The 54,509-nt window shown below is 72.4% G+C and carries 57 protein-coding genes and 1 pseudogene (2 of these 58 only partly in view); 25 read left to right on the plus strand and 33 right to left on the minus strand.

All coding sequences use genetic code 11. From position 1 onward, the window contains the following. The 3 genes from Q8W71_RS06400 to Q8W71_RS06410 all read right to left on the minus strand — a co-directional run. On the minus strand, nt 1-439 hold the 5' portion of the coding sequence (locus Q8W71_RS06400) for a DUF6629 family protein (protein WP_305524503.1). Its footprint begins 239 nt before the window's first position; the window shows 439 of its 678 coding nt (coding positions 1-439); the start codon lies at nt 437-439; its stop codon lies beyond the left edge, outside the window. Nucleotides 440-502: 63 nt separating this feature from the next. Further along, a complete protein-coding gene (locus Q8W71_RS06405) occupies nt 503-1,741 on the minus strand; it encodes an MFS transporter (RefSeq protein WP_305524504.1) in 1,239 nt (412 codons plus the stop codon). Nucleotides 1,742-1,766: 25 nt separating this feature from the next. Further along, nucleotides 1,767-4,100: an NADP-dependent malic enzyme gene (locus Q8W71_RS06410; RefSeq protein ID WP_305524505.1), complete on the minus strand. Its 2,334-nt coding sequence runs from the start codon at nt 4,098-4,100 to the stop codon at nt 1,767-1,769. Between the two features lie 69 nt (nt 4,101-4,169). On the opposite strand from Q8W71_RS06410, the gene Q8W71_RS06415 reads away from it, so the two are divergent. From Q8W71_RS06415 to Q8W71_RS06430, 4 genes are all read left to right on the plus strand, one after another. Next, nucleotides 4,170-4,793: a CatB-related O-acetyltransferase gene (locus Q8W71_RS06415; RefSeq protein WP_305524646.1), complete on the plus strand. Its 624-nt coding sequence runs from the start codon at nt 4,170-4,172 to the stop codon at nt 4,791-4,793. A gap of 11 nt (nt 4,794-4,804) precedes the next feature. Continuing rightward, entirely contained in the window at nt 4,805-5,056 is a 252-nt protein-coding gene (locus Q8W71_RS06420; RefSeq protein WP_305524647.1) for a DUF3297 family protein, read from the plus strand. Nucleotides 5,057-5,158: 102 nt separating this feature from the next. Beyond that, on the plus strand, nt 5,159-5,602 hold the full coding sequence (locus Q8W71_RS06425) for an antitoxin Xre/MbcA/ParS toxin-binding domain-containing protein (protein ID WP_305524506.1): 444 nt from the start codon (nt 5,159-5,161) through the stop codon (nt 5,600-5,602). Continuing rightward, nucleotides 5,599-6,138, plus strand: coding sequence for an RES family NAD+ phosphorylase (locus tag Q8W71_RS06430; RefSeq protein ID WP_305524507.1), 540 nt, complete (start codon nt 5,599-5,601; stop codon nt 6,136-6,138). The genes Q8W71_RS06425 and Q8W71_RS06430 overlap by 4 nt, the downstream gene beginning before the upstream one ends. Here Q8W71_RS06430 and Q8W71_RS06435 read toward each other — a convergent pair. The 5 genes from Q8W71_RS06435 to aspS are packed head-to-tail and all read right to left on the minus strand — an operon-like array spanning nt 6,125 to nt 10,547. After that, the gene (locus Q8W71_RS06435) at nt 6,125-6,445 is read right to left on the minus strand and encodes a hypothetical protein (protein WP_305524508.1); all 321 of its coding nucleotides are present in this window, start codon (nt 6,443-6,445) and stop codon (nt 6,125-6,127) included. The two genes, Q8W71_RS06430 and Q8W71_RS06435, sit on opposite strands and share 14 nt — an antisense overlap. Further along, nucleotides 6,442-7,521 (minus strand): acyltransferase family protein, encoded by a 1,080-nt coding sequence (locus tag Q8W71_RS06440; protein WP_305524509.1) that lies wholly within the window; start codon nt 7,519-7,521, stop codon nt 6,442-6,444. Before Q8W71_RS06440 ends, Q8W71_RS06435 begins: the two co-directional genes overlap by 4 nt. Further along, a complete protein-coding gene (locus Q8W71_RS06445; protein ID WP_305524510.1) occupies nt 7,518-8,384 on the minus strand; it encodes a glycosyltransferase family 2 protein in 867 nt (288 codons plus the stop codon). The genes Q8W71_RS06440 and Q8W71_RS06445 overlap by 4 nt, the downstream gene beginning before the upstream one ends. 4 nt (nt 8,385-8,388) lie before the next feature. Then, a complete protein-coding gene (locus Q8W71_RS06450; protein ID WP_305524511.1) occupies nt 8,389-8,706 on the minus strand; it encodes a hypothetical protein in 318 nt (105 codons plus the stop codon). After that, a complete protein-coding gene (aspS, locus tag Q8W71_RS06455; protein ID WP_305524512.1) occupies nt 8,703-10,547 on the minus strand; it encodes an aspartate--tRNA ligase in 1,845 nt (614 codons plus the stop codon). Before aspS ends, Q8W71_RS06450 begins: the two co-directional genes overlap by 4 nt. Before the next feature lie 154 nt (nt 10,548-10,701). On the opposite strand from aspS, the gene Q8W71_RS06460 reads away from it, so the two are divergent. The 6 genes from Q8W71_RS06460 (at nt 10,702) to xoxJ (ending at nt 16,889) form a co-directional block, all read left to right on the plus strand. Beyond that, nucleotides 10,702-11,100 (plus strand): hypothetical protein, encoded by a 399-nt coding sequence (locus Q8W71_RS06460; RefSeq protein ID WP_370875351.1) that lies wholly within the window; start codon nt 10,702-10,704, stop codon nt 11,098-11,100. A gap of 81 nt (nt 11,101-11,181) precedes the next feature. Next, the gene (gene rnd / locus Q8W71_RS06465; protein ID WP_305524514.1) at nt 11,182-12,345 is read left to right on the plus strand and encodes a ribonuclease D; all 1,164 of its coding nucleotides are present in this window, start codon (nt 11,182-11,184) and stop codon (nt 12,343-12,345) included. Between the two features lie 121 nt (nt 12,346-12,466). Beyond that, nucleotides 12,467-12,754: a hypothetical protein gene (locus Q8W71_RS06470; protein ID WP_305524515.1), complete on the plus strand. Its 288-nt coding sequence runs from the start codon at nt 12,467-12,469 to the stop codon at nt 12,752-12,754. A gap of 738 nt (nt 12,755-13,492) precedes the next feature. Continuing rightward, nucleotides 13,493-15,298, plus strand: a complete 1,806-nt coding sequence (xoxF1, locus tag Q8W71_RS06475) for a lanthanide-dependent methanol dehydrogenase XoxF1 (RefSeq protein ID WP_305524516.1) — start codon at nt 13,493-13,495, stop codon at nt 15,296-15,298. A 134-nt stretch (nt 15,299-15,432) separates the two neighbouring features. Next, complete coding sequence (locus Q8W71_RS06480) at nt 15,433-16,041, plus strand: c-type cytochrome, methanol metabolism-related (RefSeq protein ID WP_305524517.1); 609 nt, start codon at nt 15,433-15,435, stop codon at nt 16,039-16,041. Further along, a complete protein-coding gene (xoxJ, locus tag Q8W71_RS06485; RefSeq protein WP_305524518.1) occupies nt 16,041-16,889 on the plus strand; it encodes a rare earth element methanol dehydrogenase accessory protein XoxJ in 849 nt (282 codons plus the stop codon). The genes Q8W71_RS06480 and xoxJ overlap by 1 nt, the downstream gene beginning before the upstream one ends. 114 nt (nt 16,890-17,003) lie before the next feature. Here the strand turns inward: xoxJ and folK are convergent, their stop codons facing one another. From folK to Q8W71_RS06565, 16 genes are all read right to left on the minus strand, one after another. Beyond that, the gene (gene folK, locus Q8W71_RS06490; RefSeq protein WP_305524519.1) at nt 17,004-17,474 is read right to left on the minus strand and encodes a 2-amino-4-hydroxy-6-hydroxymethyldihydropteridine diphosphokinase; all 471 of its coding nucleotides are present in this window, start codon (nt 17,472-17,474) and stop codon (nt 17,004-17,006) included. Next, complete coding sequence (gene folB, locus Q8W71_RS06495; RefSeq protein ID WP_305524520.1) at nt 17,471-17,839, minus strand: dihydroneopterin aldolase; 369 nt, start codon at nt 17,837-17,839, stop codon at nt 17,471-17,473. The genes folK and folB overlap by 4 nt, the downstream gene beginning before the upstream one ends. Continuing rightward, the gene (gene folP / locus Q8W71_RS06500; RefSeq protein WP_305524521.1) at nt 17,836-18,675 is read right to left on the minus strand and encodes a dihydropteroate synthase; all 840 of its coding nucleotides are present in this window, start codon (nt 18,673-18,675) and stop codon (nt 17,836-17,838) included. The genes folB and folP overlap by 4 nt, the downstream gene beginning before the upstream one ends. A 100-nt stretch (nt 18,676-18,775) precedes the next feature. Then, a complete protein-coding gene (locus tag Q8W71_RS06505; RefSeq protein ID WP_305524522.1) occupies nt 18,776-19,144 on the minus strand; it encodes a hypothetical protein in 369 nt (122 codons plus the stop codon). Beyond that, the gene (locus tag Q8W71_RS06510; RefSeq protein ID WP_370875352.1) at nt 19,125-19,823 is read right to left on the minus strand and encodes a hypothetical protein; all 699 of its coding nucleotides are present in this window, start codon (nt 19,821-19,823) and stop codon (nt 19,125-19,127) included. Before Q8W71_RS06510 ends, Q8W71_RS06505 begins: the two co-directional genes overlap by 20 nt. Before the next feature lie 44 nt (nt 19,824-19,867). Beyond that, nucleotides 19,868-21,022, minus strand: coding sequence for a pyrroloquinoline quinone biosynthesis protein PqqE (gene pqqE, locus Q8W71_RS06515; protein WP_305524524.1), 1,155 nt, complete (start codon nt 21,020-21,022; stop codon nt 19,868-19,870). Then, entirely contained in the window at nt 21,019-22,101 is a 1,083-nt protein-coding gene (gene pqqC, locus Q8W71_RS06520) for a pyrroloquinoline-quinone synthase PqqC (RefSeq protein WP_305524525.1), read from the minus strand. Before pqqC ends, pqqE begins: the two co-directional genes overlap by 4 nt. A gap of 181 nt (nt 22,102-22,282) precedes the next feature. Then, on the minus strand, nt 22,283-23,182 hold the full coding sequence (gene pqqB, locus Q8W71_RS06525) for a pyrroloquinoline quinone biosynthesis protein PqqB (protein WP_305524526.1): 900 nt from the start codon (nt 23,180-23,182) through the stop codon (nt 22,283-22,285). A 34-nt stretch (nt 23,183-23,216) separates the two neighbouring features. Continuing rightward, nucleotides 23,217-23,306 (minus strand): pyrroloquinoline quinone precursor peptide PqqA, encoded by a 90-nt coding sequence (gene pqqA, locus Q8W71_RS06530; RefSeq protein WP_238204934.1) that lies wholly within the window; start codon nt 23,304-23,306, stop codon nt 23,217-23,219. 251 nt (nt 23,307-23,557) lie between these two features. Further along, on the minus strand, nt 23,558-24,262 hold the full coding sequence (locus Q8W71_RS06535; protein WP_305524527.1) for a response regulator transcription factor: 705 nt from the start codon (nt 24,260-24,262) through the stop codon (nt 23,558-23,560). After that, nucleotides 24,259-25,905: a sensor histidine kinase gene (locus tag Q8W71_RS06540; protein ID WP_305524528.1), complete on the minus strand. Its 1,647-nt coding sequence runs from the start codon at nt 25,903-25,905 to the stop codon at nt 24,259-24,261. Before Q8W71_RS06540 ends, Q8W71_RS06535 begins: the two co-directional genes overlap by 4 nt. Before the next feature lie 42 nt (nt 25,906-25,947). Next, nucleotides 25,948-26,154: a hypothetical protein gene (locus Q8W71_RS06545; protein WP_370875353.1), complete on the minus strand. Its 207-nt coding sequence runs from the start codon at nt 26,152-26,154 to the stop codon at nt 25,948-25,950. A 160-nt stretch (nt 26,155-26,314) separates the two neighbouring features. After that, nucleotides 26,315-27,109, minus strand: a complete 795-nt coding sequence (locus tag Q8W71_RS06550; protein ID WP_305524530.1) for a formylmethanofuran dehydrogenase subunit C — start codon at nt 27,107-27,109, stop codon at nt 26,315-26,317. A gap of 4 nt (nt 27,110-27,113) precedes the next feature. Next, nucleotides 27,114-28,058 carry a formylmethanofuran--tetrahydromethanopterin N-formyltransferase gene (gene fhcD, locus Q8W71_RS06555; RefSeq protein ID WP_305524531.1) on the minus strand — a complete coding sequence of 315 codons (945 nt, stop codon included), beginning with the start codon at nt 28,056-28,058 and terminating at the stop codon, nt 27,114-27,116. Between the two features lie 15 nt (nt 28,059-28,073). Continuing rightward, on the minus strand, nt 28,074-29,699 hold the full coding sequence (locus Q8W71_RS06560) for a formylmethanofuran dehydrogenase subunit A (RefSeq protein ID WP_305524532.1): 1,626 nt from the start codon (nt 29,697-29,699) through the stop codon (nt 28,074-28,076). Beyond that, nucleotides 29,693-30,754 carry a molybdopterin-binding domain-containing protein gene (locus tag Q8W71_RS06565; protein WP_305524533.1) on the minus strand — a complete coding sequence of 354 codons (1,062 nt, stop codon included), beginning with the start codon at nt 30,752-30,754 and terminating at the stop codon, nt 29,693-29,695. Before Q8W71_RS06565 ends, Q8W71_RS06560 begins: the two co-directional genes overlap by 7 nt. A 353-nt stretch (nt 30,755-31,107) precedes the next feature. Here Q8W71_RS06565 and Q8W71_RS06570 point away from each other — a divergent pair, with 353 nt between their 5' ends. The 7 genes from Q8W71_RS06570 to fae all read left to right on the plus strand — a co-directional run bounded on the left by Q8W71_RS06570 (nt 31,108) and on the right by fae (nt 37,912). After that, on the plus strand, nt 31,108-32,082 hold the full coding sequence (locus tag Q8W71_RS06570; protein ID WP_305524534.1) for a beta-ribofuranosylaminobenzene 5'-phosphate synthase family protein: 975 nt from the start codon (nt 31,108-31,110) through the stop codon (nt 32,080-32,082). A gap of 107 nt (nt 32,083-32,189) precedes the next feature. Beyond that, nucleotides 32,190-33,083, plus strand: coding sequence for an NAD(P)-dependent methylenetetrahydromethanopterin dehydrogenase (locus Q8W71_RS06575; RefSeq protein ID WP_305524535.1), 894 nt, complete (start codon nt 32,190-32,192; stop codon nt 33,081-33,083). A gap of 29 nt (nt 33,084-33,112) precedes the next feature. Further along, a complete protein-coding gene (locus Q8W71_RS06580) occupies nt 33,113-34,246 on the plus strand; it encodes an ATP-grasp domain-containing protein (protein WP_305524536.1) in 1,134 nt (377 codons plus the stop codon). 18 nt (nt 34,247-34,264) lie between these two features. Continuing rightward, complete coding sequence (gene mch / locus Q8W71_RS06585) at nt 34,265-35,254, plus strand: methenyltetrahydromethanopterin cyclohydrolase (RefSeq protein ID WP_305524537.1); 990 nt, start codon at nt 34,265-34,267, stop codon at nt 35,252-35,254. A 157-nt stretch (nt 35,255-35,411) separates the two neighbouring features. Next, the gene (locus Q8W71_RS06590) at nt 35,412-36,320 is read left to right on the plus strand and encodes an ATP-grasp domain-containing protein (protein WP_305524538.1); all 909 of its coding nucleotides are present in this window, start codon (nt 35,412-35,414) and stop codon (nt 36,318-36,320) included. Nucleotides 36,321-36,327: 7 nt separating this feature from the next. Then, nucleotides 36,328-37,161 (plus strand): triphosphoribosyl-dephospho-CoA synthase, encoded by an 834-nt coding sequence (locus Q8W71_RS06595; protein WP_305524539.1) that lies wholly within the window; start codon nt 36,328-36,330, stop codon nt 37,159-37,161. A 238-nt stretch (nt 37,162-37,399) separates the two neighbouring features. Beyond that, nucleotides 37,400-37,912, plus strand: coding sequence for a 5,6,7,8-tetrahydromethanopterin hydro-lyase (gene fae, locus Q8W71_RS06600; RefSeq protein WP_305524540.1), 513 nt, complete (start codon nt 37,400-37,402; stop codon nt 37,910-37,912). Nucleotides 37,913-38,079: 167 nt separating this feature from the next. Here the strand turns inward: fae and Q8W71_RS06605 are convergent, their stop codons facing one another. Next, nucleotides 38,080-38,781, minus strand: a complete 702-nt coding sequence (locus tag Q8W71_RS06605; RefSeq protein ID WP_305524541.1) for a GntR family transcriptional regulator — start codon at nt 38,779-38,781, stop codon at nt 38,080-38,082. 121 nt (nt 38,782-38,902) lie between these two features. Between Q8W71_RS06605 and Q8W71_RS06610 the strand changes: the two genes are divergently transcribed. The 7 genes from Q8W71_RS06610 (at nt 38,903) to Q8W71_RS06640 (ending at nt 46,519) form a co-directional block, all read left to right on the plus strand. Then, complete coding sequence (locus Q8W71_RS06610) at nt 38,903-40,171, plus strand: ABC transporter substrate-binding protein (RefSeq protein ID WP_305524542.1); 1,269 nt, start codon at nt 38,903-38,905, stop codon at nt 40,169-40,171. 10 nt (nt 40,172-40,181) lie between these two features. Then, nucleotides 40,182-41,057 (plus strand): branched-chain amino acid ABC transporter permease, encoded by an 876-nt coding sequence (locus tag Q8W71_RS06615; protein WP_305524543.1) that lies wholly within the window; start codon nt 40,182-40,184, stop codon nt 41,055-41,057. A 13-nt stretch (nt 41,058-41,070) separates the two neighbouring features. Continuing rightward, the gene (locus tag Q8W71_RS06620) at nt 41,071-43,629 is read left to right on the plus strand and encodes a branched-chain amino acid ABC transporter ATP-binding protein/permease (protein WP_305524544.1); all 2,559 of its coding nucleotides are present in this window, start codon (nt 41,071-41,073) and stop codon (nt 43,627-43,629) included. A gap of 295 nt (nt 43,630-43,924) precedes the next feature. Then, a complete protein-coding gene (locus Q8W71_RS06625) occupies nt 43,925-44,848 on the plus strand; it encodes a 3-hydroxyacyl-CoA dehydrogenase (protein WP_305524545.1) in 924 nt (307 codons plus the stop codon). A gap of 2 nt (nt 44,849-44,850) precedes the next feature. After that, nucleotides 44,851-45,780 (plus strand): beta-keto acid cleavage family enzyme, encoded by a 930-nt coding sequence (locus Q8W71_RS06630; protein WP_305524546.1) that lies wholly within the window; start codon nt 44,851-44,853, stop codon nt 45,778-45,780. A gap of 101 nt (nt 45,781-45,881) precedes the next feature. Further along, nucleotides 45,882-46,088: an antitoxin gene (locus Q8W71_RS06635; protein WP_305524648.1), complete on the plus strand. Its 207-nt coding sequence runs from the start codon at nt 45,882-45,884 to the stop codon at nt 46,086-46,088. Beyond that, nucleotides 46,085-46,519: a type II toxin-antitoxin system VapC family toxin gene (locus Q8W71_RS06640; protein ID WP_305524547.1), complete on the plus strand. Its 435-nt coding sequence runs from the start codon at nt 46,085-46,087 to the stop codon at nt 46,517-46,519. Before Q8W71_RS06635 ends, Q8W71_RS06640 begins: the two co-directional genes overlap by 4 nt. A 32-nt stretch (nt 46,520-46,551) precedes the next feature. On the opposite strand, the gene Q8W71_RS06645 is transcribed toward Q8W71_RS06640, so the two are convergent. Next, complete coding sequence (locus Q8W71_RS06645; protein ID WP_305524548.1) at nt 46,552-46,836, minus strand: DUF167 family protein; 285 nt, start codon at nt 46,834-46,836, stop codon at nt 46,552-46,554. A gap of 107 nt (nt 46,837-46,943) precedes the next feature. On the opposite strand from Q8W71_RS06645, the pseudogene Q8W71_RS32890 reads away from it, so the two are divergent. After that, nucleotides 46,944-47,909, plus strand: a pseudogene (locus Q8W71_RS32890) (glycosyltransferase family 87 protein); the annotation flags it as partial. 165 nt (nt 47,910-48,074) lie between these two features. Here the strand turns inward: Q8W71_RS32890 and Q8W71_RS06650 are convergent. The 7 genes from Q8W71_RS06650 to Q8W71_RS06680 all read right to left on the minus strand — a co-directional run. After that, nucleotides 48,075-49,451 carry an FAD-binding oxidoreductase gene (locus Q8W71_RS06650; RefSeq protein WP_305524549.1) on the minus strand — a complete coding sequence of 459 codons (1,377 nt, stop codon included), beginning with the start codon at nt 49,449-49,451 and terminating at the stop codon, nt 48,075-48,077. Nucleotides 49,452-49,483: 32 nt separating this feature from the next. Beyond that, nucleotides 49,484-50,677 carry a fumarylacetoacetate hydrolase family protein gene (locus Q8W71_RS06655; protein WP_305524550.1) on the minus strand — a complete coding sequence of 398 codons (1,194 nt, stop codon included), beginning with the start codon at nt 50,675-50,677 and terminating at the stop codon, nt 49,484-49,486. Nucleotides 50,678-50,688: 11 nt separating this feature from the next. Then, a complete protein-coding gene (locus tag Q8W71_RS06660) occupies nt 50,689-51,615 on the minus strand; it encodes a dihydrodipicolinate synthase family protein (protein ID WP_305524551.1) in 927 nt (308 codons plus the stop codon). Nucleotides 51,616-51,816: 201 nt separating this feature from the next. Further along, nucleotides 51,817-52,620 carry a transporter substrate-binding domain-containing protein gene (locus Q8W71_RS06665; protein WP_305524552.1) on the minus strand — a complete coding sequence of 268 codons (804 nt, stop codon included), beginning with the start codon at nt 52,618-52,620 and terminating at the stop codon, nt 51,817-51,819. A 64-nt stretch (nt 52,621-52,684) separates the two neighbouring features. After that, nucleotides 52,685-53,458 carry an amino acid ABC transporter ATP-binding protein gene (locus tag Q8W71_RS06670; RefSeq protein WP_370875349.1) on the minus strand — a complete coding sequence of 258 codons (774 nt, stop codon included), beginning with the start codon at nt 53,456-53,458 and terminating at the stop codon, nt 52,685-52,687. Between the two features lie 13 nt (nt 53,459-53,471). Then, nucleotides 53,472-54,146, minus strand: coding sequence for an amino acid ABC transporter permease (locus Q8W71_RS06675; protein ID WP_305524553.1), 675 nt, complete (start codon nt 54,144-54,146; stop codon nt 53,472-53,474). A 10-nt stretch (nt 54,147-54,156) separates the two neighbouring features. Next, nucleotides 54,157-54,509, minus strand: partial view of an amino acid ABC transporter permease gene (locus tag Q8W71_RS06680; RefSeq protein WP_305524554.1) — the 3' portion only. The gene runs 331 nt beyond the window's last position; only the last 353 of its 684 coding nucleotides appear in the window; its start codon lies off the right edge, out of view; it ends in the stop codon at nt 54,157-54,159.

Consider the following 54,509-nt stretch of genomic DNA (forward strand, 5'->3'; position numbering starts at 1 on the left):
CCGCCGCCACCCAGGCCAGCGCCGTGCCGGGATTGTCGTAGCGGATCGAGTGATGCTCGATGCTGGCGGTGCTCGGATCGACGATCAGCTCGCGGAACACGATCGCGGACAGGACCGCGCCCAGGGCGGTCAGGGCGGCGATGCCTCGGCGGCGCCAGCCCGGCGGCTCCATGAGCAGCACGGCGAGCGGCATCAGGAAGGGCAGCACCCCCTGTGCGTACAGGATGAAGATGAAGACGAGGTGGCCGAGCGCCTCCGGACGGATCCGCCCGTCGAGACCGAGCCAGACGAAGCCCTCCGTGAACTGGTGCAGGGCGAAGAACATCGGCATTGCCGCGAACAGCACCGCGCGCGGATGGCGAACGTGGGAGAGCGTGGCGACGCCGACCGCCCCAATGACGCCGCTCGCGACGAAATTCGCCTCCGCCGAGAAACACATCGCCCGATCAGCCCCGCATGCCCTTCGGGGCGTGGTGCGGGCGCCGCGGGTCACGGTCAAGCCTCATCCGCGGCCCGGGCGGCGGCGTCCTCCGGAATCTCCGCCGAAGCGCAAGCGCAAGGCGATGCCGGCGGCGAGCGCTACCAGAGCGAGCATTGTGCACAGGCTCAGGGCCGCGGTCTCGCCGAAGCGCTCGATCACCAGCACGAGGGCGAGCGGCGCGGCCGCCGAGAGCAGCAGGCTCGGCGCCACGAGGAGGCCGACGAGGCTGCCGTAGACGGCCGGGTCGAACAGGGCGAGCGGCAGGCTGCCGCGGGTGATGGTCAGGACGCCGTTGCCCGCCCCGTAGAGCAGGGCGAAGGCCACGGCCGCCGCGAGGCTGACGCCGCTCCACGATCCCGCCACGAAGGCGACGGGCAGGAGCGCGCAGGCGGCGAGGTTGAGATCGAGGGCGGGCAGACGCCGCCCGAACAGCACCTCGCCGAGCCGCGCGGCCGACTGGCCGATGCCGCGCAGGGTCGCGATCCAGACGGCGGCGGAGGCGGCGAGCCCGAGCCCGGTGAGGATGTTGATCATCCCCGCCGACATCGCCGCGTTGAGCACGTTTGCCACCGTGGCGATCAGCGCGTAGAGCGCACCCGCGAGCCGCCGGTCGAACGGCGTCAGCGCCAGCGGGCGCGCCGCCGGCCGCGCGGGCCCGGCGGGACGGTCGGAGAAGCGCCCCCGCGGGATCGCGAGGTGCAGCGGCAGGGTGAGCAGGGCGAGCCCCGCGTAGCCGACGAGCGCCCCGCGCCAGCCCAGCGCCTCGGCGAGCGCGTGGCCGATCGGCCAGAGCACCGTGGAGGCGAGGCCGCCGAACAGGGTGATCTGCGCCATCGCCGGCTTGGCCTCGGCGCCGCCGATGCGGGCGAGCGCGGCGAAGGCGGCGTCGTAGAGGGCGCAGCGCATCGCCAGCCCGAGGCAGATCCAGGCCGCGTAGTAGCCGGGCAGGCTCGTGGCCGCGGCGACCCCGAGGCAGCCGGCGGCGGCGAGGCACGAGCCCGCGGACATCACCGGCCGGCCCCCGAAGCGGTCGATCGCGCGGCCGACCAGCGGCGAGGCGACCCCCATGACCACGAGGCCGATGGAGAAGCCGCCGTGCACCTGCGCGTCGGTCCAGCCGTTGCCGGCCGCGATCAGCGCGCCGAAGCCGCCGACGAGGTAGTAGGTGACGCCCCAGCCGACGAGCTGCGACGCGCCGAGGCAGAGGACGACCCGGCGCGGAACCGAGGGTTGCAGGGCCTCGGTGGGCGGGACCTGCACCGGCGCGATCAGGACCGGACCGGCCTCACTCCGAGATCATGCCGGCCCCGGCCTCGCCGCCCACCGCGCTCGCCTCGGCGTCGCCCGCCTGCGCCTCGGCCACCGCGGCGGCGGTGACGTTGACGATGCCGCGGGCGGTGACCGAGGGCGTGAGGATGTGGGCGGGCTTGGCCGGGCCGATCAGCAGCGGCCCCACCGGCAGCGCATCGGCCAGCACCTTGGCGAACTGGAAGGCGATGTTGGCCGCGTCGAGGTTGGGGAAGATCAGCACGTTGGCCGCCCCCTTCAGCCGCGAGCCCGGCAGCACCCGGTCGCGCACGACCTCGGACAGGGCCGAATCCGCCTGCATCTCGCCGTCGACCTGAAGACCGGGGTCGCGCGCCTGAATCAGCGCCAGGGCCTCGCGCATCTTCACCGCCGAGGGCGAGTCCGACTGCCCGAAATCGGAGTGGCTGAGCAGCGCGATCTTCGGTTGCAGGCCGAAGCGCCCGACGTGGTTGGCGCAGGCCGAGGCGAGCTCGGCGATCTCCTCGGCGGTCGGGTTCTGGCGCACGTGCGTGTCGGCGAGGAAGTAGGCGCCCTCGGTGGTGACGATCAGGCTCATCGCCGCGCACTGGGTGATGCCGGGCTTGAGGCCGATCACGTCGCGGATGATGCGCAGGCGGGTCTCGAAGCGGCCCTCCAGCCCGCAGATCAGCGCGTCGGCCTCGCCGCGGCGCACGGCGATGGCGCCGATCACCGTGCTGTTGGTGCGCACCAGCGTGCGCGCCGCATCGGGGGTGATGCCGCGCCGGCCCGCCACGTCGAGGTAGGTCTGGACGTAGGCGCGGTAGCGGGGATCGTCCTCGGGATCGATCAGCTCGAAGTCGCGGCCGTGCTCGATCGACAGGCCGAAGCGCTTCAGCCGGGTCTCGACCACCCGCGGGCGGCCGACGAGGATCGGCTTGGCGACCCGGTCCTCGACGATCGCCTGCACAGCCCGCAGCACCCGCTCGTCCTCGCCCTCGGCGTAGATGACCCGCTTAGGGGCCTCCTTCGCCTTGGTGAACAGCGGCTTCATGAGCAGGCCGGAGCGGTGGACGAACCGGTCCAGGCTCTCGGCGTAGGCGTCGATGTCGGCGAGCGGCCGGCCGGCGACGCCCGAATCCATCGCGGCCTTGGCCACCGCGGGGGCGATGCGCAGGATCAGCCGCGGGTCGAACGGGCTCGGGATCAGCGATTTCGGCCCGAACGGCCGCGCCTCGCCGCCGTAGGCGCGGGCCACCACGTCGGAGGTGGTCTCGTGGGCGAGCCCGGCGATCGCCTTGACCGCGGCCTTCTTCATCTCCTCGTTGATCTTGTGGGCGCCGACATCCAGCGCCCCGCGGAAGATGTAGGGGAAGCACAGGACGTTGTTGACCTGGTTCGGGAAGTCCGAGCGCCCGGTGCAGATCATCGCGTCCGGCCGCTCCTTCTCGGCCAGGTCCGGCATGATCTCGGGGTAGGGGTTGGCCAGCGCCATGATCAGCGGCTTCTCGGCCATCTCCTTCAGGTACTCGGGCTTGAGCACGCCGCCGGCCGAGAGGCCGATGAACACGTCGGCGCCGGGGATCACCTCGGCGAGCGTGCGCTTCTCGGTCTCCTGGGCGTAGATGTCCTTCCAGCGGTCCATCAGCTCGGGCCGGCCCTTGTAGACCACGCCCTTGATGTCGGTGACGGTGATGTTCTCGACCCGGGCGCCGAGCGACACGAGCAGGTTGAGGCAGGCGAGCGCCGCCGCGCCCGCGCCCGAGGTCACGATCCGCACGTCCGACAACGTCTTGCCGGCGAGTTCGAGGCCGTTGAGGACGGCCGCCGCGACGATGATCGCCGTGCCGTGCTGGTCGTCGTGGAAGACCGGGATGTTCATCCGCGCCCGGCACTGCTCCTCGACCTCGAAGCACTCGGGGGCCTTGATGTCCTCCAGGTTGATGCCGCCGAAGGTCGGCTCCAGGGCGCAGACGCAGTCGACGAGCTTGCCGACGTCCTTCTGGTCGACCTCGATGTCGAACACGTCGATCCCGGCGAACTTCTTGAACAGGACCGCCTTGCCCTCCATCACCGGCTTCGAGGCCAGCGGACCGATGTCGCCGAGCCCCAGCACCGCCGTGCCGTTCGAGAGCACCGCCACGAGGTTCTGACGGACGGTGAGGGTGGCCGCCTCCTGCGGGTCGTCGTGGATCGCCATGCAGGCCGCGGCCACGCCCGGCGAGTAGGCCAGCGCGAGGTCGCGCTGGTTGCCGAGCGGCTTGGTCGCCTGGATCTCCAGCTTCCCGGGGCGCGGTTCGCGGTGGTAGACGAGCGCCCCGGACTTGAGGTCCTCGGACATGTTGTCGCCCATCGCGCTCGCTCCCCTTCACATGCCTCGGGCGGCCCCCTCCACCGGCGGGGCCGCGTCTTGAGCGGTTTGTTGCAACGGCTGCGCAGGGGGCGCAACCCGCACAACGAGACCCGGATCCACCTCGCCAAGCTGGCGCGGACCTACGGATTCTCCATAGGAGCCTACTCGTACGGGCGTCCCAAGGTGCGCTTCCCCGAGAGCGGGCGGCGCCTGACGATCGGCCGCTATTGTTCCATCGCCGACAAGGTCGAGATCCTGCTCGGCGGCGACCACCGGCTCGACTGGGTATCGACCTACCCGTTCGCGGCCATGGGCGGGCTTTTCCCGGACGCCGACGCGCCCGCGGACTACCACGCCTCGCGCGGCGACGTGGCGATCGGGCACGACGTCTGGCTCGGCTCCGGCTGCACCATCCTGTCCGGGGTGAGCGTCGGCCACGGGGCGGTGGTGGCGGCCCGCGCGGTCGTCACCCGGGATGTGCCGCCCTACGCGGTGGCGGCCGGCAACCCGGCCCGGATCGTGCGCCACCGCTTCGACGCCGAGACCGCGGCGGCGCTGGTGGCGGCGGCGTGGTGGGACCGGCCGCACGCCGAGGTGACGCGGCTGGTGCCGCTGCTCCAGAGCGGGCAGGTCGCGGCGCTGCTCGCGGCGTTGCGCGCGCCCGCGGATTCCCGTACCGAGCCGGCGCCATGACCGAAACCGCCATGACCGACACGCCCCCCGACCGCCTCGCGGCGAACCCGAACAGCCCGTACTACGACGAGAAGCTCCTGGAGCGCGGCGTCGGCGTGCGCTTCAAGGGCGTCGAGAAGACCAACGTCGAGGAGTACTGCGTCAGCGAGGGCTGGGTCCGGCTCTCGGCCGGCAAGACTCTCGACCGGGCCGGCAACCCGATGACGGTGAAGCTCAAGGGCACGGTCGAGCCCTATTTCCGGGACGCGGACTCGGAGGTTTAAGGTCGAAAAGAGGGGTGCGATCAGTCGAGCCGGATCCTGATCGACGTGCTTGCGGCGACCTCACGTGAGCCATATCTTGGCCTCACGTGAGGGAGGCGAGACATGTCGAACGAGGCCGTGATCGCGCAACTCCTCGATGTCAGCCGGCCCCCGGCCGGGACGGTGTCGACGAGCGAGATCGTCAGGCGCATCAAGGAAGGGTTGCCCGTTCAGGCGCTGGACCGGGTTGCAGCGGCGGTCGCGCCGGACGATCGCGAATTCAGGTTCGGCGTGGTGAAGAAGGCGACGCTGAGCCGACGAAAGGCCCCGCGGTCGGGCGATGCGCGCCTGTCGGAGTTGGAGGGCGCGAAGGTTGTCCGGTTGGCGCGTGTCTGGACGCTCGCTTGCGCGGTCTGGAAGAGCGAGGATGCAGCCCGGGACTTCCTGTACCGGCCCCACGCCCTGCTCGAGGGACAACGTCCGATCGACGCGGTCATGGGATCGGAGTTCGGCGGTCCTCAGGTCGAAGCGATCCTGGGCAGGCTTCAGTACGGTTCCGCGGCTTGACCGCGCAAAGACTTCCGCACGTTCAGAAAGCCTACCGGATCGGCGACCCGGCTGGCGAGCATTCCATCTTCGACGCGGCCGGTGCAGCCCTGTATCCGGGCCGATGGAACACACCCTCCAGCCCCATCATCTACACCTCGGCGGATTACGGGACGGCGATGCTGGAAAAGCTCGTCCACGGCAGCGGCTTCCTACCGCCGAACCAGCACTACATCGAAATCATCCTTTCCGTGGGTCTGTCCTACGAGGCCGTCAATCTTGCGGCGCTGCCGGGCTGGGATCTGGCGGACGGCTCGGTCTCGAAGGCGTATGGGGAGACGTGGTTCCACGCCAAGCGATCGCTGCTCCTGTTCGTACCGAGCGTCGTCGCCCGCGTCGCCGAGAACATCCTGATCAACCCGACACATCCGGAGTTCGGGCGCGTCTCGCACAGCCGACACATTCCCGTCGCCTGGGACAATCGGTTGTTCAAGCCCGCTGATCCCGGCGCCGAGCCGGATCCCGCGCTTCGTCAGGACGCCGTCACGGGTCGCTAGCGAGGTCAGCGCCGTCCCGCCGACGCAGCGCAGCGAAGAAGTTGGCCTGTGCCCCCCGCACCAGCGTCTCCACTTGCTCCGTTGAGCGCGGCGCGTCGATTACGAGGCTCGTCAGCACGTCGGTCCGCCGCCGACGCTGCTTCATCGTGCGGGGGTGGTTCGACAGGCGCAGGTGCCAGGGGCTGCCCGGCGGCCGCAGGTAGAGGCTGTCGCCGCGGGTGTTGCGCGCCGCCTCGGCGAAACCCCGGGCCTCCAGCAGGCGCGCGGCGTAGGCGATGGCGGCCGCGGGCGAGAGCGCCGCGCTCACGGCCCGGCCGGCTCGATCGTGCCGAGCTTGGCCCGGCCCAGCGCCCGGGCCTTCAACGCCAGCGCCGGCCGCTCGACCGCGTACCAGGACAGGGCGGCCACCGGCATCGTCAGGGCCAGCGCCGGGGCGAGCAGGGCGAAGCCCGAGGGCCCGGGCCACAGGGCGTGCAGGCTCTGCTGCACCGGCCAGCCGTAGAGATAGATCCCGTAGGACAGGTCGGCCGGTGGGTCGAAGATCCTCCGTGCCAGCGGCCCGAGGGCGAGCCATACGGCGCCGTAGCTCTCCGCCAGGAACAGTAGCGGCGGGTAGGCCGGGGTCCGGGCGAGGACGAACAGCCCGACGCCGAGGCAGAGCAGGGCGGGCCCGGAGATCCGCAGCCGCACCCGCCAGAGGTAGAGGCAGGCGCCGGCGGTGAAGATCAGCGGCAGGCGCAGGGCGGTCTCGACGCCCTTCGGCAGATCGGCCCCGCGCAGGGCGGTCATCGCGAGCAGGCCGGCGGCGAGGCCCGCGAGCAGAAGCGTCGCCGGCCAGCGCCGCCGCAGGGCCCCGCAGAGGGCGGCGGCGAGCACGCCGAGGTAGCACAGCACCTCGTACTTGAGCGTCCAGACGGTGCCGAGCGGCGCCCGGTAGGGGTTGGCCTCGAACAGGCCGGGCAGCGCCGCGTTGCTCTTGAAGGTCGTCAGCGTGCCCTGGACGAAGCGCCACAGGCCGGGCTCGCGCAGGTACTCGGCGAGCGGCAACCGGGTCAGCGCCCCGCCGAGGACGAGGGCGACGACGAGCGTCGCCGCCGCCAGCCCGGGGAGGATGCGCAGGGTGCGGGCGAGCGCGTAGTCCCACGCCCCCCGCCGGTCGCAGCTCATGGTGACGAGGAAGCCCGAGACGGCGAAGAAGCCGTTCACCGCGTGCTCGCCGAGCGTGTAGCCCGTGGCCCGCGCCAGCGGCTCGTCGGCCGCCGCGCCGGTGGCGACGCTGAAGGCGTGGGAGACCACCACCGCGAGCGCCAGCAGGAACCGCAGGCCGGTGAAGCCGTTCGGGCCCTCCGCCAGGGCCTCGGCGATGGTCGGGATGCGGCTCACGCCAGCCCCTCCCGGTCGAGCGCCCGCCGCCCGCGCAAGGCGGCCAGCGCCCCGGCCGCGGAGCCGCCGTAGCGCTCGACCCCGGCGCGGCGGAGGGCGAGGGCGGCGAGCGCCGCCTTCGGCAGGTTGACGAGCATCGTGGACGGGCTCGGATCGGGCAGGCCGTACTTGCGGCTCACATAGGCCCGCGACCACGCCTGATGCCAGCGCGTCCGGAACACGCGGCCGGGCTCCGGTGCCGAGGATCGCCCGCGCCCGTGCAGCGCCACCGCGGCGTGGACGTGGACCAGCGCGCGCCCGGCATCGGCCACCCGGCGGCAGAGGTCGTCATCCTCGTAAAATAAAAAAATCTCCTCGTCGAAGCCGCCGAGCGCGAGGAACAGGGCGCGCTCGACCATCAGGCAGGCCCCCGACAGGAACGGGGCGCAGGCGTCGCCCTTCGGCAGGTCGCGCCGGCCGCCGGGGTTGGTCAGGTAGGGCGCGAGCAGGGAGCGCGGCTGGTAGAAGAACCGCCCGTCCGGCTCGACGATGCGGGGGGCGAAGAGCCCCGCATCCGGCCAGGCCCGCGCCGCCGCCGCCAGCGCCGCCGCGGCACCCGGTTGCAGGATCACGTCCGGGTTGACGATCAGCACGTGGCCCGCCGCGCTCGCCCGCACGCCGCGATTGTTGGCGCGGCCGTAGCCCTCGTTGCGCGCGTTGCGGAGCACCCGCGCCCCGGCTGCCTCGGCGATCGCGACGGAGGCGTCGCGGCTGGCGTTGTCGACGACGAGGGCCGGCACGCCCTCGACCTTCAGCGCCGCGAGGCAGGCGGGCAGGGCCTCGGCGCTGTCGTGGGCGACGACGACCGCCGCGAGGCCCGTCACCGGACTACCGCAGCCCGAGCTGCGACTTGTCGGCCAGCCGCCCGTCGGCGAACGTCACGTCGAGGTTGGCCCCGTAGGTCCCCCGCCCGTACCACGTGTAGACCGCCCGGCGCTGGGTCCCGATCCGGAGGCGGGAGACGCGCCGTCCGGCGCAGCCGAGATGCCGATCGACGGCGGCGCGGCTCATGCCCCGCTTCAGGGCGCGGTACTGCGCGGCGGTCGGGCGGCAGCCCTCGGGCTGGGCCGTTGCGGGCGCGGCGGTCACCAGCCAGAGCAGGGCTGTCGCCGCGCCGGCCGCGCGGAACCCGAGCGCGGGCCTCACCCCTTCTTCTCGGGCAGATTGAGGCGGATGTGCAGCTCGCGAAGCTGCTTCGGCGTCGCCTCGGCGGGGGCACCCATCATCAGGTCCTCGGCGCGCTGGTTCATCGGGAACAGCACCACCTCGCGGATGTTCGGCTCGTTGCACAGGAGCATGACGATGCGGTCCACCCCCGGCGCGATGCCGCCGTGGGGCGGGGCGCCCATGCGCAGGGCGTTCAGCATGCCGCCGAACTTTTCCTCCAGCACCTCGCGGCCGTAGCCGGCGATGGCGAAGGCCTTCTCCATCACGTCGGGGCGGTGGTTGCGGATCGCGCCCGACGAGAGTTCGACGCCGTTGCAGACGATGTCGTACTGGAACGCCTTGATCCCGAGGATTTTCTTCGTGAGTTCGCCGTTCTCGCCCTCGGAGGCGAGCGCATCCACGTCGAACCCCAAGAAAACCTCGCGGTCGATGTTCGGCATCGAGAACGGGTTGTGGGAGAAGTCGACCTTCTTATCTTCCTCGTTCCACTCGTACATCGGGAAGTCGGTGATCCAGCAGAAGGCGTACTGATCCTTGTCGGACAGCCCGAGTTCGTCGCCGACCCGCACGCGGGCCTTGCCGGCGAGCCCGGCCGCCTTCGCCTCGGGTCCGGCGGCGAAGAACACCGCGTCGCCGGCCTTGACGCCCGCCTTCTCGGCGATCCGCGCCTGGATCGCGGCGGGGATGAACTTGGCGATCGGCCCCTTGCCGACGAGCCCGCCGCCCTCGTCCTCGAACACGACGTAGCCGAGCCCCGGCGCACCCTCCGAGCGGGCCCAGTCGTTCAGCTTGTCGAAGAAGGATCGCGGCTGCGCCGCCGCGCCGGGGGCGGGCACCGCGCGGACGACGCCGCCGGCCTTGATCACGCCCTTGAACGCCTTGAACGCGACCGCGTCGTCGGCGAACTCGTCGGTCACGTCGGCGATGATCAGGGGGTTGCGCAGGTCCGGCTTGTCGACGCCGTAGCGCAGCATCGCGTCGGCGTAGGTGATGCGCGGAAATTCCTCCGTGACGCGCTTGCCCGCCGCGAACTCCTCGAACACGCCGCGCAGCACCGGCTCCACCGCCTGGAACACGTCCTCCTGCGTGACGAAGCTCATCTCGATGTCGAGCTGGTAGAACTCGCCCGGGGAGCGGTCGGCCCGCGCGTCCTCGTCGCGGAAGCAGGGCGCGATCTGGAAGTAGCGGTCGAAGCCCGCGATCATCGTGAGCTGCTTGAACTGCTGCGGCGCCTGCGGCAGCGCGTAGAACTTGCCCGGGTGCACGCGCGAGGGCACGAGGTAGTCGCGCGCGCCCTCAGGCGACGAGGCCGTCAGGATGGGGGTCTGGAACTCGAAGAAACCGCCGTCGCGCATCCGGCGGCGGAGCGCGTCGATGATCGCGCCGCGCTTCATGATGTTGGCGTGCAGCTTCTCCCGGCGCAGGTCGAGGAAGCGGTAGCGCAGCCGCGTCTCCTCCGGATATTCCTGGTCGCCGAAGACCGGCAGGGGCAGCTCGCCGGCCGGCCCCAGCACCTCCAAGTCGTCGATGTAGACTTCGACCGCGCCGGTCGGCAGTTCCGGGTTCTCGGTGCCGGCGGGCCGGGTGCGGACGCGTCCGTCGATCCGGATCACCCATTCCGAGCGCACCGCCTCGGCCGCCTTGAACGCCGGGGAGTCGGAATCCACCACGCACTGCGTCACGCCGTAATGGTCGCGCAGGTCCACGAACAGCACGCCGCCGTGGTCGCGGACGCGGTGACACCAGCCGGAGAGCCGGACGGACTGCCCGACTTCGGACGGGCGGAGCGCCCCGCAGGTGTGGGTACGGTAACGGTGCATGACGGCTTCTTCTTGGGATGAGGGCGGCACCATTCACGCGGGGCCCCCCGAGTCAAGCCGCGCCGCCGACGGCCTGCCCGGCACGGCCCCGGAATCGCCCCGCACGGGCGCGCGCGGCCTACCGCGCGCGCCCCCGCGACCCCATATGATGTTCATGAATGGACAGGATTTTTTCGGGCCGGGAGCGGGGCGCGGCCGCGGCGCAGGCGCGCTCGCCGGGGCGTGGCGGACGCTGCCGCTCGAGGGCCGCTTCGACCTCGTCTACGAGGACGGCACGGGGGCCTGGAGCAGCCGGCGGCTCGCCGCGCGGGAACTGAGGCTCGGCCCCGGCCGGACGCTGCTCGGCGGCATCGACGCCGCGCGCGGCGGCTACCGCGGATTCCGGGTCGATCGCATCCGCCGGCTCACCGACCGCGATACCGGCGAGCGCGTCGAGACCGGCATCCTCGACCTGCTGCTCGCCCGCGCCGAGGCGCAGCGCCGGGCCGAGGCGGCGCTGATCCGCCGCCGAACCCGGGCGCGACGGGGGGCAACGCTGGCCGGCGCGGCGTGAGGCCGCGCGGCCGGGCTCAAAATGTGGGGACCAGAACTTGTGCGGCTCCCCATCACCGCGGCCGTTGCGTATAGCCGGGGGATGGACCTGATCTCCGACACGCCTGCGCTCCGCGACGTCTGCGCCCGGCTCGCCGCCCAGCCCTTCGTGACCGTCGACACGGAGTTCATGCGCGAGACGACCTATTATCCCAAGCTCTGCCTGATCCAGATGGCGGCGCCGGACGGGACGGCCGTGCTCGTGGACCCGCTGGCCAAGGGGCTGGACCTCAAACCCTTCATCGACCTGATGGCGGACGAGAGCGTGGTGAAGGTGTTCCACTCCGCGCGCCAGGACCTCGAGATCGTCTGGCTGCTCGGCGAGATCCTGCCGCACCCGTTCTTCGACACCCAGGTCGCGGCGATGGTCTGCGGCTACGGCGATTCCGTCTCCTACGAGCAGCTCGTCAACGACGTCGCCAAGGCCAAGATCGACAAGTCCTCGCGCTTCACCGACTGGTCGCGCCGGCCGCTCTCCGAGGCGCAGCTCGCCTACGCCCTGTCGGACGTGACCCATCTCGTGAAGGTCTACGAGGCGCTGGTGGCGGACCTGCTGCGCACCGACCGCGGCGCGTGGCTCGACGAGGAGATGGCGGTGCTGACCTCGCCGGAGACCTACCGGGCGGACCCGGCGGAGGCGTGGCGGCGCCTGTCGGGCCGCATGCGCAAGCCCCGCGAGATCGCCGTGCTGATGGAGGTCGCCGCGTGGCGCGAGGCCGAGGCGCAGGCGCGCAACGTCCCCCGCGGCCGCGTGCTGAAGGACGAGGCGGTGATCGACGTGGCCTCCGCCGCCCCCCGCAGCGTCGAGGCGCTCGGGCGCCTGCGGACGATCCCCGCGGGCTTCGAGCGCTCGCGCACCGGGGCCGACATCCTCGCCGCGGTCGACCGCGGGCTCGCCCGCGACACGGCCGAGATCCGGCTGCCCGAGCGGGTGCGCCGGAGCGGCGGCAACGGCGCGCTGGTGGAACTGCTGAAGGTGCTGCTGAAGGCCGTCTCGGAGGCGGAGGGCGTCGCGCCCAAGATCATCGCGACGGTGGACGACCTGGAAGCGGTGGCCGACGACGACGAGGCCGACGTGCCCGTGCTCCAGGGCTGGCGCCGCGGCCTGTTCGGCGAGAAGGCGCTCGCGCTGAAGCACGGCCGCCTCGCCCTGTCGGCGCAGGCCGGACGGGTGACGGTGCGCGACCTTCCGCCCCCCGACGCCTGACAGAACGGGCGCCGGTGACGGCGCCCCGGCTTCACGGCGACGTGACAGCGGGCCGGCACGGGACTAAACGGCAATCGGATTGCCGCTTGATCCCAACCTGCTCGCTGAACGCGTCCCGCGTATGCTCGATCCGCCCGGAATCCTGAAGACCCTGACCGGGCGCGGCCTCGTGTCGGCGGACGGCTGCGAGGCCGTCCGGGTGCGCTACCGGGTCCTGATCGAGCGACGGCCCGAGGGTCTGGTCGCGCACGGCACGCTCAACGGCACGCACGCCAAGCTGCGCCCCGTCTGGCTCCAGCCGGACGCGCACCTGCGCCTGAAATCCGGCCGTCATCTCGACATCTCCCTGACAGACCTCGTCGGCAACGAGGCCGAGTTCGAGAGCACGGGACCCGTACCGGACCTGTGACGCCCGCATCCGGGGTCGGGTCCATTCCGCGGAACGCGGCGCTCCGATCTCCGGCCCCACGACCGGGCCGGCCGCCGCGGATCGTCCCAGGATGATTCGGCAATCTCCGCGTCCGCTGCCAGCCCGGAATCCGGCGCGGCGTCCGGCATCGCCATGCGGCGAGACGGCGCAGCGGGCCGCCGCTGGACCGGAGCCGACGACCGGTCCCGGGCGATCCGGCATCTCGCGTTGCGGAAAACTCCGGCCCTCAACCGGGAGGGTCTCGGCACGAAGCAACCCTGAGACGAGGCGGGAACACCGGGATGAAGCCGCTGCGAGCATAGGTCGCGCGCGATGGAAGCGGCCGCTTGCAAGTCATGCATGGATCAGGCGTCACGCGCGCCAGTCGCGCCAGAGATCGCGCCGCGGATTTGTGCGACGCAGCAATTTGTTTTGCAGAGCAGAACGCCGCGTAGCCTTCCGGACCTCGGCAAAGATCCTTTCACCCTGGCCTCGGCCGGGCCCGAGACCCGATTGACGGCGCTCAAAAATCTCTTAAGGTCGCCGCAAGCTTCGGTTTCGAGGGGGCTGCCGCGGGGATGGCGGCCTCTGGCTGGGGACCTCGAACGGTCTCCATCGACGACAACCGCCCGCTATCGAAGCTATTCGATCCCTGTCGCAAACAGTCAGGTCGGGGTCCGAGGGACGCCGCTCACGGCGCGCGCCTATCGGTCTCTCAAAGACTTGCCGGAGGAACCCATGAGAGCGGTACATCTCCTCGCCCTCGGTGCGGGCGTCGCCGCCGTCGCCGCGCCGGCGCTGGCCAACGACAGCGTCCTGAAGGGCATCGCCAACCCGGCGGAGCAGGTGCTCCAGACGGTGGACTACGCCAACACGCGCTACTCCAAGCTCGACCAGATCAACACCAAGAACGTCAAGGATCTCCAGGTCGCCTGGACGTTCTCGACCGGCGTGCTGCGCGGCCACGAGGGCTCGCCGCTGGTCGTCGGGAACATGATGTACGTCCACACCCCGTTCCCGAACATCGTCTACGCGCTCGACCTCGACCACGACGCCAAGATCGTGTGGAAGTACGAGCCGAAGCAGGACCCGTCGGTGATCCCGGTGATGTGCTGCGACACGGTCAACCGCGGCCTCGCCTACGCCGACGGCGCCATCATCCTGCACCAGGCCGACACCACCGTCGTGTCGCTCGACGCCAAGACCGGCAAGGTCAACTGGTCGGTCGTGAACGGCGACCCGAAGAAGGGCGAGACCAACACCGCCACCGTGCTTCCGGTGAAGGACAAGGTCATCGTCGGCATCTCGGGCGGCGAGTTCGGCGTGCAGTGCCACGTCACCGCCTACGACCTGAAGTCCGGCAAGAAGGTGTGGCGCGCCTACTCGATGGGCCCGGATGACCAGATCCTGGTCGACCCGGAGAAGACCACCGATCTCGGCAAGCCGGTCGGCAAGGACTCCTCGCTGAAGACCTGGGAAGGCGATCAGTGGAAGACCGGCGGCGGCTGCACCTGGGGCTGGTTCTCCTACGATCCGAAGCTGAACCTGTTCTACTACGGCTCGGGCAACCCCTCGACCTGGAACCCGAAGCAGCGTCCGGGCGACAACAAGTGGTCGATGACGATCTGGGCCCGCAGCCCTGACACCGGCATGGCCAAGTGGGTCTACCAGATGACCCCGCACGACGAGTGGGACTTCGACGGCATCAACGAGATGATCCTCACGGATCAGAAGTTCGACGGCAAGGAGCAGCCGCTCCTGACCCACTTCGACCGCAACGGCTTCGGCTACACGCTGAACCGCGAGACCGGCGCCCTCCTGGTCGCCGAGAAGTTCGACCCGGTGGTGAACTGGGCGACCAAGGTCGACATGGACAAGAGCTCCAAGACCTACGGCCGTCCGCTCGTCGTGGCGAAGTACTCGACCGAGCAGAACGGCGAGGACGTGAACTCGAAGGGCATCTGCCCGGCGGCGCTCGGCACCAAGGACCAGCAGCCGGCGGCTTACTCGCTCAAGACGCAGCTCTTCTACGTCCCCACCAACCACGTCTGCATGGACTACGAGCCGTTCCGGGTGACCTACACCCCGGGCCAGCCCTACGTCGGTGCGACCCTGTCGATGTACCCGGCCCCCGGCTCGCACGGCGGCATGGGCAACTTCATCGCCTGGGACAACCTGAACGGCAAGATCAAGTGGTCGCTGCCCGAGCAGTTCTCGGTGTGGTCGGGCGCTCTCGCCACCGCGGGTGACGTGGTCTTCTACGGCACGCTCGAAGGCTACCTGAAGGCGGTCGACGACAAGACCGGCAAGGAGCTGTTCAAGTTCAAGACCCCGTCGGGCATCATCGGCAACGTGATGACCTACCAGCACAAGGGCAAGCAGTACGTCGGCGTCCTCTCCGGCGTCGGCGGCTGGGCGGGCATCGGCCTCGCGGCCGGCCTGACCGACCCGAACGCCGGCCTCGGCGCGGTGGGCGGCTACGCGGCCCTGTCGCAGTACACCAACCTCGGCGGTCAGCTCACCGTCTTCGGTCTGCCGAACTAATCCGTCGCAGGCTCAAGAACGCAGAACGGTGCCGGCGCGGGCTTCCGCGCCGGCACCTTTGTGATTTAGACTCACTCGCAAGAGGCTACGGCTCGAAGGGAGACGGAAGGGCCTCGTCCAGGGAGACGTCAACGTTGCAGCACCTCGGCAAGATCATCACGCGGCCGGTTCTGGCCGCCCTCGCCCTAGCGGCCGTTTCCGCGGTCGCCGTACATGCTGAGGACGCCAAGCCCGATCCCGCTCTCGCCAACTCCCTCAACCCGAACGACAAGTCCGCGGAGCAAGATGAGAAGCTCCTCAAGAAGGACGCTGCCGTGAAGGTCGAGGACGGCAAATACTTCGACGCGGAAGGACATCCGACCTTCCACGTCACCGACGCCGGCAAGAAGTTCGACTGGTACACCTATTCCGGTTACCGGCGCTATCACGCCGAGTGCCACGTCTGCCACGGGCCGGACGGCATGGGCTCGACCTACGCGCCGGCGCTGAAGGACTCGCTCAAGCACCTGTCCTACGAGGAGTTCATCGGCATCCTGGCCGGCGGCAAGCAGGAGGTGAACGCCTCCGAGCAGAAGGTCATGCCGGCCTTCGGCGACAACAAGAACGTCATGTGCTACTCGGACGACCTCTACGTCTATCTCAAGGCGCGCGCCGCCGGCGCCATGGGCCGGATCCGTCCCTCCGAGAAGGAAGACAAGCCCGAGGCCGCCAAGAAGGCCGAGAAGGAGTGCATGGGCGGCTGATGGCCCCCTCCAACGCCCTCCGCACGCTCCTCTGCGCCCTGTCCCTGACGGCGGCGCAGGGGGCCCTCGCGCAGCACCTGCCCGACACGGTGACGACGGATGTGCTGCGCGTCTGCGGCGATCCCGGCAACATGCCGTTCTCCGAGCGCAAGGAGGACGGCTTCGAGAACCGGATCGCGGAGATCGTCGCGGACGAGCTGAAGATCAAGGTCCGCTATTACTGGCTGACGCAGGGTCCCGGCTTCGTGCGCAACACGATCGGGACCGGCCTGTGCGACCTGATCATCGGCCAGACCTTCGGCAACGATCTCGTCCAGACCACCAACCCGTACTACCGCTCCGCCTACACGCTGGTGACGCGGACCGGCACGCTGGACGGCGCCACCGCGCTCGACGACCCGCGGCTGAAGGGCAAGCGCATCGGCGTGATCGCCGGCACGCCGCCGGTGAACCGGATGGGCGAACTCGGCCTCGTCGGTTCGATGCGGACCTACGCCCCCTACCAGCTCGACCCCGCCCGCAAGCACCAGACGGTCTCGGCCGGGGTGATCGCCGACCTCGCCGCCGGGGAGATCGACGCCGCGATCCTGTGGGGGCCCGCCGCCGGCTGGCTGGCCAAGCGCAGCGGCACGGCGATGACCGTCACGCCGCTCCTCAAGGAGCCCGAGCGCCCGCCGATGGCCTACCGCATCGCCATGGGGGTCCGGATCGGCGAGAACGACTGGAAGCGCACGCTCAACGGCGTCCTGCGCAAGCGCAAGGCCGACATCGAGCGGGTCCTGCGCGACTACGACGTGCCGCTCCTCGAAGAGGACGCGAACGCGCTGCTGGAGCCGGGCGAGCGCTGATCCGGGATTCCGAAGGGCTGCGCCCTTCGGCAGGTTTTCAGGGCAGAGCCCTGAAGCTTGCAGGGTTCCACCCTGCACCCGCGAGAGGGCTCGCCCTCTCGACACCCGGATCTCTCAGGCCCGCGCGATACCCGTCCGGTCGAGCTTGGCCAGGGCGTCGGCGACGCGCTCGCCGCCGATCGCGAGGTCGGGGGCGATCTCGGCGAGCGGCACCAGCACGAAGGCGCGCTCGCGGACGTAGCGGTGCGGCAGCACGAGCCGCGCGTCCGACACGGCCGCCCCCTCGTAGGCCAGCACGTCGATGTCGATGAGCCGCGGGCCCCAGCGCTCCTCGCGCACCCGGCCGAGGTCGCGCTCGACACCGAGGCAGGCGTCGAGCAGGGCGTGCGGATCGAGATCCGTGTCGATCGCCACCGCGCCGTTGAGGAACCAGGGCTGATCGGTCTTGCCCCAGGGGGGCGTGCGGTAATCGGCGGAGCGGGCGCGGATCCGGATGCCGGGCACGGCGGCGAGCCCCGCCACCGCGCGGTCGAGCAGCGCGGCCATGTCGCCGACATTGCTGCCGAGCCCCAGATAGGCCCTCACGCCGCGCGCCCGCGGGTGATCTCGACGCCGACCCGGTCGAGGATCGCGGGCACCGGCGCGCTCGGCTTGTCCACCCGCACGGTGATCGCCTCGATGGCGGGAAAGCGGTCGAGGATCGCCGCCGCGATCGCCTCGGCCAGCGCCTCGATCAGTTTGAAGCAGCGTCCCTCGGCGATCTCGACGGCGATCCGCGTGAGGTCGGCGTAGCTGACGGTGGCCTCGACCGCGTCCGCCCGGCCGGCGGGGGCGAGGTCGAGGCGGGCGTCGAGGTCGATGTAGAAGCGCTGGCCCAGCACCGCCTCCTCGGGCAGCACCCCGTGCCGACCGTAGACCGCGATCCCGACGACGCGGATGTGGTCGCTCACGGCCGCGCCTCCGGCCGCATCACCGCGTCGACCACCCGCAGCGCCTCGACATGGGCGGCGACGTCGTGGACGCGGACGATGTCGGCCCCCAGCGTCGCGGCGAGCGCGTGGGCCGAGAGCGAGCCGTAGAGCCGGTCGGCCGGCCGCGTCTCGCGGTCGTGCAGACGCCCGAGCAGAGACTTGCGCGAGACGCCGACGAGGACGGGAAAGCCCAGCGCCCGGATCTCCGGCAGCCGCCGCAGCACCTCCAGGTGCTGCTCCCAGCTCTTGCCGAAGCCGACGCCGGGATCGAGCACCACGTCGCCGTCCGGGATGCCGGCCCGGCGGGCGATGTCGAGCGAGCGCTCGAAGAAGCGCTTCAGGTCGGCGAGGATGTCGATCCCGGGCTCCACCGTCTCGCGGTTGTGCATGACGATCACCGGCGCGCCGTGGGCGGCGGCCACCGTCGCGATGTCGGGCTCGCGCTGGAGGCCCCACACGTCGTTGACGATCCGCGCCCCGGCCTCCAGGGCGAGGCGGGCGGTGGAGGCCTTGTAGGTGTCGATCGAGATCGGCGCCGGGAGCGTGCCGGCGAGCGCCCGGATCACCGGCAGGACGCGGGCCTGCTCGGCCTCGGCCGGCACCGGCGTGTGGCCGGGCCGGGTCGACTCGCCGCCGATGTCGAGGATCGCCGCGCCCTCGGCCGCGAGCCGCTCCGCCTGGGCGCGGGCCTGCGCCTCGCCGGCGAACAGGCCGCCGTCGGAGAAGGAATCCGGCGTGACGTTGAGGATGCCCATCACCAGCGTGCGGCGCCCGAGATCGGGCAGCAGGCCGGGCAGGGCGGGGGAGGGGGTCACGGGGCTCGCGCTCCTCGGCGGGATCGGCGCGCCGGTGTGATCGAAACCGCGGCCCGGCGCAACGCCGGACCGCGGGGAGGCGGGGGAACCGAGTGCCGGCTCAGCCGCGGTAGCAGCGCACCTCGGCCTCGGCCTGGGCGCGGCGCAGGTCGGCGACCTTGTCGTCGAACACCTTGGTCGAGCGGAACTCGTTGGCGCGGTTGCCCACCCCCTGGCGCATCGACAGGATCGTGCTGGCCTGCACGTACTTGTCGTAAGGCAGGATCGCGGCGAGCTGGTCCAGCGAGCACGCGCATTTCTGCATGTTCTCGCGGGTCTGGCCGTTGGCCGCCATGCAGGCGAACACGTAGTCCACCCGGGCGTCGGTGGGATAGTCGTTCTCCTCCGCCGCGCGGCCGGGGGAGGCCGCCAGACCCAGCGCGAGGACGAGGGCGGCGAGGCCGCCGAGATCAGCCAGCCTTCGGGTCATAGTTCAGCTTCTCCTGCAACAGCTCGCCGCCGTCCTTGGAACGCGAGGCGGCCTCCATCGAGACGATCTCACCCGGCACCGCCGGGGAGGTGACGACGGTGTAGGTCAGGTCGTCGAGCCCGCGCATGCGCTCGGTCATCGGGTCGCCGGCGAACGGCCGCGTCACCACCTGCCAGCCGTCGACCTCGCGGTCGCCGACCTTCACCTTCACGGGCGTGACGGCCGCGCGCTCGCGCAGGCCGCGGCGGATCGCGAGCTTCAGGTAGCGCGGGTTCGCCTCCAGCACCTTGGCGAGCGCGCGCAGGTGGTTCTCGAAGAACAGCGAGACGATCGGGTTTCCGGTCATGTCCTCGAACGGACCGGCGGGCACCCGGTTGAGGCCGGAGAACATCGTCACCGCGATGTCGCGGGCGTCGGCGCTCGGCGTCCCGGCGCCCCCCTTCTCGGCGACCGTGGGCTTCTCGACCTTGAGGGTGACCGTATCCTGGAGCGGCGCCCCGAACGGCCCCTTGGCGATCCCCGAGCGGCGCAGGTAATCGTAGGTGATGGTGCTGCCGGGCGCCGCGTTGCGCATCTGCGGCTGCTCGAACAGCAGGTCGGCGGCGCTGGGCGGGGCGGCGGCGTTGGCGGGGGTGACGGCGGGCGCGGGCGCCTCCTCGGCGAAGGCCGGCACCGCCATCAGCCCGAGCGCGACGGTCGCCGTCGCGAGAAAAACCTTCACGGTCACGCATCCTCCTTGAGCGGCGACCGGATGTTGCTGCCGATCGTCCGGTAGACGTAGTCGGGGGGCGTCTCGGCGGCCTCCTCGACGGCGAGCGCCCGCACCTTGGCGTGCAGGGGCGAGAGCGAGCAGGCCGGGTCGGTAGCCGCCGCGTCGCCGGCCAGCGCCAGCGCCTGGCAGCGGCAGCCGCCCCAGTCGCGCTCCCGCCGGTCGCAGGAGCGGCAGGGCTCCTGCATCCAGTCGGTGCCGCGATAGGCGGTGAAGGCCGGCGCGTCGCGCCAGATCTCGGCGAGCGAATGGTCGGTGACGTACCAGAATTCGAGGCCGGGGATCGTCTCGGCCGCGTGGCAGGGCAGGACCTTGCCCTGGGGCGTGACGTTCATCAGCTTGCGGCCCCAGCCGCCGGCGCAGGCCTTGGGGTATTTCGCGTAATAGTCCGGCACGACGAGGTCGATGACGAGCTGGCCCTTGAGCCGCTCGCGCGCCGCCTCGACGATGCGGATCGAGGCGTCGACCTGGGCCTTGTCCGGCATCAGCGCCGCGCGGTTGACGTAGGCCCAGCCGTAGTACTGGGTGTGGGCCACCTCCAGCCGCTTGGCGCCGAGCCTCACGGCCAGCTCGATGAAGCCCTCGACCTCGTGGATGTTGCCCCGGTGGATCACCGCGTTCAGCGTCAGCGGCAGGCCGAGCTCCACCACCTTGGCGGCGAACTCCATCTTCTGCGGCTGGGCGTTCTTCAGGCCGCCGATCTTCTCGGCGTTGCGCGCGTCGACGCCCTGCACCGAGAGCTGCACGTGGTCGAGACCGGCGTCGTAGAGCGGCTGGAGCTTGGCCAGCGCGCCGCCGACGCCGGAGGTGATCAGGTTCGAGTAGAGGCCGAGGTCGGCGCAGGTCTTGGTGATCTCGACGATGTCGTTGCGCGCCGTCGGCTCGCCCCCCGACAGGTGGACGTGCAGCACGCCGAGCCCCGCCGCCTCGGTCAGCACGCGCTGCCACGTGGCGGTGTCGAGCTCGCCCGAGCGGCGGTCGAGTTCCAGCGGGTTCGAGCAGTAGGGGCAGCGCAGCGGGCAGCGATGGGTCAGCTCGGCGAGCAGACCGACCGGAGCGGGCGCCTCGGCACGGATCGGGACTTGGGGGATCGGGACTTGCGCGTTCATCGCTCCAGCACCCGCTTCTCGGCCAAGCCCCGCAGCATCACGAGGATGTCGGCCTCGATCGCCCGCGGGTCGGCGGCGTAGGTCTTGCCGAGCTCGTCGGCGATGTCGGCGACCGTGCGGCTGCCGTCGACGAGTTTGAGGACGGCGACCGCGTTGTCGTCGAGGTCGAAGGTCCGCTCGGGGGCGAGCAGCACGTGCTTGGCCCGGGTCTCGTCGTGGCGCAGGCGCACCCCGCGGGGCAGGCGCGGCCGGTCGCCCGCCGCGAGCGCCCCGATCCCGGGCTTCGGTGCCGCGGCCGTCTCGGCGACGAGGCCGACGCCCGGCTGCCACGCGTCCGGCGGGATCATCCCCGGCGCCACGTAGGCGAAGTACAGGGCGTCGAGCTGCGTCCACAGCACGTTGCACTTGAAGGTCAGCGCCGCCATCGCCTGCCGCTGAAGCTCCGGCGTGGTGGCGTGCTGCTTGACGTAGTCGAGGGCGAAGTCGGCGTCGCGCGGCGCCTGGGTGAGCCGCTTGTCGAAGTAGGCGAGCGTCTCCTTGGTGATGAAATCGTAGTTCTTCAGCATCCCGGCGACCCGCTCGGAGATGATGGTCGGCGAGAACATCTCGGTCAGCGAGGAGGCGATGGCCTCCAGGAGCGACTTCTCGGCGACGAAGTGGACGTAGGCCTCGACGGAGAACTTCGTCGCCGAGAGGATGCCGCGGGTCGAGAGCACGTAGTCGCGGTCGAAGCCGACGCCCTCGGCGAGCTTCAGCCAGCGCTCGATGCCGCCGTCGCCGGGGGCGTCGCCGTCGTGGTCGACGATGCGCTGGCGCCAGACCCGGCGCAACGACGCGTCGGTCATGCGCGCGAGCACCGCGGCGTCCTTCACCGGGATCATCGCTTGGTAGTAGTAGCGGTTGAGCGCCCAGGCCCGGACCTGGTCCTTCGACAGCTTGCCGTCGTGCAGCAGCCGGTGGAACGGGTGCAGGTTGTGGTAGCGCCGGGCGCCGATGTCGCGCAGGGCCGCCTCCAGCTCCTCGGGGCTGAGCAGCCGCTCGGCGGTGTCCGGGGCGGGAGCGGGGAAGACAGCGTTCATGGCGTTTCCGGCGTCCGTTCTTAAGGGATCGCGTTTCTTCGGTTCCGGTCGGCGCGGGGGCGGCCATCCCGCGAACCGGATGTAGGGTCGACCCGCCGCCCGACCAAGCGGAGCGGCTCTGGGCCTCCATTTTGACGCGCTCTCTCGCGCCGAGCCGGTATCCACCTCGGCGGAGAGCGCGCTAGAGCGACAGGCTCAGCCCGTCATGGGCCACCGTCCAGCCCGCCGCCTCGACCTCGGCGCGCTCGGGCGAGCCCTCGACGAGGACCGGGTTGGTGTTGTTGATGTGCACGAACACCCGGCGGCCGAGGTCCACGTCGGCCAGCGCGTCGATCGATCCGCCGTCGCCCCGCATCGGCACGTGGCCCATGCGCCAGCCGGTCTTAACCCCCACCCCGGCGCGGATCATGTCGTCGTCGTGCAGCACCGTGCCGTCGAACAGCAGCGCGTCGACCCCGGCGATCCGGCGCCTGAGCCCGTCGGTGACGCGGGCGCAGCCGGGGATGTAGGCGAGGCGGCGCTCTCCCGCCTCGATCATCGCGCCGACCGTCGTCTCGGTCTCGGCGCCGATCTCCATCGTCTCGTCCTCCAGCCAGAGCGGCACCTTGCCGGGGACGGAGAACAGCGTGACGGCGAGGCCGGGAAGCGGCTGGAAGGGCGCGTCCATCGCGATCGCCTCCCGGGCGACGACGCCCTCGGCCATCACGTCGAAGACGCGGTTGGCGTTGACCGAATCGAGGATGCCGCGGGTCGCGTAGAGGGTGTAGGGCTGGCCCTCGCGCAGGGTCAGCAGCCCGGCCACGTGGTCGACGTCGCCGTTGGTGAGCAGCACGGCGCGGATCGGCGAGTGGCGCAGGCCCTCGCGCGGGTGCATCGCCGGATTGTCGAACAGTTGCTGCCGGATGTCCGGCGAGGCGTTGACCAGAAGCCAGTCCGCGCCGTCGGCGGAGACGGCGATGCTCGACTGCGTCCGGGGGCGCACGCGCTCCGGCTCGGAGCGGGCCAGCGTGCAGATCGGGCAGCGGCAGTTCCACTGGGGGAGGCCGCCGCCCGCGGCGGAACCGAGGATCACGACGCGCATGGTGCGGCTCCCGCGATCCCCGGCCCCTGAGAACTCAGTTGAAGGTGTCGATCTCGGCCGACTCGTAGCTCGTCACTTCCATGCCGACGCAGATCTCGGACACGACGGGGGCAGCCCAGGCCATGGTGTTTCTCCTTGCAATCATGATCACCGAGCGTCGTCAGAGCGATCCTAAGAAGACCCTAAGACACTGATGGCGCTCTCGTTTCAGGCGCAGAGCTGATATCGGCGATCTCGCGCCCGGCTTCAAGCATCAAATTGCCGGATCCTCCCAACTTTTTGGTGAGCCACCGGGGGAACCGCCTGAAACGCTTGGGAAATCGGCGCAATACCGCAGCAACCCCGACTTAAGTACAGGATCGCCGCGCCACCGCGTCACTGGCGGAAGTCGGGCCCGCGCAGCTCCAGCATGAAGCCCTTGCCGCGCACGGTGGTGAGCACCGGGCCGCCGTGGCGGACGAAATCGGCCATCTTCGAGCGCAGGTAGCCGATGTAGACATCGACCACGTTGAGCGAGAGGCCGCCCTGGCTGGCCCACAGGCGCTCGAAGATGTCGGCGCGGGAGACCGGCTTGCCGATGCCCTCCATCAGCATGGCCAGCAGGTCGGCCTCACGGGGGGTCAGCCGGGCATTCGCCTCGCCGCAGCTCGCCTGCCTCGTGTCGAGGTCGAGGACCAGCCGGCCGGCGGTGAGGCGCGAGCGCGGCGCCTCGGCCTGCTGGCGGCGCATCAGGTGGGTGCGCAGGCGGGCCACCAGCTCGTCGAACACGAACGGCTTGACGATGTAGTCGTCGGCCCCGAGCGCAAGCCCCTCGGCCCGGTCGCGGATCTCGTCGCGGGCGGACAGGAACAGGATCGGCCCCGGGTAGCCGCCCTCGCGCAGGGAGCGGCAGACGTCGTGACCGGACCCGTCCGGCAGGCCGACATCGAGGAGCACCGCCCCCGGCGCCGGGTCGCGGGCGGCCTGGATGGCGTCGTCGACGCAGGCGGCGGTGCCGACCTCGAACCCCTCCGCCTCCAGCCCGCGCGCCAGCAGGCCGCGGATGTCGACGTCGTCCTCGACGATCAGGATCCGCGTCATGCGGCCGTCTCCCTCAGATTCCGCCCGCCGGCCGCGCCCCCGGCCGTGCCCGCCTCCCATGCGGGATCGAGGGCGGGGATGTCCAGGCACACGCGGGCGCCGCGGCCGCCGTCCCCGCTGCCGAGGCCGATCGTGCCGCCGTGCTGCTCGACGATCCAGCGGGCGAGCGCGAGGCCGATGCCGAACCCGGTCGTGTCCGCCCCGGTCTCGCGGCCGGTGCTCGGGCCGCGGCGGAAACGCTCCAGCAGCTCCGCCTCCGGGGCGCCGAAGCCCGGCCCGTCGTCGGTGACGGTGATCCGCGCGGTGGGCCCCGGAGCGGCCGCCAGGGCCACCGTGACCCGGGTCAGCCCGGCGGCGTGGCGCAGGGCGTTGTCCACGAGGCTCTCGACGGTCTGGCGAAGCCATTCGCGGTCGGCGAGGCACTCCACGTCGGCCGTGCCGGGGTCGAGGGTCAGGCCGACCCGCCGGCGGGCGGCCTCCGAGGCCATGTTGTCCACCGCCTCGGCCAGCACCGCGGCGAGGCCGAGCGGCCTGCGGTCGAGCTCGATCGCGCCGGTTTCCGAGCGGGCGACGCGGAGCAGATCCTCCACGCGCAGCTTCAGCCGCTGGGCCCGCTTGCGGATCGTGGCGAAGGCGGGCGCCGGGTCGACGCCCCGGGGGGCCCCGCGCACGGCGAGGTCGCACTCGCCGAGGATGACGGTGAGCGGCGTGCGCAGCTCGTGGCTCACGTCGGCGAAGAAGCGGCGGCGGGAGCGGTCCACCGTCTCCAGCCGGGCGTTGGCGGCGCGCAGGTCGGCGGTGCGGGCGGCGACCGTGTCCTCCAGGGCGGCCCGGTCGGCGGCGACGTGCGCCTCGCGCCGGGCGAGGCGGGCGGCCATGCGGTTGACGTTGGCCATCAGCAGGCCGAGCTCGTCGCGGGTCGCCACCGGCAAACGCGTGTCCAGCGCCCCGCGGCCGATGGCGCTCGCGGCCCGGCGCACCTCCTCGATGCGCGCCAGCGTCGGCCGGCTGAGCGTGCGGTAGAGGACCGCGAGCAGGGCGAGCGCCGCCGCCACTGCGACCGCCGCCGCCACGCGCAGGCGGTCGGTGAGCGCTCGGGCCTCCTCGGAGCCGAGCTGCATGCCCCGCCGCTCCGCCTCGATCAGGAAGGAGAGGGGCTGCCCGGTCATCGCCCCGAAACCGTTGAGCGCGCCCTTGATCGCGTCCTGGCGGCGCTCGGGGTCGGTCTGGCGGCTGATCAGCGACACTTGCCGGTCGAGCACCACCCGGGCGGCGCGCAACTGCGCCATCGGCCGGGTGCGGGCCGCGTACTGCATGCGGTCGGCGGGGTCGTCGCTCGGCGGGAAGCTCCGGGCGAGCGCCTCGTCCACGGTGTTGAGCGCCCGGTCGACGTTGTCGCGGGCGATGCCCATCGCCTCGGGCTGGCCGTCGGGGTTGCCGACCGTCTCGACCGCGGCGAGGCCGAACTGCGTCAGCCGGCCCGACAGCTCGGCCAGCAGCTCCAGCCGTCCCTGGGCCGCGAGCGTCCGGTCCACGGTCCGCTCGGCGGCGGCGATGGTGACCAGCACGGCGGCGGCGGCCAGCACCACCACCAGGGCGCTCGCGGCCAGCAGGAGGACGAAGCGGGCCTTCAGGGAGCGCATCGGTGCGGTCCTGCGCTGCGCCGCGCGCGCCTCACGGCTCTCTCACAGAGACTTCGGCAGGCTGCCGCGGGCGGCGCAGCGCCAGCGCTCGACGTGCCAGTCGGGGTGGTCGCCCTGCCACTTGGCCAGCGTGCTCTGCGCGTTGCGCAGGCACACGAACGGGCTCGACGCCTCGTAGGACATCTGGATCCGCTCCTCGCGGCAGGTCGCGGGCTGGGCGATCAGGCAGACGGACAGGAGCAGCAGCATCGGCATCGACCCCGGGCGTTCCTCGATGCGCCGGCCGTCTCCGCGGGCCGGTCGCGGGTTCAGCTTACGACGCGCCGGGATCGCCTGCCTAGATGTCGTTGAAGACGCACGATGTTCTCGCAAAAAACCGGATTCCGCTGTCCCGCATCGTGCGCGGGCGTCAGGCGGCCACCCAGATCTCGCCCTTGGCGATCGTCGCGAGGTCGCCGGAATAGCGCCGCAGCGGCCGCTCCAGCAGCGCGGCGTGCTCGGCGCTCAAGACCCGCAGGTGCCGGGCGAGCAGGCGCAGGTAGACGAGGTCGTGCGCGCCGGTCTCCACGAAGGTCGGCGACAGCCGCCCGTGCCGGCCGACCAGCAGCGTGCCGCGGCGCATGCCGTAGCCGGCGTCGTCGCCGACTTCGAGGGCGGCGAGCGTCCCGGCGATCATCCGCGCGCCGGCATAGACGCCCGCCCGGCCGACGACGAGGGTGCCGCGGCGCATGCGGTCGCCGCAATGGGCCCCGGCCGCGCCGCGCACGATCAGCGTTGCGCCGTCGAGGCCGGCCCTGGCCGCGTAGACCGCGCCGCCGGCATGGTCGCCCGCATCGCCCTCGATCGTGATCACCCCGCCGGTGGCGCCCGCGCCGGCATAGGGCCCGGCATGGCCGGTCACGGTGATCGTGCCGCCGGCCATGCCCTCGCCGAGCCGCTGGCCGACATCGCCCGCGACGCGGATCTCGCCCTCCGAGAGCGCGGCGCCGACCCGGTCGAGGCGCTCAAGGCCGCCCTCGATCGTCAGCGTGTCCGAGCCGTCGAGGGCGACGGAGAAGCACTCGCCGAGGGAAACGCCGCGGCGGCTGGTGCCCACAGGCAGGCGCTCGGCCTCGGCTTTCGAGAGCCGGCTCAGCGCCAGGGGATTGATGGTCAGGAAGTCGAGGCGCTCGGGGGGCGCCTGCCGCAGGGTGAGGGTGCTCACGGGCTCAGGCCTCCGCGCCGCCATCCCGCGCGATCAGGTCGCGCAGGTGGTAGTGGTGGCGGCCGAGATTGCCGCCGTAATTGCCCGCGGTGACGGCGATCAGCCCGTGCCGGCCGCCGATCTCGGTGGCCGCGTGCAGGCCGGCACGCATCGAGTCGGACACCCCCTGCGACGTCAGGGCGTCGATGACGATCTCCAGCACCACGCCGCACTCAGGCGGCAGGGCCGAACCGGCCCGGCCCTTGAGGGTCGGGCAGTAGGCGTCGTTGGTCGAGGCCATCATGCCCTTGGTGCGGCCGCCGACCTTCGAGCCGGAGCGGACGATGCCGCCCGGAAACGGCAGGATCGCGCCGGGCACGGCGGCGGCGGCCTCGACGGCGACCTCGGCGACCCGCAGGGTCTCCGCGTGGGTGCGGCCGAGGAACAGCAGGTTGCCGCCGCCGACCGCGCCCTCGACGGCGCGGACCGAATCCTCACACAGGAACTCGCCGTCCATGACCGGGATGCGCCAGTAGCGCCGCTCCCGGCCGGTCGCGTCGGGCATCCGCTTGGCGACCGCGAAGCCGTCGCCGAAGTAGCGGATCGCGCCGCCGAGCTTGATCTTGTTCGGCCCGTCGACGCCCGCGTAGCAGGCGGTGCCGGGGCAGGTGAGGATGCACTGCCCCACCCGCTTGACCAGTTGGTCCTTCAGCCCGTTCGGCTCGAAACCGAACAGGAGGATGCGCACGCCCGGCCGCCCGTCCGGGGTCTCGTCGGGGGACAGCACCGCGTCGATGCCGGCCTCGGCGCCGCAGCCGATCACCGAGGTGGCGAAGCCGGTCATCGTCGTGGCGGCGATCATCGCCCACTTGGCCGTGTCGTTGGTGACGACGATCGCGGTGCCGGCGACGTCGAACGCCTCGGCGAAGGTGTCGATGACGCGGATGCCGTTGAGGGTGAGGTCAGACATTCTGGTGCGATCCCCTCACGCCCGGCACGCCACGGCCTCGAAGGCAGGCCCCTCGAAGGCCGCGTCCGGCACCGCGAAGCTGTCGAGCCCGGCGCCGAACCGGTCGGTCAGGTAGGCGTCCGTGCGCCGGGCCATGCCCGTGTCGGCCTCGACCGCGAGCGACAGGGTGCGGCCGGCGCGCCACTCCACGACCTCGCCGTCCTCGACGATCGGGGTGCCGTCCTTGAGCACGAGCTTGGCCGCGGTGAACATCGCCGTGCGGTCCGGGTCGTCGCGGTAGACGGCGACGTCAGCCCGCGCGCCGGGGCGCAGGTGGCCGCGGTCGGTGAGCCCGAGCAGCCGCGCCGGTCCCGAGCGGGTGAGCTGGGCGATCTCGGAGAGGGTGTATTCCCGCTCGATCCCCGGCAGCCCCGAGCGCTCGCCGACGACGGCCGGCAGGGTCGCGATCTCGCGGGCGCGCTCCTCGCGGTCCATCAGCAGGTGGATGATGCGCGGGTACTGGGTGAACGGGCCGCCGTTCGGGTGGTCGGTGGTGAGGATGGTGCGCTCGGGATCGGTCGAGAGCAGCATGATCTCCAGGCCGATCGCCCATTGCAGCGAGCTGGTGGGCCCGCGCGGCCGGTAGAGGAACGGCACCACGCCGCCGCCCTCGGCGTCGCCGGCGTTGATGGCCCACTTCTTCGGCTTAGCGCCCTTGCGGCCGGCGAACTGGCGCAGGATGTCGAGGGACACGGTCACCGTCTGGCCGAACACGACCTGGCCGATGTCGAGGGTGGCGTTCGGGTTGTCGGCGATGCACCGGGCGATCCGCTCGGCGGCCGAGCGGAAGCCGCCGCCCTCGTCCGCGCCGTAGGCGTAGAACTGGGCGTGGGCGAAGTGGATGCGCCGCCCCTCCGCCGCGTCGAGGGTCGCGGCGAAGGAATCGTCGGCGCCCGGCAGCCCGAGGTTGTTGCAGTGGACGTGCAGCGGGTGCGGCACGCCGATCTCCTCGACCGCGTCGAGGAGCGCGCCCATGATCGCCCGGGTGGTGAGGCCGTAGCAGGGGATCTCCTCGTCGAGCGACAGCTTCAGCGCCCCGTCCTTGAAGGCGGAGGCGCCGCCGGCGTTGATGCACTTCACCCCGAGGCCGCGGGAGGTGGCGACGTTGAGGGCGACGAGGTCGCGCACCGCCGCCGCGCCCTGGCGCTCGCGCAGGAGTTGCAGCAGGTGGTCGTCGTTGCCCATCACCGTGAGCGCGCCGCGGTCGAGCAGCGGGATGTCGGCGAGTTCGAGTTGGGTGGCGAGCGCGTGGGTCGGCGGCATCGCCGGCTCGACCGCGGTGGTGTAGCCCATCCGCGCGTAGGTGGCGCCGATCCAGGCGGCGGCACCGCCCGCGTGGGCGAACGGGTGGCCCTCGGGCGCCGCCTCGCTGACGTAGAGGTCGGGCAGGAGCAGCCGCGAGGTCACGACGTTGCCGCCCGCGATGTGCGAGTGCACCTCGACGCCGCCGGCCATCACCACGCAGCCCGCCGCGTCCACGACCCGGTCGGGCTCGCGGCCCGGCGGGGCGACGACGCGCCCGTCCTCGATCCACAGGTCGCCGACGGCGTCGCGGCCGGCCGTCGGATCGACGACGCGCCCGCCCCGGATCACGCTCAGCATGCGGGGACACTCCTCGACGCGGCGAGACGCTCGCCCAGGCGGGCCAGCACCGAGGCCGCGGACGGCAGGTCGGCCGGCCCGGAGGCGGGCCGGTAGGTGAGGGCGGCGCGGGCCTCGTGCCACAGCACGCCGCCGAGGTCGCGGCCGGGCCGGCCCACCTGGATGACGACCTGCGCGGCGTCGGCCGCGGGCTCGCCGAGCAGCGCCACCGAGGGCACCCGCGCGAGCCAGCCCGGCGCCGCCACCGGCACCGAGGCGAGCCACAGGGCGGCGTCGGCCTCGCCGGATTCCGCCTGCCGCGCGGCGTCGAACCGCCAGGGGTCGTGCTCCGGCACGCGGCGGCCGAAGCCGACCCGGGGCGCCTGCCCCGTGGTCCAGGCCGAGACCGGCACCACGGCGCGGTCCTGGCCGGGACCGGACAGGGCGAGCGCGAAGGCGCGGGTCGCGTCGTTCAGGTCGATCGCCAGACCCTGGAGCATCTCGACGCCGGGGGCGCCGAGTTCGGCGGGATCGTAGAGCAGGGCGACGTAGCGCCCGGCCGCGAGGCGGGCGGCGAGGTCGGCGACGGCAGAGGCCCCGGCGAGATGGCCGCGGACATGGGCGCGCAGCAGCGCCAGCGCCTGGGGCAGCCCCTGGTCGGCGGGGCAGGCGAGGGCGGCCCCGGATGCCGCGCCGCCCAGCGCCAGCAGGGTGCGGTCCGCCGCCGCGGCGCGCCCACGGACAGGTTTGGTGCCGGCGAGGCGCTTCAGCAGCGGGTCGCGCCAGGGCGTCTCGCCGACCACGAGCACCGCGTCGGCGCGGCCGACCGTCTCGGCCGGCGTGGTGGTCAGCGCGCCGGCGCGGCTCAGCGCGCCGAGTTCGGCGTAGGTCCCGGCGGCGCCCGCCGTGTCGACCGAGGCGCCGATGCGGCCGGCGAGGTCGTAGGCCGCGCGGATCGCCGCGACCTCGGCGCTGAGGCCGGCGATCACCGGCGCCCGCGCGGCGGCGAGCAGCGCGGCGGCGGCGGCGATGGCGGTGTCCGCGTCGGTCGCGTCACCCTTCACCCAGGCTGGCATGCTCCCTCGCTCGAAGGTTTCTCGGCCTCTCTCGGAGCGGGCGACGGCCGTAAGACCGGGCGGAGCGGGTGGCCCCGCATCGGGGGTCCCGCCGGAACGGAATGGCCTGACCGCCGGGCGGACCCGGGCGGGCGGCAAACTCGGCGCGCCGTCGCGCGCCAAGGTTTGCCTTCATCCGGCCGCCCCGGCAAGGCCCCCGCACCGCTGAACCCGCGACTCTCCCGATCCAATGCCTACGGGGGCAACCGGCGCGGCTCCGACCGGTTGCCCCATCAGCAACTCCCATGTGAGAAGCGCGCCGTGCAGGCAACGGTTCGAAGCGGCGCGGCGGCGCCCGGAGGATGGGGATCGTCGTGACCGAGGCCCCCGACCGGAGCGAGGCGCGGACGGTGCGGGTGGAGGCGCCGGCGCGCCTGCATTTCGGCTTCCTCGACCTGCACGGCGGCCTCGGCCGGCGGTTCGGCAGCATCGGGCTCGCCATCGATGCGCCGGCCCTGGCGCTCACCGCCGCCCCCGCCGCCGACCTGTCGGTCGAAGGGCCGGAGGCGGAGCGCGTCCGCCGCTACGCGCAGGCCGCGGCCGCCCATCTCGGGATCGGGACGGGGGCGGCGATCCGGGTGGAGCGGACGATCCCGGCGCATGCCGGCTTCGGCTCGGGCACGCAACTGGCGCTGGCGACCGCCGCGGCGCTCGCGCGGCTGAGCCGGAAGACCTTCGCGGCGGCGGCGTTCTCGGACGCGCTCGATCGCGGCAACCGCTCGGGGGTGGGCCTGAGCGCCTTCACCGAGGGCGGCCTGATCGTCGACGGCGGGCGGGGCCCGGACGGCGGGCCGCCGCCGGTGATCGCCCGGCTGCCCTACCCGGAGGACTGGCGGATCGTCCTGATGCTCGACGAAAGCATGGCCGGGGTCCACGGCACCCGCGAGGTCGAGGCCTTTCGCGATCTGCCGCGCTTCCCCGAGGCGCAGGCGGCGGCGATCTGCCGGATCGCCCTGATGCAGGTGCTGCCCGCCTGCGCCACCGCCGAGCCCGAGGGGTTCGGCGCCGGCATCACCGCGATCCAGCGCCTGATCGGCGACCATTTCGCCCCCCATCAGGGCGGGCGCTACGCGAGCCCGGCGGTGGCCGCCGCCCTGGAGCAGGCCGCCGCGCAGGGGGTGCGGGGCTACGGCCAGAGTTCCTGGGGGCCGACCGGCTTCGCGCTGATGCCCTCGGACGGAGAGGCGCGGGCGCTCGTCGTCGGCCTCGACCGGGGCGGGCCGCTGCGGTTCCTGATCGCCCGCGGACGCAACCAGGGCGCGACCGTCTCCGGGCCGGACTGCGCCTGACGCGGGTGGCCCCGGACGCGGCGGAGACTTGACCGCGGCCGGCCGGGTTGTCTTTGACGGGGGACGCCGGCCGGGACGGTTCGGCAAACGTAAAGAGGTCGCAACGCATGGCCCGCTCGATCCTGCACATGCTGACGCCGCTGCGGCACATGAGCCCGTTCGACGTGAACATGGCGGTGGATGCCGGCTTCGAGACCGTCGTCACCTACACGGGCGTCGATCTCGCCGACGTCGTGTCGCTGACCCAGGACTCGATCTTCTCCCGCTCGCCCGCCGACGGCACCCGCACCGGCATCTTCATCGGCGGCAAGAACGCCGAGGACGCCCTCGACATGGTGGACCGCGCCAAGAAGGCGTTCGTGCCTCCCTTCGCCAACCACCTCTTCGCCGACCCGGCCGGCTCGTTCACCACCGGCGCGGCGATGGTGGCGCAGGTGGCCCGGGCGCTCCGGCAGCGGTTTCAGACCGACCTGAAGGGCAAGCGCATCGTGATCTTCGGCGGCGCCGGCGTCGTCGCCTACGTGGCGGCGGTGATCGGCGCGCTGGAGGGGGCGCAGTCGGTGCTCGTCGGCCACGACGGCGAGGAGCGGGTCTCCAAGATCGCCTTCACCATGAAGTGGCGCTTCGGGATCGAGGTCGGCGCGGTCGACGGCACCGCGCCCGCCGACCGGCGCGCGGCGATCCGGGACGCGGACGTGATCCTCTCGGCCGGCCCCGCCGGCATCCCGATCCTCTCCGCCGAGGATCTGGGCTCCGCCCCGAAGCTCATGGTCGCCTCCGACGTCAACGCCGTGCCGCCGGCCGGCATCGCGGGCATCGACGTCAACGCCGTCGACGTGGCGCTGCCCGGCGGGCGCGGCATCGGCATCGGCGCGCTCGCGGTCGGCAACGTGAAGTACCAGACCCAGCAGCGGCTGTTCCGGCGGATGCTCGACTCCGAGACGCCGCTCTGCCTCGACTTCCGCGACGCCTACCGGCTCGCCGTCGAGATCGCCGGCTGAGCCCAGGGCCAGCTCGGCGGAGGGCCCGCGTGGCGGAGACGGTGCTGATCGCGGCCCAGTCCGGCCGCGCCCTGGCCGAGGCGGCGCGGCGCGCAGGGCTCGCGCCCCGCGTCGCCGACCTGTTCGGCGACAGCGACACCCTGGAGCTGGCCGACGCCTACCGGCCGCTGCCCGGACGGCTCGGCGCGGGGCTCGCGGCGGACGCGGTGCTCGCCGCCCTCGACGCGCTGGTGGACGGCGCCGGCCGCTGCCTCGGCCTCGTGCTCGGCAGCGGCTTCGAGGACGCGCCCACGCTCGTCGCCGCGATCGGCGCGCGCCACCGGCTGATCGGAGCGGGCCCCGAGACGATCGCCGCGCTGAAGGATCCCCTGGCGTTCGCCGCGCTCTGCGCCCGGCTCGGCGTGCCGCACCCGGCCGTCTCCGTTGGACCGGTGCCGGATCCGGAGAACTGGCTCCTCAAGCGGGCCGGCGGCAGCGGCGGCGGCCATATCCGCGCCGCGGGGCGGGGGCAGGCGCCGCCGGGACATTACTTACAGGCGCGCGCCCCGGGCCGGCCCTGCGCCCTGAACTTCCTGGCCGAGCGGAACGGCATTCGGCCGCTGGCGCTCACCGAGCAGTGGTGCGCGCCCTCGCCGATCCGTCCGTTCCGCTACGGCGGCGCGCTGGCCCCGACCGCCGCCGAGCCCCCGGCGCTGCCGGCCGCGATCACGGCCGCGATCGTGGAAGCCGCGGAAAAGATCGCCGCGGCGACGGGCCTGCGGGGTCTCGCGAGCGCCGATGTCCTGGCCGACGACGCCGGCTGGCGGCTCACGGAGATCAATCCCCGCCCCGGCGCCACCCTCGACGTGCTCGACCGGCGCGGGGCGCCGCTCTTCGCCGCCCACGTCGCGGCCTGCCTCGGCGGGACGCCGGAGATCGGGGCGGCGCCGGTGGATGCGGCGGCCTCACGGATCTGTTACGCGGGCGGCGACCACGCGCCCGTCCCGGCGCTCGCGTGGCCGGACTACGCCCGCGACCGCCCGCGCCCCGGCTCGACGGTGCGGCGGGACGCCCCGCTCTGCACGGTGCTCGCCACCGGCAAGGACGGGGGCGCCGCGCGCGCCGCCCTCGATGACCGCACGGCCCGGCTCGAAGCCGCGCTCGCCCGCGCCACAGCTCACTGACAAAGAGGAAGACGCCCCATGACGAGCGCCCCGCCGACCGAGACCCGCGACTACCCGAGCGTCAACGCGCTCAGCGCCCCCCTGGTCGAGCGCCTCGTCGCCGACGCCGCCGCCCTGCGGCTCGCCGTCACCCAGGCCGAGGGCGGGGCGCGGATGGTCGATGCCGGCGCCAATACCCGGGGCTCGATCGAGGCGGGCCGGCGCATCGCCGAGATCTGCCTCGGCGGCCTCGGCACGGTGACGATCGCCCCGACCGGGCCGATCCCGACCTGGCCCTACACGGTCACGGTCCACGCGGCCGACCCCGTGCTCGCCTGCCTCGGCAGCCAGTATGCCGGCTGGAGCCTCGCCGACGAGACCGGCGATTCCGGCTTCTTCGCCCTGGGCTCCGGCCCCGGCCGGGCGGTGGCCGCGGTGGAGGATCTCTACGGCGAACTCGGCTACCGCGACACCGCCGCCCGCACGGCGCTGGTGCTGGAGGCGGCCGGCGGCCCGCCGGACAGCGTCGTCGCCAAGGTGGCGGAAGCCGCGGGGCTGCGGCCGGAGGACCTGACCTTCATCTACGCCCCGACCCAGAGCCTCGCCGGCGCCACGCAGGTGGTGGCCCGCGTGCTGGAGGTGGCGCTCCACAAGGCCCACACGGTCGGCTTCGACCTGCACGCGATCCTCGACGGGATCGGCTCGGCGCCGCTCTCGCCGCAGCACCCGGACTTCATCAAGGCGATGGGCCGGACCAACGACGCAATCATCTACGGCGGCCGGGTGCAGCTCTTCGTCGATGCCGACGACGCCGACGCCAAGCAGCTCGCCGAGCAGCTCCCCTCCGCCACGTCGAGCGACCACGGCGCCCCCTTCGCCGAGATTTTCGCCCGGGTGAACGGCGACTTCTACAAGATCGACGGGGCGCTGTTCTCCCCAGCCGAGGCGATCGTCACCTCGGTGCGCACCGGCGCGACCTTCCGGGGCGGACGGCTGGAGCCGAGCCTCGTGGACGCGTCGTTCGCGTAGAGCCACGACGGCCAGACAGGGAAGACGGTCGAAACATCACGCGTTCCCCTCCCCGCAAGGGGGAGGAGAGGCGCGTCGGCGGACGAGGCGCCCGATCGACGACGAGCAGCGTAGCCTTTGCGGGGAAGGACACCCCGCGCCGCTCCCAAAAAGCACCATGCGCATCGCCCTCGCGGCCGACAACGGCAACTGGCACAAGGCCCGGCTCCTGGCGGCGCTCCGCGCGCAGGGCGTCGAGCCGGTGCTGTTCTCGCTCGCCGACGTCACCGTCGCCACCGGCGGCGGCGAGCCGCTGCGGGTGCCGGGATGCGACGGCGGCCTGCCGGACGGGGTCCTGCTGCGCACCATCGCCGGCGGCACCTTCGAGGCGACGACGCTGCGCCTCGGCGTGCTGCACGCGCTGGTGGCCGCGGGCTGCGTCGTCTGGAACGCGCCGACCGGGATCGAGCGCTCGGTGGACAAGGCCGCGACCTCGCTGCTCGTCGCCCGCGCGGGCCTGCCGACGCCCCAGACCTGGGTGGTCTCGAAGCGCGAGGCCGCCGCCGCCATCGCCGCCCGCGAGGCCCGGCCCGGCGCGCCGCTCGTCCTCAAGCCGCTGTTCGGCTCGCAGGGGGAGGGGCTGGCGCTGATCGAGCGCCCCGAGGACCTCCCCGACGAGGAGGCGGTGGCGCGGGTCTACTACCTTCAGCGCTACGTCCCCCGCCGGGACGGGCTGTGGCGCGACTACCGGGTGTTCGTCTGCGACGGACGGGCGGTCGCCGGCATGATCCGCGAGGGCGACGGCTGGATCACCAACGTCCACCGGGGCGGGCGCCCGCTCCCCTGGGCGATGCCGCGGGCCGCGGCGGAACTCGCCGAGGCGGCCGCCGCCGCGGTCGGGGTCGCCTATTCCGGGGTCGACCTCGTCGAGGACGGGGAGGGGGGGTTCTCGGTGCTGGAGGTGAACTCCATGCCGGCGTGGTCCGGGTTGCAGACCGTGTGCGAGGCCGACATCGCCGCCACCGTGGTGCGCGGCTTCCTCGCCGCCGTGCGGGCGTCGCGCACGCCCCGGCTCGTCGTGGCATGAGCGGGCGATGATTCCCCTTGCGCCCGGCCTGATCGCCACGCTCTACCGGGCCGCCTGCCTCGCCGAGCTCGACGCGCTGAAGCCCGGCAACGTCCACGCCTACGCCCCCGGCCACCGCATGGCGGTGGCCGACTTCGTCGCCAGCGCCGACGCCTCCGCCCCGGCGCTGGCCCGGGCGGGGGCCGGCGTCGGCGCCCGGGTCCGCGACGGCGTCGCGGCGACGCGGGCGGCGGTCGGCCAGAACACCAATCTCGGCATCCTGCTGCTCTGCGCGCCGCAGGCCGCGGCGGCCGAGGCCGGCGCCACCGTGGCGGACACCCTGGCCGGGCTCGGCCCGGACGATTCCGAGGCGGTGTTCGCCGCGATCCGCCTCGCCAGTCCCGGCGGGCTCGGCGGGGCGGACCGGCACGACGTGGCCGGCCCCGCGCCCGCCTCCCTCCGCGCCGCGATGGCGGAGGCGGCCCCGCGCGACCGCATCGCCCGCGCCTACGTCACCGCCTTCGCCGACATCGCGCAGATCGGCCTGCCGGCGCTCGCCGCCGCCCGGGCGCTCGGCCTCGACCCGGCGTGGTGCGCGAGCGCGGTCCACCTCGCCTATCTGCGGGCCGTGCCGGACAGCCACGTCGCGCGCAAGCACGGGGCCGAGGCGGCCGAGGCCCTGCGCCGGGAGGCCGAGACCCGGCTCGCCGGCCTCGACCTCGCGGCCCGGCCGGTCGCGCCGCTGATGGCCCTCGACGCCGACCTGAAGGCGCGGGGGATCAACCCCGGCACGAGCGCCGATTTCACCGTCGCGACCCTGTTCTGGGACGCGCTGGCCGCGGCCGGGGCGGGGCTCGGCTGAACCGCGCGAAACGTTGATCCAGAACGGGGTTCCGGCTCAGAGGAATTCCTCAATCACAGGGCTCCGGGCGGCTTGTGACAACCAGGGGCCCACTGTAGGGTCCGCCCCGCTGTCCGGCCGAACCGGCTCGGCCCGGCCCGCACGCGCGGGCGGCCGAGCGCCGATAACAAGGATGGCTTCCTGGCAGCGGCCCCCCGGCGCCGCAGCCTTCTCATCGGAATCCAGGGAGAGACACCGAATGGCGAAGATCACCAAGGTTCAGGTCGGCGAGGCCCTCGTCGGCGACGGCAACGAAGTCGCCCACATCGACCTGATCATCGGACCGCGCGGCTCGCCCGCCGAGACGGCCTTCTGCAACGGCCTCGTGAACAACAAGCACGGCTTCACCAGCCTGCTCGCGGTCATCGCGCCGAACCTGCCGTGCAAGCCGAACACCCTGATGTTCAACAAGGTCACCATCAACGACGCCCGTCAGGCCGTCCAGATGTTCGGCCCGGCCCAGCACGGCGTCGCGAAGGCGGTGCAGGACTGCGTCGCCGAGGGCATCATCCCGGCGGACGAGGCCGACGACCTGTACATCCTGGTCGGCGTGTTCATCCACTGGGAGGCGGCCGACGACGCCAAGATCCAGAAGTACAACTACGAGGCGACAAAGCTGTCGATCCAGCGCGCCGTGAACGGCGAGCCGAAGGCCTCCGTCGTCACCGAGCAGCGCAACTCGGCCCAGCACCCCTTCGCCGCGAACGCTTAGATCGGGGACGGTCCTGGGCAGAGCGAGCCTCCGCCCGCACCGCGGGGCCTGCTCCAGCGACTGGCTTCGATCTTCCTCGGCCGATAGGGCCACTCTCGAGCGGGACGGCGCGAGCCGTCCCGCTCTCTTTTTGTGCCGAGTCTCCCCGCGGACGGACGGGCGGGGCCTCACGTCTCCCGCAGCCGGCCGCGGGACAGGATGAACTCGGCCGCGTCGCCGATATCGGCCGCCAGCGCCGCCGCCGCCGCGGGGCCGTCGCACGCCTCGATCGCGGCGAGCATCTCGGCGTGGCGGCGGATCGCGCAGCCCCCGACGATCCGCTCCGGATGGGCGCGCAGGTCGAGGTTGATCATCGGCCCGGCCTTGAGCCACAGCCGGGCGATGATCTCGCGCAGCGGCGGCAGGCCGCAGGCGGCGTAGACCGCGAAGTGCAGGTCGCGGTTGAGCGCCACCGCCCGCGCCCCGTCGGGCCGCGGCGCCGCGGCGGCCGCCCGGAACGCCGCCTCGGCCCGGCGGATGGCGGCCAGCTCCGCCGCATCGCGGCGCTCGGCGCTGCGCGCCGCGGCCAGCCCCTCCACCGCCATGCGCGTCTCGGCGAGCGCCCGGAACTCCGCCACGGTCAGCACCGGCACCCGGATCGCCCGGTTCGGGGCGACCTCCAGCGCGCCGTCGGCGACGAGCCGGCTCACCGCCTCCCGCACCGGCATCACCGAGACCCCGAGCGCCGCCGCGCTCTGGCGCAGGGACAGCCGGTCGCCGGGGACGAGGCGGCCCGAGGCCAGCAGGTCCGACAGGGCGTCGTAGGCGGTCTCGGCCAGCGTCCGGCGTTCGATCTGGGGCAGGTCGGCGAGCGCCGGGGATGAATTCATGTGCCGAGCCTAGACGACAACGGCACTATCGCGCTAGTGATGTGTGATCACAGTTCGGGCGGGCCGCAGAGCCCATCCTCAAGGGCCCGGCTGGGGAAACGCGACCAGAGAGAGGCGAACCATGGACCGTTCCGGGGGCCGTTCCGACGATTCGATCTCGCGCCGGGGCCTGTTGAAGGCCGGCGGCGCGGCGCTGCTGGTGCCGGCGCTGGCGAGCCCCGCCCTGTCGCAGGGGCAGTCGGACGTGATCCGCATCGGCCACCTGACGCCGCGCACCGGCTTCCTCGGGCCGCTCGGCGAGTTCGCCCAGCAGGCCGCGCAGCTCGCGGTCGAGGAGATCAACGCGGCGGGCGGCATCGACGGCCGCAAGGTCGAGCTGCTGGCCGAGGACAGCGTCAACCCGCAGACGGCCTCGGCCAAGGCCGAGCGCATGATCCAGCGCGACCGCGTCGCCTGCCTGATCGGCGAGATCAACTCGGCCTCGGCGCTCGCCATCTCCCAGGTCGCGCAGCGCAACCAAATCCTGTTCGTCAACACCGGCGCCAACTCGGATGCGCTGCGCGGCGCCGACTGCAAGCGCTTCATGTTCCATGTCGAGGCGCAGAACACGATGATGGTGCGCGCCTGCGGCCGGGCGCTGCTCGACAAGGGCCTGATCAAGGACAAGAAGGTCTACGCGCTGACCGCCGACTACGCCTTCGGCCACGACCTCCTGAAGCAGGCCAAGAAGTTCTTCGCCGCCAACGGCGCCACGGTGGCGGGCGAGGACCTGATCCCCACCGAGCTCACCGACTTCTCGCCGTTCCTGCTCAAGGTCCGGCAGGCGCGGCCGGACGTGGTGATCTGCAACCTCGCGGGCGCGCAGATCACCAACTTCCTCAAGCAGTACAGCGAGTTCGGGCTGCCCTTCCCGGTCGCGGGCTTCGGCTTCGACCTCGCGCTCGCCTGGGGCGCCGGCCCCGGCAACTTCCTCGGCACGTGGCCGATCGTCTGGCACCCGCTGATCGAGTCGCCCAGCGCCCAGAAATTCGTCGCGGCCTTCAAGGCCAAGTACAAGCGCCCGCCCGAGAACCAGGCCTGGGGCGACTACACCGCCACCAAGATCGTCGCCCAGTCGATGAACACGCTCAAGTCGACCGACTCGATGAAGGTCGTCGAGTACCTCGAAGGCGGCGCCAAGTTCGACATCTACAAGTCCCGCGAGGGCTACTTCCGCGCCTGGGACCACGAGCTGATGCAGGAGATGTACGCGATCACGGCGCTTCCGGCCGACAAGATCAAGAACCCCTACGACATCTACACCTCGACCGGGCCGATGCCCGGCCCGAACGAGAGCCTGGAGGTGCTGGCCACCACCCGCGACGAGAACGCCTGCACCTTCCCGTCGTGAGGGTGCGCCCGTGCAGCTCGTCTTCATCCTGGAGCAGGTGCTCAACGGCCTCCTGATCGGGGTCCAGTACCTGCTGATCGCGCTCGGCCTGTCGCTGATCTTCAGCCTGGGCGGGATCGTCAACCTCGCCCACGGGGCGTTCTACGCCATCGGCGCCTACCTGACGGTGGCGGTGGCGCCGACGATCGGCTTCGGCGGGGCGCTCGTCGCCTCGCCGCTCCTCGTGGCGCTGCTCGGCCTCGTCATCGAGCGGTTCCTGCTGCGGCGCTTCTACCGGGGCGACCCGGCGCTGGGGCTGCTCCTGACCTTCGGCCTCGCGATGGTGGCCGAGCAGGCCCTGCGCATGATCTTCGGCGCGGCGCCACTGCCGTTCGGCATCCCGCCCTGGCTGCGCGGGCAGGTGTTCGTCGGCGACCTGATCTACTCGCGCTACCGGCTGGCGATCCTCGCCGTCGCCCTCGCCTGCGTGTTCGGCCTGTGGCTGCTGCTCACCCGCACCAGCTTCGGCCGCGTGGTGCGGGCGGGCGTCCAGAACCCCGACATGGTGGCCGCGCTCGGCATCTCGCTGCGGCCCTACATGACCGCGGTGGTGACGATCGCGGTGGGGCTCGCCGCGCTCGCCGGCACGATGATGGCGCCGGTCACCGGCGTGCAGCCGGCGATGGGCGCCGAGATCCTGACCTTCGCCTTCGTGGTGGTGGTGATCGGCGGGCTCGGCTCGTTCTGGGGGGTGGTGCTCGCCGCCCTCATCGTCGGCGTGGTGCGGGGCCTGACCGCCTACGCCTACCCGCCGGCCACCGAGGCCGCCGTCTACGCCCTGATGGTGCTGGTGCTGCTCGCCCGCCCGCGCGGCCTGTTCGGCGAGCACATCGCCCGGTTCGAATAGCGCGGAGCGCCCCATGTCCGGAACCGCGGAACCCCTGCCGCTGGCCGCGCCCCAGCGCGGCGCCATCCTGCGCGAGAGCTGCCAGCTCTGGGCGGCGCTCGCCGCCCTGGTGGCGCTGCCCTTCGCCCTCGACGCGATCGGCCTGACGCTCGTCACCGCCACCGACGTGGTGATCCTGGCGCTGGCCGTGCTCGGCCTCAACATCCTCGTCGGCTGGACCGGGCTGACCTCGTTCGGCCACGGGGCGTGGTTCGGGATCGGCGCCTACGCGGTGGCGATCCTCCAGACGCGGTTCGTGCCGGGCGACATGGCGCTGCCGCTCGTCGGCGCGCTGGCGATCACCGCACTCAGCGCCCTCGTCGCGGGCGGGCTGATCCTGCGGCGGCGCGGCGTCTACTTCTCGCTGCTGACGCTCGCGGTCACCGCGATGCTCTACTCGATCGCCTTCCGCTGGACCGACATGACCGGGGGCGAGAACGGCATCGGCGGCGTGCGGCGCTGGGCGTTCCTCGACGCGCCGATGGCCTTCTACGCGGCGGTCGCCGGCATCGCGGCCCTCGTCCTGTTCGGCCTCTGGCGCTTCCGCCGCTCGCCGATGGGCACGGTGCTGGTGGCGATCCGCGAGAACGAGGGGCGGGCCGGCTTCCTGGGCTACGCCACCAACCGCTACAAGCTCGCCGCCTTCGTGCTCTCGGCGACCATCACCGGCCTCGCCGGGGGCTTGGCCGCCTACAACCACCGTTTCGCCTCGGCCGACCCGATCGCCGTCGCCTTCTCGGGCGAGTTGCTGGCCATGACCGTGATCGGCGGCATGCGCTCGTTCCTCGGACCGGCGATCGGGGCGCTGTTCTACATCCTGTTCCGCGAGTTCCTGTCGATCTACACCAGCGACTGGCTGCTGTATTTCGGCCTCCTGTTCGTCGCCTTCATCGTGTTCTCGCCGGACGGGCTGGTCGGGATCGGCGCGCGGCTGCTGAAGCCGTTCCGCAAGGTCCCGAGCGAGGGCGCGGCGATGTCGGCGCGCCGGGCCGGCGCCTCGGGCCGGGTGCCGCCGCGCTTCATCGCCGAGGGCTCGACCGCCGGCCCCGTTCTCGTAGCGGAAAATATCCAAAAAAAATTCGGGGCGGTGGCGGCGGTGCGGGGCGTATCCTTCGCGGTGGCCGACCGGACGCTGCACGCGCTGATCGGCCCGAACGGCGCGGGCAAGACCTCGGCCTTCAACCTGCTCTCGGGCCTGTACCGGCCGGACGGCGGCAAGGTGCTGCTCGACGGGCGCGAGATCGGTGGGCTGGAGCCGTTCGCGATCACCCGCGCGGGGGTCGGGCGCTCGTTCCAGATCACCAACCTGTTCCCCGGCCTGTCGGTGGAGGAGAACATCCGGCTCGCGGTGCAGGCGCGGCACCCGAGCCATTTCAGCCCGTGGCGGGACGCGCTCGGCGTGGCCGAGATCCGCGACGACACCGCCGAGCTGCTGCGCTGGACCGGGCTCGCGGGGATCGAGCGGGCGGAGGCCGGCAGCCTGTCCTACGGCGGGCAGCGGCTCCTCGACATGGGGCTGGCGCTCGCCACCCGGCCGCGGGTGCTGCTCCTCGACGAGCCGCTGGCGGGGCTCGCCGCGGCCGAGCGCGAGCGGGTCGGCGACCTGATCAAGGCGCTGTCGGCCGACATCCCGGTGCTGCTCGTCGAGCACGACATCGACCGGGTGTTCCGGCTGGCCGACCGGGTGACGGTGATGGCCGACGGGGCGGTGCTGGTCGACGGCAGCGTGGCGGACGCCCGCGACGACGCCCGGGTGCAGGCGGTCTATCTCGGCTCCGGCACCGCGGCGATCGCAGCGAAGCCCCGGGCGAGCGCCGCCGCGCCGGAATCCCTGCTGACGATGGAGGGGGTGAACACCTTCTACGGCAAGTCGCACATCCTCAACAACGTCTCCCTCGACGTGCGCCGGGGCGAGGTGGTGGCCCTGCTCGGCCGCAACGGCGCCGGCAAGTCGACCCTGCTCAAGACGCTGATCGGCATCGCAGCCCCGGCCTCGGGCCGGATCGCGCTGGGGGACCGGGACATCGCCGGCCTCACCCCCGACCGGATCGCCCGGCTCGGCGTCGCCTACGTGCCCCAGGGCCGCGCCCTGTTCGCGGGGATGAGCGTCGCCGAGAATCTCGGCCTCGGCCGCCTGCGCCGCCGCACGGGGGCGGGGATGCACTGGGACGAGGAGCGCGTGCGGACGGTCTTCCCGCGCCTGAAGGAGCGCTGGAGCGTCGACGCGGCCCGGCTCTCGGGGGGCGAGCAGCAGATGGTGGCGGTGGCGCGCGCGCTCTCCGGCGACACCCGCCTCTTGCTCCTCGACGAGCCGTTCGAGGGCCTGTCGCCCGCCGTCACGGAGGAGTTGTTCGAGGCCTTCGACCGGTTGCGGCGGGAGATCGCCATCATCATCGTCGACCACCACCTCGACCTCGCGCTGGCGCTGTCCGACCGGACCGTGGCGCTGGAGCGCGGCGCGGTGCAGTGGACCGGCGCGTCGCGCGACCTGCGCGAGGATCAGGAGTTGCGGCGCAAGGTGCTTTGGTTGTGAATCCCGCGCCGGACCGGCGAGATGGACCGGCTGCCGCGCGCACGCTCCCTCCCCCCTCTGCGGGGGAGGGTGGCCAAGAAGGCGCTCCTCGCGTCAGGCCGGGTCGGGAGAGGGGAGCGCGGCTTCAGGAGAGGTCTTCGCGGTCGATGCCGTCCGCTACCTTCTGCACCGTCGCTCCCCTCACCCGACGCCCTTCGGGCGCCACCCTCTCCCGCAGAGGGGAGCGGGGGTGCGTTGGCAGCGTCAAGGGATGCAAGCGGGCGGGGTCGGCAGCATGCATCAATCGGAGTCATCCATGACCGAATCCGTCGCGATCGTCGGTTCCGGCCTGATCGGCCGGGCCTGGGCGATGATCTTCGCCCGCGCGGGCTGGGACGTGCGCCTGCACGACGCCGCCGCGGGGGTGGCGCAGGCCGCCGTGCCGCTCTGCGCCGAGGGCCTGGAGACGCTGGCCGCGCACGGGCTGTGCCCGGATCCCGCCGCGGCGGCCGGCCGCATCCGGGCGGCTGGAAACCTCGCGGAGGCGCTCGACGGCGCGACCTTCGTCCAGGAGAACGGGCCGGAACGGCTCGAGGTCAAGCGCGTCCTGTTCGCCGAACTCGACGCGGGGACGCCGAAGGGCGCGGTGATCGCCTCGTCCTCCTCGGCGATCCGCTGCTCGCTGTTCACGAAGGACCTGCCGGGGCGCGGGCGCTGCCTGATCGGCCATCCCGTCAACCCGCCGCACCTGATCCCGCTGGTGGAGATCTCCGGCGCGCCCTGGACCGATCCGGAGGCCCTGATCCGGGCGCGAGCCGTGTACGAAGCGATCGGGCAGGTGCCGATCACGGTGCTGAAGGAGGTGGAGGGCTTCATCCTCAACCGCCTCCAGGGGGCGCTCCTGGCCGAGGCGTTCCGGCTCGCCTCCGAGGGCTACGTCACCCCGCAGGATCTCGACCGCACGGTCGCGGACGGGCTCGGCCTGCGCTGGAGCTTCATGGGGCCGTTCGAGACGATCGAGCTGAACGCCCCGGGGGGTATCGCGGATTACTGCGCCCGCTACACCGGGTTCTACAAGCGGCTCGCCGCCGAGCCGCCGGCGCCGTCGGTCTACGAGGCGCCGGCGGTCGAGACGATCCTCGAGCGGTGGCAGGCCCCGGCGGACCTGCCCGCCCGCATGCGCCGCCGCGACGCGCGGCTCGCGGCCCTGCGCGCCCACAAGGCCCAACAGAAGGACTGAGCATGGCGACCCAGAGAAAAGTCATCATCACCTGCGCGGTGACGGGGGCGATCCACACGCCGAGCATGTCGCCGCACCTGCCGGTGAGCCCGGAGGAGATCGCCGACGCGGCGATCGGCGCGGCGGAGGCCGGGGCGGCGATCGTCCACCTGCACGCCCGCGATCCCGGCGACGGCCGGCCGGACCAGTCGCCGGAGGCGTTCAGTCGCTTCCTGCCGGTGATCAAGCAGCGCTCGAACTGCGTGGTGAACCTCACCACCGGCGGCGCGCCGACCATGACGATCGAGGAGCGGGTGCGCCCCGCCGCGACCTTCCAGCCGGAGGTCGCCTCGCTCAACCTCGGCTCGATGAACTTCGGCCTGTTCGGCATGCTCGACCGCTTCAAGGATCTGAAGCACCAGTGGGAGCGGGACTACCTCGGCAACAAGGACATCATCTTCCGCAACACCTTCGGCCAGATCGAGCACATCCTCACGACCTGCGCCCCGAACGGGACCCGGTTCGAGTTCGAGTGCTACGACACCGCGCATCTCTACAACCTGAAATACTTTTTCGACCGCGGGCTGGTGAAGGCGCCGCTGTTCATCCAGACGGTGTTCGGGCTCCAGGGCGGCATCGGCGCCCACCCGGACGATGTGATGCACATGAAGCGCACCGCCGACCGGCTGTTCGGCGATCAGTACCGCTGGTCGGTACTGGGCGCGGGCCGCAACCAGATGACGATCGCGGCGATGGCGGCGGCGATGGGCGGCAACGTCCGCGTCGGGCTGGAGGACAGCCTGTGGGACGGGCCGGGCCGCTTGGCCCAGACCAACGCCGCGCAGGTGCGCCGGGTGCGGAGCATCATCGAGGGGCTGGGGCTCGCGGTCGCCACCCCGGACGAAGCCCGCGAGATGCTCGACTTGAAGGGCGGCGACAAGGTCGCGTTCTAGCGCCGGCCCGCCTTCGGGCGCGGATTGCACCGTTCTGCGACAGGGCATATGTTTCGACATATGCCCGGGAGGCCCTCGTGGAGCGCACCGCCAGCCTGTTCATGAACAACCGCAGCCAAGCGGTCCGCATCCCCAAGGATTTCGAGTTGCCCGGCGACGAGGTGACGATCGTGCGCCTGCCGGACGGCTCTCTCCTGCTCCGGCCCAGACGAGAACTCGACGCCCTGCTGGCCACCCTGGCCCCACTCGGGCCGGAGGATGCCCTGGAAGACGTGCAGGATCTCGACATCGAGCCCGTCCACCTGTGAGCGGGGCGGCGCACTACATCCTCGACACGAACATCCTGTCGGATCTGATCAATCGCGGCCGGGACAGCGCGATCCGCAACGTCCTCGCAGGTTTGACGGGTCGCGTGCACACCAGCGTCGTCGTCGCCGCCGAGATCCGCTACGGCGTCGCGAAGAAGGGATCGCGGGCGCTGGCCGAGCGCGTCGAGGCGGTGCTCGGGACGATCCCGATCCTCCCGCTCGCTCCGCCGGCCGACCTCCGCTACGGCGAGATCCGGGCGGAACTCGAACGGAGCGGCCGGTTGATCGGCCCCAACGACATGCTGATCGCCGCGCAATGCCTCGCGCTCGACATGCATCTCGTGACCGACAACGGCGATGAATTCCGGCGCGTGCCCGGTCTCACCGTCGAGAACTGGCTGATGCGGAGCGGGGATCCTGCGGCCAACTGATCGATCCGCGCTGCGAGGCGAGGCTTTTTGGATCAGTCCGGTCGGCCGAAAGCGCGGTCGAGGTCGGCGGGCTTGATCCCGTCGATCTCCAGGTGCTTGAGGCGGCCCTGGTCGCCTGAGACGATCCGCACCGCGCCGGCCCCGACCCGCAGGGCCTTGGCGACGAGCCTGCGCAGGGCGTCGTTGGCCGCCCCGTCGACCGGCGGCGCGGCCACCCGCGCCTTCAGGTAGGGCAGGCCGGCCGCGTCGCGGGCCCACCCGTCCGCCGCGTCGCGACCGCCGCGCGGGGTGAGGCGCACCACCAGCCTGACCGTCATCCCCGATCCCGACGCCTCGCCCGGCCGCGTTCACGCGTCCTTACCGATCCGGCCGTAGCATCGCCGCGACGCGCCGTGCAGGGCGCTCATACGGCGCAGACCCCGCGATGCCCATCCGAGTTCCGGCGACATCGCGGGCGCTGCCGCCGATCCTGACGGCGCTCGGCGTCCTGGCGCTGGCGCTCCAGCTCGGTTGGTGGCTGCCGGAGACGCTCGCGCGCGACGACCTGCGGCGGGACTCGCCGGTCTACTTCTACGCCGCCGAACGGGCGGCTTCGGGGGCGCCGCTCTACACGGCCCATCCCGGGATCGGCCCCGCCACGCCCTACTGGGCGGGCTACCCGCAGACCGAGGCCGGCTACGTCCGCTTCCTCCAGGAGTGGTTCCTCTACCCGCCGCACTTCGCCGCCGCCCTGGCGCCGCTCGCCGGCTACGGGCTGCCGGCGTTCATGAAGGTGTTCACGCTCGCAGCGCTCGTGAGCGCCTGGATCTACGCCGCCTGCCTCGCCACGCTCGCCGAGGGACGCTTGAGCCCCCGCGGCTTCCTGATCGCCAACAACCTGCTGATCGCCCTGCCCGGGACGACGACGACGATGGGCTACGGCAACGTCGAGCCGGTCCTGTGGGCGCTGTTCGGCCTCGCCCTGGTCAGCCCGAGGCTCCGGGCGGCGGCGCTGACGGTGGCCGCCTCGGTCAAGCCGTACCTCGCGTGGTTCGCCCTCGCCGCCGCCTGGGGCGAGGGCCGGCGCGCCTGGGCGGTGATGGCCGCGGTGAGCCTCGCGATCCTGGGCTTCGGCGCGTGGCGGGTCGGGGTGCCGGCCTATCTCGACTGGCTCCGGACCGTGCCGCCGGTGCTGAGCCAGGGCACGATCGCCCTGCCCAACCTGTCGCTGTCGATGCTGCCGCTCAGGCTGCTCTGGGCGACGGGCTGGCCGGAACCGTCCGGCCCGCTGCCGCCGCCCGCCGCCGCCTACCTGCTCGCGTGCAGCGTCGCCGCGCCGATGCTCGCCCTGGTCCTGCTGCGGCGGCGCTCCCCGGCGCTGCGCTTCTCGGCCTGCACGGTGGCGGCGGTGGCGTTCTCGCCCTACTGCATGCCGACCTACCTGCCGCTGGCGCGGGGGGGGGGGGGGGGGGGGGGGGGGGGGGGGGGGGGGGGCGGGGGGCGCCGCCCCCCCCCCCCCCCCCCCCCCCCCCCCCCCCCCCGAGCCCGTAGCCGCGCGTCCGGAACCCCCAAAAAATCAAAAAATCTTGCCGGGGTTGAGGCGGTTGTCCGGATCCAGCGCCCGCTTCACCAAGCGCATGGCCGCGATCTCCGCGCCCGAGCGCGACAGCCCGAGCTTGCCGCGCTTCTCCAGGCCGATCCCGTGCTCGGCGGAGACCGAGCCGTTGAGCTCGGCCAGCGGCTCGTAGATCGCCGCGTCGATCGCGGTGTTGCCGGCGGCATCGAGGCGGGTGGTGTTCCAGTGCAGGTTGTTGTCGCCGATATGGCCGTAGACCACCGCCCGGCAGTCGGGGATCGCGGCGAGGCGGGCGAGCGCGCCGGTCACGTAGGCGTCCATCCTGGCGAGCGGCACGCTCACGTCGAAGGCGCGGTGGATGCCGTCCGCGTTCATGTGCTCGACCCGGTCGCGGATCCGCCACATCGCCTGCCGCTGCTCCTCGGAGGAGGCGAGCGCCGCGTCGAGCACCGTGCCCGCGGTCATCAGCCCGTCGAGGAGGTCGTGGAAGCGCTCGGCCTCTTCCGGCACGCACTCCACCTCGATGATCGCGTAGAACGGGTAGTCCTGGGGCAGGGGCGGGGTCTCCCGGCCGGGCTTGGTCATCAGCCGGTAGAAGTCCGGCCACAGGCCCTCGAACGAGGAGACCCGGCCCTGGAACGCGGCCTGCGCGGCCCGCAGCACCCGGGCGCCGTCGTCGACCCCGGGGCAGGCGATCAGCGCCGTGACGTAGCCCGCGGGCTCCGGGCGCAGGCGCAGCACCGCGCGGGTGACGAGGCCGAGCGTGCCTTCCGTGCCGACGAAGAGCTGCTTGAGGTCGAGGCCGGTGTTGTTCTTGATGAGCGGGCGCATCGAGGACACCACCGTGCCGTCGGCGAGCACCGCCTCCAGCCCCAGCACCATCTCGCGCATCATGCCGTAGCGCAGCACCCGCAGGCCGCCGGCATTGGTCGAGATCGTGCCGCCGACGGTGGCCGAGCCGCGGGCGCCCAGGTCGAGGGGGAAGAACAGGCCGGCGGCGCGCGCCGCCCCCTGCACCGCCTCGACGGTGGCGCCGGTGCCCGCCACCACCGTCATCGCCAGGGGATCGACCGGCTCGATCCCGGTCATCCGCTCGGTGGAGAGGGTGATCTGGTCCGGCGCGCAGAGGATGCCGTCGACGAGGCCGGTGGCGCCGCCGCGGGGCACCACCGAGACCCCGGCCTCGGCGCAGGCGGCCATCACCGCGCTGGTCTCGGCGGTGTCGCGGGGCCGCACCAGGGCGAGGGCGGCGCAGGGCTCGGCCGGCCGCGTCCAGCTCGCCGGCCGGCCGCGCAGCTCCTCCCCGGTCACGACGCCGGAGGCGCCGACGAGGCCGCGGAGGCGATCCAGGAATGCGGTCTGCGCGGCGTCGGTCATCGGCCTGTGGTCCGGTTGGGCACGCCGGTCTGTCACAAAAACCCGCGCGCGGCGAGGTTGCGCATCAGCGCCCGCGCCCCGAACGTCCAGGGCTCGCAGGCGTCGCAGGGGCGCATGCGGTTGACGAGGCGCCCCAGCTCCGGGCTCGCGATCGTCACCCGGTCGCCCTCGGCGTGGGTGAAGCCGAGGCCCGGCCCGTGCCGGTCCTGCACCGGGGCGAACATCGTGCCGAGCATGAGCAGGGCGCCGTCCGGGTAGGCGTGGGTGCGCCCCATCAGCGCCGCCACCAAGTCCTCCGGATCGCGGCTGATCTCGGAGAGCGGCGAGGTGCCGGCCATCGTGAAGCCGTCGTCGCCCACGACCTCCAGGCTCACGGTGGTGCGCCGGACGGTGTCCAGCGAGAAGGTGTCGTCGAACAGGCGCAGGAACGGCCCGAGCGCGCAGGAGGCGTTGTTGTCCTTGGCCTTGCCGAGGAGCAGCGCCGAGCGCCCCTCGAAGTCGCGCAGGTTCACGTCGTTGGCGAGCGTCGCCCCGACGATTCTCTGCGATGCGCTGACCGCCAGGGCCACTTCCGGCTCGGGGTTGTTCCAGCGGGATTCCGGGTGCAGCCCGGCATCCATGCCGCAGCCCACCGCCGACATCGGCTGGCTCTTGGTGAAGATCTCGGCGTCCGGGCCGATGCCGACTTCGAGGTACTGGCTCCAGGCGCCCTGGGCGACCAGCACGTCCTTGAGGGCGGCGGCCTCGGCCGAGCCGGGCTTGAGGCGGCGCAGGTCGGCGCCGACGAGGCGCTCGATCTCCGCCCGGATCGCGGCGGCTGCGGCGAAGTCGCCCCGCGCCCGCTCCTCGATCACCCGCTCCAGCATCGAGGTCGCGAAGGTGACGCCCGCCGCCTTGAGCGCCTGGAGGTCGGCCGGCGCCAGCAGCCACGGCCGGGTCGCGTCGCGCGTGTCCGGCGGGGTGTTGGCGAGCACCGCGTCGAGGCCGCCCAGATCCTCGCCCTCGGCCGCGCGGAGGGCCGCGGCGGGGTCGTCCGCCTCGCACAGGTCGCTGACGGTGGCGAAGCGCGCGGTGATGTCGATCACCCGCGCCGCGCCGTCCGCGCCCGCGCGCAGGGCGACGACGCTCGGCCCCCCGGCGTCCGGCCGCCACACGCGGCCGACCAGCGCCCCGCGGCACCCGTCCGCGGGCAGGATTTCTTTTGGACTCAAGCCGGTCGGGGACATGGCGGATCTCCTCAGCGGCCCCAGCGCAGGACCAGGGGGTCGAGCCGGCGGGCGATCTCGATCAGGCCGGCGCGGGTGTCCGGGTGCAGGGGCTGGATCGGCGCCCGGGCGGTCTCGTGGGCGATGACGCCGCCCTCCCGCATCAGCGCCTTGCAGGCGAGCAGCCCGCACTGCCGGTTCTCGTAATTGATCAGCGGCAGCCAGCGCCCGTAGGCCTCCATCGCCGCCTCGCGGTTCCCGGCGAAGTAGGCGTCGGTGATCCGGCGGATGCCGTCCGGGTAGGCGCCGCCGGTCATGGCGCCGGTGGCCCCGGCGTCGAGGTCGGCCAGCAGGGTGATCGCCTCCTCGCCGTCCCAGGGCCCCTCGACGCCCGGCCCGCCCTGGGCGATCAGCTCGCGGAGCTTGGCCGCCGCCCCGGCGGTCTCGATCTTGAAGTAGCTGACGTGCTCGATCTCCCGGGCCATGCGCGCGAGGAAGCCGGCCGAGAGCGGCGTGCCGGCCACCGGCGCGTCCTGGATCATGATCGGGATTTGAATCGCGTCCGAGACCGCGCGGAAGAAGTCGTAGATGCCGACCTCCGGCACGCGGATGGTGGCGCCGTGATAGGGCGGCATGATCATCACCATCGCCGCCCCGGCGTCCTGCGCCCGCCGCGAGCGCTCGGCGCAGATATGGGTGGCGAAGTGGGTGGTGGTGACGATCACCGGCACGCGGCCGGCCACGTGCTCCAGCACCGCGTGCATCACGCGCTCGCGCTCGTCGTCGGTGAGCACGAACTGCTCCGAGAAGTTCGCGAGGATGCACAGGCCGTGGGAACCGGCATCGATCATGAAGTCGATCGCCCGGCGCTGGCCGTCGAGGTCGAGGGCGCCGGAGGCGTCGAACACGGTGGGGGCGACGGGGAAGACGCCCCGGTAGGGGCGGGGGGCGGAGGTCATGCGGGCTCCCGTTCGGGCGTTGGGCGGCTGATGCGGAACGCTGCGAGACACGGCGGCGTCGCGAGGGGCCGGCGCAATTCCCCCCTCCCCTCTGCGGGAGAGGGAGATCGCGCGGGTCATGCGAACCTGCACGGCCCATGGGCGGACGGCGCAGCAGATACGCGCCGCCGCCCTGCACTCAAGTACCGGACCTCAAAAAAATCAATGGGTCATCTCGGCCGGCAGCGACTGCCCAAAGTACTTCTGGTAGATCTCGTTGAGCTTGCCGTTCTTCAGGTTGGTATCGACCCAGCCGTCGACCCAGGCCTTCAGCTCCGGATCCTTCTTCCGCAGGCCGACCGCCATCGGGTAGGCGTTCATCGTGATCTTCACCGCGAGCTTCTTGCCCGGGTTGGCGTCGCGGACGCTGTTGGCGGTGGACAGCGCGGCGGCCAGGATCGCCTGCTGGCCGGTGGCGACCGCGGTGTTGGTGGTCGCCTCGTCCTCGTAGCGCACGATGGTGGCGCCCGACACGGGCTTGAGCGCCTTGGTCAGCTCGATGTCGGCGGTGGTGCCGCGGGCGACGGCGACCGACTTGCCGGCCAGATCCTCGGGCTTCTCGATCTTCTCGCTCTCCGGGGCGGCGATCACCACGGGGATCACGCCGTAGGGCTTCGAGTAGTCGACGACGCGCTTGCGCTCCTCGGTGATCGAGAACGAGGCGATCACGATGTCGGCCTTGCCCGAGAGCAGGAACGGCACCCGGTTGGCGCCCGAGACCGGCACGATCTCCAGCCCGACGCCGAGGTCCTTGGCGAGCAGGCGGGCGGTGTCGACGTCGGAGCCGGTCTCCTGGGCCTTGCCGTCGAGCATGCCGTAGGGCGGGTGGCTCACGTCGATCGCCACGAGGATCTTGCCGCGCTGGCGGATCGCGTCGAGGGCGTCGGCGGCCTGGGCGGCGGCGGGCAGCAGGGCCATGAGCCCGGCGGCGAGGGCGAGGCGGCGGGTGGTGCGTGTGCGGAACATGGATTCCTCCGTGGGTGGGTGTCCGGCCGCCTCGCAGGGCGGCTCTCGTTGGGGGTGGGTCGTCTCAGAGCCCGTTGCCGACGAACTGGCGCAGCTCGGGCGTTTGCGGGTCGCGCAGGATGTCGCCGGATCCGGCCTCCCAGACGGTGCCCTGGTGCATGAACACGAGCTGGTCGGCGACCGAGCGGGCGAAGCCCATCTCGTGGGTGACGAGCACCATGGTCATGCCGCCCTGCGCCAGCCGCTCGATGACGCGCAGCACCTCGCCGGTCAGCTCGGGATCGAGCGCCGAGGTCACCTCGTCGAACAGGATCAGGCGCGGGTGCATGGCGAGCGAGCGGGCGATGGCGACGCGCTGCTGCTGGCCGCCCGAGAGCTGCTCGGGGTAGGCCTCGGCCTTGTCGGCGAGCCCGACCTGGGCGAGCACCTCGCGGGCAAGCTCCCGCGCCTCGCGGATACCGATCCGCTTCACCTTGCGCGGGGCGAGCATCACGTTCTGCGCCGCGGTGAGGTGCGGGAACAGGTTGTAGCTCTGGAAGACGATGCCGACCTCCTGGCGCAGCGCCCGCAGGTCCACGCCCGGCTCGTGCAGCTTGCGCCCGCAGACGGTGAGCCGGCCGCCGTTGATCGTCTCCAGGCCGTTGATGCAGCGCAGAGCCGTGCTCTTGCCCGAGCCGGAGCGGCCGATCAGCACGGTCACGTCCCCTCGGTGGACCTCCAGCGAGATGCCGCGCAGCACCTCGACCGTGCCGAACGCCTTCCGCACGTCCTCGAAGCGGACCATGGTCTCCCGGTCCGTCGCGGCCGCCGGGGCGTCGGCGATGAGCGTCGCGTCCATCTCGTTCACTCCGTCAGGCCCGGCGCATCCGCGCCTCGAACCGCCGGCTCATCACCGACATCGGGTAGCAGATCGCGAAGTAGATCAGCGCCGCGATGGTGAAGACCTGAAACGGCTTGTAGGTGGCGTTGTTGATGACCTTGGCCGAGTAGGTCAGGTCGAAGAAGCCGATCACGACCGAGTAGGACGTGTTCTTGACGATCTGCACCAGGAAGCCGACGGTCGGCGGCACGGCGATGCGCAGCGCCTGCGGCAGGATCACGTGGACGAAGCGCTGGAGGGGGCTGAGCGCGAGGCACTCGGCCGCCTCCCACTGGGTGCGCGGCACCGCCTGGATGCAGCCCCGCCAGATCTCGCCGAGATAGGCGCCCGACCACAGGGTCATGGCGAGGCCGGCCGCGGCCAGCGCCGGCACCTCGAAGCCGCCGATGCTGACGCCGAAATAGACCACGAACATGATCACCGGCAGCGGCACGCCCTGCACCAGGGCGACGTAGGCCCCCGCCCCGTGGCGCAGCAGCCAGGAGCCGGCGCCCCCCTTCCGCTTGGCCCGGGCGAGCGCCAGCGGCAGGCCGACCAGCGTGCCGCCGAGGAAGCCCAGCAGCGACAGCACCAGCGTCCAGCCGGCGCCGCGGAAGATGAAGAGCAGTTGATCCCAGGTGAGACCGAGCCAGGTCACGTCGGGCATGCCGGCCTCCTCAGAGCGGGGTGCCGAGGCGGCGGCGCCGCGGGAAGGCCACGGTCGCGCAGCCGAGCAGCACGAGCCGCAGGGCGGCGGCCAGCGCGACGTAGATCCCGGCGATCACGAGGTAGACCTCGAAGCCGCGGAAGGTGAAGGCCTGGATCTGGTAGGCGACCCCGGTCAGTTCCTCCGCCGAGATCTGCGACATGATCGAGGTCGCGAGCATCATCAGCACGAACTGGCTGACCAGCGCCGGGTAGACCCGCTCCACCGCCTGCGGGAGCTGGACGCCCCAGATCACCTGGCTTCGGGTGAGCGCGAGGCAGGAGGCCGCCTCGACCTGCCCCTTGGGGATCGACTCGAAGCCGG

Source organism: Methylobacterium amylolyticum, from assembly GCF_030700245.1.
GTDB lineage: Bacteria > Pseudomonadota > Alphaproteobacteria > Rhizobiales > Beijerinckiaceae > Methylobacterium.

What these genes read in the sequence shown, in the direction of transcription:
- Q8W71_RS06620 (WP_305524544.1), top strand. Translation starts at nt 41,071, where the DNA reads ATGTCCGGAACCGCGGAACCCCTGCCGCTGGCCGCGCCCCAGCGCGGC.
- Q8W71_RS06675 (WP_305524553.1), bottom strand. Translation starts at nt 54,146, where the DNA reads ATGCCCGACGTGACCTGGCTCGGTCTCACCTGGGATCAACTGCTCTTC.
- Q8W71_RS06665 (WP_305524552.1), bottom strand. Translation starts at nt 52,620, where the DNA reads ATGTTCCGCACACGCACCACCCGCCGCCTCGCCCTCGCCGCCGGGCTC.
- Q8W71_RS06660 (WP_305524551.1), bottom strand. Translation starts at nt 51,615, where the DNA reads ATGACCTCCGCCCCCCGCCCCTACCGGGGCGTCTTCCCCGTCGCCCCC.
- Q8W71_RS06630 (WP_305524546.1), top strand. Translation starts at nt 44,851, where the DNA reads ATGGCGACCCAGAGAAAAGTCATCATCACCTGCGCGGTGACGGGGGCG.
- fae (WP_305524540.1), top strand. Translation starts at nt 37,400, where the DNA reads ATGGCGAAGATCACCAAGGTTCAGGTCGGCGAGGCCCTCGTCGGCGAC.
- Q8W71_RS06460 (WP_370875351.1), top strand. Translation starts at nt 10,702, where the DNA reads ATGAATGGACAGGATTTTTTCGGGCCGGGAGCGGGGCGCGGCCGCGGC.
- pqqA (WP_238204934.1), bottom strand. Translation starts at nt 23,306, where the DNA reads ATGGCCTGGGCTGCCCCCGTCGTGTCCGAGATCTGCGTCGGCATGGAA.
- Q8W71_RS06510 (WP_370875352.1), bottom strand. Translation starts at nt 19,823, where the DNA reads ATGGCGGTGCCGGCCTTCGCCGAGGAGGCGCCCGCGCCCGCCGTCACC.
- Q8W71_RS06655 (WP_305524550.1), bottom strand. Translation starts at nt 50,677, where the DNA reads ATGTCCCCGACCGGCTTGAGTCCAAAAGAAATCCTGCCCGCGGACGGG.
- Q8W71_RS06540 (WP_305524528.1), bottom strand. Translation starts at nt 25,905, where the DNA reads ATGCGCTCCCTGAAGGCCCGCTTCGTCCTCCTGCTGGCCGCGAGCGCC.
- Q8W71_RS06420 (WP_305524647.1), top strand. Translation starts at nt 4,805, where the DNA reads ATGACCGACACGCCCCCCGACCGCCTCGCGGCGAACCCGAACAGCCCG.
- Q8W71_RS06610 (WP_305524542.1), top strand. Translation starts at nt 38,903, where the DNA reads ATGGACCGTTCCGGGGGCCGTTCCGACGATTCGATCTCGCGCCGGGGC.
- aspS (WP_305524512.1), bottom strand. Translation starts at nt 10,547, where the DNA reads ATGCACCGTTACCGTACCCACACCTGCGGGGCGCTCCGCCCGTCCGAA.
- Q8W71_RS06670 (WP_370875349.1), bottom strand. Translation starts at nt 53,458, where the DNA reads ATGGACGCGACGCTCATCGCCGACGCCCCGGCGGCCGCGACGGACCGG.
- Q8W71_RS06625 (WP_305524545.1), top strand. Translation starts at nt 43,925, where the DNA reads ATGACCGAATCCGTCGCGATCGTCGGTTCCGGCCTGATCGGCCGGGCC.
- Q8W71_RS06590 (WP_305524538.1), top strand. Translation starts at nt 35,412, where the DNA reads ATGCGCATCGCCCTCGCGGCCGACAACGGCAACTGGCACAAGGCCCGG.
- mch (WP_305524537.1), top strand. Translation starts at nt 34,265, where the DNA reads ATGACGAGCGCCCCGCCGACCGAGACCCGCGACTACCCGAGCGTCAAC.
- pqqC (WP_305524525.1), bottom strand. Translation starts at nt 22,101, where the DNA reads ATGAACGCTGTCTTCCCCGCTCCCGCCCCGGACACCGCCGAGCGGCTG.
- Q8W71_RS06635 (WP_305524648.1), top strand. Translation starts at nt 45,882, where the DNA reads ATGAACAACCGCAGCCAAGCGGTCCGCATCCCCAAGGATTTCGAGTTG.
- xoxJ (WP_305524518.1), top strand. Translation starts at nt 16,041, where the DNA reads ATGGCCCCCTCCAACGCCCTCCGCACGCTCCTCTGCGCCCTGTCCCTG.
- Q8W71_RS06650 (WP_305524549.1), bottom strand. Translation starts at nt 49,451, where the DNA reads ATGACCGACGCCGCGCAGACCGCATTCCTGGATCGCCTCCGCGGCCTC.
- Q8W71_RS06575 (WP_305524535.1), top strand. Translation starts at nt 32,190, where the DNA reads ATGGCCCGCTCGATCCTGCACATGCTGACGCCGCTGCGGCACATGAGC.
- pqqE (WP_305524524.1), bottom strand. Translation starts at nt 21,022, where the DNA reads ATGAACGCGCAAGTCCCGATCCCCCAAGTCCCGATCCGTGCCGAGGCG.
- fhcD (WP_305524531.1), bottom strand. Translation starts at nt 28,058, where the DNA reads ATGTCTGACCTCACCCTCAACGGCATCCGCGTCATCGACACCTTCGCC.
- Q8W71_RS06595 (WP_305524539.1), top strand. Translation starts at nt 36,328, where the DNA reads ATGATTCCCCTTGCGCCCGGCCTGATCGCCACGCTCTACCGGGCCGCC.
- Q8W71_RS06505 (WP_305524522.1), bottom strand. Translation starts at nt 19,144, where the DNA reads ATGACCCGAAGGCTGGCTGATCTCGGCGGCCTCGCCGCCCTCGTCCTC.
- Q8W71_RS06605 (WP_305524541.1), bottom strand. Translation starts at nt 38,781, where the DNA reads ATGAATTCATCCCCGGCGCTCGCCGACCTGCCCCAGATCGAACGCCGG.
- rnd (WP_305524514.1), top strand. Translation starts at nt 11,182, where the DNA reads ATGGACCTGATCTCCGACACGCCTGCGCTCCGCGACGTCTGCGCCCGG.
- Q8W71_RS06470 (WP_305524515.1), top strand. Translation starts at nt 12,467, where the DNA reads ATGCTCGATCCGCCCGGAATCCTGAAGACCCTGACCGGGCGCGGCCTC.
- Q8W71_RS06425 (WP_305524506.1), top strand. Translation starts at nt 5,159, where the DNA reads ATGTCGAACGAGGCCGTGATCGCGCAACTCCTCGATGTCAGCCGGCCC.
- Q8W71_RS06545 (WP_370875353.1), bottom strand. Translation starts at nt 26,154, where the DNA reads ATGCTGCTGCTCCTGTCCGTCTGCCTGATCGCCCAGCCCGCGACCTGC.
- Q8W71_RS06560 (WP_305524532.1), bottom strand. Translation starts at nt 29,699, where the DNA reads ATGCTGAGCGTGATCCGGGGCGGGCGCGTCGTCGATCCGACGGCCGGC.
- xoxF1 (WP_305524516.1), top strand. Translation starts at nt 13,493, where the DNA reads ATGAGAGCGGTACATCTCCTCGCCCTCGGTGCGGGCGTCGCCGCCGTC.
- pqqB (WP_305524526.1), bottom strand. Translation starts at nt 23,182, where the DNA reads ATGCGCGTCGTGATCCTCGGTTCCGCCGCGGGCGGCGGCCTCCCCCAG.
- Q8W71_RS06565 (WP_305524533.1), bottom strand. Translation starts at nt 30,754, where the DNA reads ATGCCAGCCTGGGTGAAGGGTGACGCGACCGACGCGGACACCGCCATC.
- Q8W71_RS06645 (WP_305524548.1), bottom strand. Translation starts at nt 46,836, where the DNA reads ATGACGGTCAGGCTGGTGGTGCGCCTCACCCCGCGCGGCGGTCGCGAC.
- Q8W71_RS06535 (WP_305524527.1), bottom strand. Translation starts at nt 24,262, where the DNA reads ATGACGCGGATCCTGATCGTCGAGGACGACGTCGACATCCGCGGCCTG.
- Q8W71_RS06410 (WP_305524505.1), bottom strand. Translation starts at nt 4,100, where the DNA reads ATGGGCGACAACATGTCCGAGGACCTCAAGTCCGGGGCGCTCGTCTAC.